The organism is Stenotrophomonas sp. Steno-C15, assembly GCF_056393265.1.
This window is the reverse complement of the sequence record NZ_JBWJPF010000003.1, coordinates 1-56,817: the sequence shown is the minus strand read 5'-3', so window position 1 is coordinate 56,817 and position 56,817 is coordinate 1. Positions and strand designations below refer to the sequence as shown.

Annotated in this window: 51 protein-coding genes and 1 rRNA gene (1 of these 52 only partly in view); 19 read left to right on the top strand and 33 right to left on the bottom strand. The window is 67.0% G+C overall.

Going from position 1 to position 56,817, the window contains the following annotated elements:
- A protein-coding gene (glnE, locus tag AC06FB_RS03775) for a bifunctional [glutamate--ammonia ligase]-adenylyl-L-tyrosine phosphorylase/[glutamate--ammonia-ligase] adenylyltransferase (RefSeq protein WP_460256216.1) crosses the window boundary here: on the bottom strand, positions 1–1,696 show its 5' portion. It extends 1,100 nt beyond the left edge of the window; only the first 1,696 of its 2,796 coding nucleotides appear in the window; the start codon lies at positions 1,694–1,696; its stop codon lies off the left edge, out of view.
- A gap of 318 nt (positions 1,697–2,014) precedes the next feature.
- On the opposite strand from glnE, the gene AC06FB_RS03770 reads away from it, so the two are divergent.
- Entirely contained in the window at positions 2,015–3,529 is a 1,515-nt protein-coding gene (locus AC06FB_RS03770) for an acetyl-CoA hydrolase/transferase family protein (protein WP_053519658.1), read from the top strand.
- Between the two features lie 302 nt (positions 3,530–3,831).
- Here the strand turns inward: AC06FB_RS03770 and hglS are convergent, their stop codons facing one another.
- From hglS to AC06FB_RS03725, 9 genes are all read right to left on the bottom strand, one after another.
- The gene (gene hglS, locus AC06FB_RS03765; RefSeq protein WP_476342681.1) at positions 3,832–5,193 is read right to left on the bottom strand and encodes a 2-oxoadipate dioxygenase/decarboxylase HglS; all 1,362 of its coding nucleotides are present in this window, start codon (positions 5,191–5,193) and stop codon (positions 3,832–3,834) included.
- A 100-nt stretch (positions 5,194–5,293) separates the two neighbouring features.
- Positions 5,294–5,782 carry a hypothetical protein gene (locus AC06FB_RS03760; protein ID WP_053519656.1) on the bottom strand — a complete coding sequence of 163 codons (489 nt, stop codon included), beginning with the start codon at positions 5,780–5,782 and terminating at the stop codon, positions 5,294–5,296.
- A gap of 31 nt (positions 5,783–5,813) precedes the next feature.
- Positions 5,814–6,566: an HAD family hydrolase gene (locus tag AC06FB_RS03755; protein ID WP_197572346.1), complete on the bottom strand. Its 753-nt coding sequence runs from the start codon at positions 6,564–6,566 to the stop codon at positions 5,814–5,816.
- A 95-nt stretch (positions 6,567–6,661) separates the two neighbouring features.
- The gene (locus tag AC06FB_RS03750; RefSeq protein ID WP_065175425.1) at positions 6,662–7,069 is read right to left on the bottom strand and encodes an EF-hand domain-containing protein; all 408 of its coding nucleotides are present in this window, start codon (positions 7,067–7,069) and stop codon (positions 6,662–6,664) included.
- Between the two features lie 227 nt (positions 7,070–7,296).
- Positions 7,297–7,668, bottom strand: coding sequence for a hypothetical protein (locus AC06FB_RS03745; protein WP_478053393.1), 372 nt, complete (start codon positions 7,666–7,668; stop codon positions 7,297–7,299).
- 71 nt (positions 7,669–7,739) lie between these two features.
- Positions 7,740–8,453, bottom strand: coding sequence for a M15 family metallopeptidase (locus AC06FB_RS03740; protein WP_478053392.1), 714 nt, complete (start codon positions 8,451–8,453; stop codon positions 7,740–7,742).
- Complete coding sequence (locus AC06FB_RS03735; RefSeq protein WP_478053391.1) at positions 8,386–9,936, bottom strand: serine hydrolase domain-containing protein; 1,551 nt, start codon at positions 9,934–9,936, stop codon at positions 8,386–8,388. Before AC06FB_RS03735 ends, AC06FB_RS03740 begins: the two co-directional genes overlap by 68 nt.
- Before the next feature lie 58 nt (positions 9,937–9,994).
- Complete coding sequence (locus AC06FB_RS03730; protein WP_263177136.1) at positions 9,995–12,994, bottom strand: TonB-dependent receptor; 3,000 nt, start codon at positions 12,992–12,994, stop codon at positions 9,995–9,997.
- A 51-nt stretch (positions 12,995–13,045) separates the two neighbouring features.
- Positions 13,046–14,506 (bottom strand): transglutaminase-like domain-containing protein, encoded by a 1,461-nt coding sequence (locus AC06FB_RS03725; protein WP_279942931.1) that lies wholly within the window; start codon positions 14,504–14,506, stop codon positions 13,046–13,048.
- A gap of 132 nt (positions 14,507–14,638) precedes the next feature.
- On the opposite strand from AC06FB_RS03725, the gene AC06FB_RS03720 reads away from it, so the two are divergent.
- The 6 genes from AC06FB_RS03720 to AC06FB_RS03695 all read left to right on the top strand — a co-directional run bounded on the left by AC06FB_RS03720 (position 14,639) and on the right by AC06FB_RS03695 (position 20,652).
- A complete protein-coding gene (locus AC06FB_RS03720; RefSeq protein ID WP_277381322.1) occupies positions 14,639–16,075 on the top strand; it encodes an SH3 domain-containing protein in 1,437 nt (478 codons plus the stop codon).
- Positions 16,072–17,178 (top strand): dipeptide epimerase, encoded by a 1,107-nt coding sequence (locus tag AC06FB_RS03715; protein WP_065182564.1) that lies wholly within the window; start codon positions 16,072–16,074, stop codon positions 17,176–17,178. The genes AC06FB_RS03720 and AC06FB_RS03715 overlap by 4 nt, the downstream gene beginning before the upstream one ends.
- A 73-nt stretch (positions 17,179–17,251) precedes the next feature.
- Positions 17,252–18,097: a MurR/RpiR family transcriptional regulator gene (locus AC06FB_RS03710; RefSeq protein ID WP_065175430.1), complete on the top strand. Its 846-nt coding sequence runs from the start codon at positions 17,252–17,254 to the stop codon at positions 18,095–18,097.
- A gap of 27 nt (positions 18,098–18,124) precedes the next feature.
- On the top strand, positions 18,125–18,901 hold the full coding sequence (locus AC06FB_RS03705) for a L,D-transpeptidase family protein (RefSeq protein WP_128988080.1): 777 nt from the start codon (positions 18,125–18,127) through the stop codon (positions 18,899–18,901).
- Complete coding sequence (locus tag AC06FB_RS03700) at positions 18,898–20,196, top strand: APC family permease (protein WP_065175432.1); 1,299 nt, start codon at positions 18,898–18,900, stop codon at positions 20,194–20,196. Before AC06FB_RS03705 ends, AC06FB_RS03700 begins: the two co-directional genes overlap by 4 nt.
- 111 nt (positions 20,197–20,307) lie before the next feature.
- Positions 20,308–20,652, top strand: a complete 345-nt coding sequence (locus AC06FB_RS03695; protein WP_053519473.1) for a hypothetical protein — start codon at positions 20,308–20,310, stop codon at positions 20,650–20,652.
- A gap of 90 nt (positions 20,653–20,742) precedes the next feature.
- Here AC06FB_RS03695 and yiaA read toward each other — a convergent pair whose 3' ends face one another.
- Positions 20,743–21,192 (bottom strand): inner membrane protein YiaA, encoded by a 450-nt coding sequence (yiaA, locus tag AC06FB_RS03690; RefSeq protein WP_053519474.1) that lies wholly within the window; start codon positions 21,190–21,192, stop codon positions 20,743–20,745.
- Positions 21,193–21,361: 169 nt separating this feature from the next.
- Here yiaA and AC06FB_RS03685 point away from each other — a divergent pair, with 169 nt between their 5' ends.
- On the top strand, positions 21,362–22,546 hold the full coding sequence (locus tag AC06FB_RS03685) for a PQQ-dependent sugar dehydrogenase (protein WP_262100717.1): 1,185 nt from the start codon (positions 21,362–21,364) through the stop codon (positions 22,544–22,546).
- Between the two features lie 45 nt (positions 22,547–22,591).
- On the opposite strand, the gene AC06FB_RS03680 is transcribed toward AC06FB_RS03685, so the two are convergent.
- From AC06FB_RS03680 to tsaD, 5 genes are all read right to left on the bottom strand, one after another.
- Complete coding sequence (locus tag AC06FB_RS03680; protein WP_478053390.1) at positions 22,592–23,107, bottom strand: hypothetical protein; 516 nt, start codon at positions 23,105–23,107, stop codon at positions 22,592–22,594.
- A 161-nt stretch (positions 23,108–23,268) separates the two neighbouring features.
- Positions 23,269–25,443 carry a glycoside hydrolase family 3 N-terminal domain-containing protein gene (locus AC06FB_RS03675; protein ID WP_065175435.1) on the bottom strand — a complete coding sequence of 725 codons (2,175 nt, stop codon included), beginning with the start codon at positions 25,441–25,443 and terminating at the stop codon, positions 23,269–23,271.
- 128 nt (positions 25,444–25,571) lie between these two features.
- Positions 25,572–26,843, bottom strand: a complete 1,272-nt coding sequence (locus AC06FB_RS03670; RefSeq protein WP_065175436.1) for a mechanosensitive ion channel family protein — start codon at positions 26,841–26,843, stop codon at positions 25,572–25,574.
- Positions 26,844–26,908: 65 nt separating this feature from the next.
- Entirely contained in the window at positions 26,909–27,262 is a 354-nt protein-coding gene (folB, locus tag AC06FB_RS03665) for a dihydroneopterin aldolase (RefSeq protein WP_459040763.1), read from the bottom strand.
- Positions 27,263–27,386: 124 nt separating this feature from the next.
- Positions 27,387–28,412, bottom strand: a complete 1,026-nt coding sequence (gene tsaD, locus AC06FB_RS03660) for a tRNA (adenosine(37)-N6)-threonylcarbamoyltransferase complex transferase subunit TsaD (protein WP_459040764.1) — start codon at positions 28,410–28,412, stop codon at positions 27,387–27,389.
- 167 nt (positions 28,413–28,579) lie between these two features.
- On the opposite strand from tsaD, the gene rpsU reads away from it, so the two are divergent.
- Entirely contained in the window at positions 28,580–28,795 is a 216-nt protein-coding gene (gene rpsU / locus AC06FB_RS03655; protein ID WP_002808376.1) for a 30S ribosomal protein S21, read from the top strand.
- A 133-nt stretch (positions 28,796–28,928) separates the two neighbouring features.
- Complete coding sequence (locus tag AC06FB_RS03650) at positions 28,929–29,375, top strand: GatB/YqeY domain-containing protein (RefSeq protein WP_065175438.1); 447 nt, start codon at positions 28,929–28,931, stop codon at positions 29,373–29,375.
- Positions 29,376–29,453: 78 nt separating this feature from the next.
- On the opposite strand, the gene AC06FB_RS03645 is transcribed toward AC06FB_RS03650, so the two are convergent.
- A complete protein-coding gene (locus AC06FB_RS03645) occupies positions 29,454–30,392 on the bottom strand; it encodes a hypothetical protein (RefSeq protein WP_229765859.1) in 939 nt (312 codons plus the stop codon).
- Positions 30,393–30,604: 212 nt separating this feature from the next.
- Between AC06FB_RS03645 and AC06FB_RS03640 the strand changes: the two genes are divergently transcribed.
- The 4 genes from AC06FB_RS03640 to AC06FB_RS03625 are packed head-to-tail and all read left to right on the top strand — an operon-like array spanning position 30,605 to position 34,859.
- Positions 30,605–31,531, top strand: coding sequence for a YihY/virulence factor BrkB family protein (locus AC06FB_RS03640; protein WP_053519482.1), 927 nt, complete (start codon positions 30,605–30,607; stop codon positions 31,529–31,531).
- Positions 31,532–31,591: 60 nt separating this feature from the next.
- Entirely contained in the window at positions 31,592–33,331 is a 1,740-nt protein-coding gene (gene dnaG, locus AC06FB_RS03635; RefSeq protein WP_053519483.1) for a DNA primase, read from the top strand.
- Positions 33,332–33,358: 27 nt separating this feature from the next.
- The gene (locus tag AC06FB_RS03630; RefSeq protein ID WP_459040765.1) at positions 33,359–33,859 is read left to right on the top strand and encodes a protein tyrosine phosphatase family protein; all 501 of its coding nucleotides are present in this window, start codon (positions 33,359–33,361) and stop codon (positions 33,857–33,859) included.
- A gap of 28 nt (positions 33,860–33,887) precedes the next feature.
- Positions 33,888–34,859 carry a bile acid:sodium symporter family protein gene (locus tag AC06FB_RS03625; RefSeq protein ID WP_053519485.1) on the top strand — a complete coding sequence of 324 codons (972 nt, stop codon included), beginning with the start codon at positions 33,888–33,890 and terminating at the stop codon, positions 34,857–34,859.
- A 48-nt stretch (positions 34,860–34,907) separates the two neighbouring features.
- Here AC06FB_RS03625 and AC06FB_RS03620 read toward each other — a convergent pair whose 3' ends face one another.
- The 5 genes from AC06FB_RS03620 to AC06FB_RS03600 form a co-directional block, all read right to left on the bottom strand.
- Positions 34,908–35,714: a TraB/GumN family protein gene (locus AC06FB_RS03620; protein WP_053519486.1), complete on the bottom strand. Its 807-nt coding sequence runs from the start codon at positions 35,712–35,714 to the stop codon at positions 34,908–34,910.
- Between the two features lie 140 nt (positions 35,715–35,854).
- On the bottom strand, positions 35,855–36,748 hold the full coding sequence (gene cyoE, locus AC06FB_RS03615) for a heme o synthase (protein WP_053519487.1): 894 nt from the start codon (positions 36,746–36,748) through the stop codon (positions 35,855–35,857).
- A gap of 4 nt (positions 36,749–36,752) precedes the next feature.
- A complete protein-coding gene (locus tag AC06FB_RS03610; protein WP_053519488.1) occupies positions 36,753–37,916 on the bottom strand; it encodes a COX15/CtaA family protein in 1,164 nt (387 codons plus the stop codon).
- 10 nt (positions 37,917–37,926) lie between these two features.
- Complete coding sequence (locus tag AC06FB_RS03605; protein WP_053519489.1) at positions 37,927–38,496, bottom strand: hypothetical protein; 570 nt, start codon at positions 38,494–38,496, stop codon at positions 37,927–37,929.
- Positions 38,497–38,553: 57 nt separating this feature from the next.
- On the bottom strand, positions 38,554–39,267 hold the full coding sequence (locus AC06FB_RS03600; RefSeq protein WP_478053389.1) for an SURF1 family protein: 714 nt from the start codon (positions 39,265–39,267) through the stop codon (positions 38,554–38,556).
- A gap of 57 nt (positions 39,268–39,324) precedes the next feature.
- Here AC06FB_RS03600 and AC06FB_RS03595 point away from each other — a divergent pair, with 57 nt between their 5' ends.
- Positions 39,325–39,543 (top strand): twin transmembrane helix small protein, encoded by a 219-nt coding sequence (locus AC06FB_RS03595; protein ID WP_008264755.1) that lies wholly within the window; start codon positions 39,325–39,327, stop codon positions 39,541–39,543.
- Positions 39,544–39,564: 21 nt separating this feature from the next.
- Here the strand turns inward: AC06FB_RS03595 and AC06FB_RS03590 are convergent, their stop codons facing one another.
- Genes AC06FB_RS03590 through AC06FB_RS03565 form a run of 6 tightly spaced genes read right to left on the bottom strand, consistent with a single transcriptional unit; the run spans position 39,565 to position 44,358 of the window.
- A complete protein-coding gene (locus tag AC06FB_RS03590) occupies positions 39,565–40,440 on the bottom strand; it encodes a cytochrome c oxidase subunit 3 (protein WP_053519491.1) in 876 nt (291 codons plus the stop codon).
- A gap of 13 nt (positions 40,441–40,453) precedes the next feature.
- Positions 40,454–41,044 (bottom strand): cytochrome c oxidase assembly protein, encoded by a 591-nt coding sequence (locus AC06FB_RS03585; protein WP_053519492.1) that lies wholly within the window; start codon positions 41,042–41,044, stop codon positions 40,454–40,456.
- Positions 41,041–41,247 (bottom strand): hypothetical protein, encoded by a 207-nt coding sequence (locus tag AC06FB_RS03580; protein WP_053519493.1) that lies wholly within the window; start codon positions 41,245–41,247, stop codon positions 41,041–41,043. The genes AC06FB_RS03585 and AC06FB_RS03580 overlap by 4 nt, the downstream gene beginning before the upstream one ends.
- Before the next feature lie 8 nt (positions 41,248–41,255).
- A complete protein-coding gene (gene ctaD / locus AC06FB_RS03575; RefSeq protein ID WP_053519494.1) occupies positions 41,256–42,863 on the bottom strand; it encodes a cytochrome c oxidase subunit I in 1,608 nt (535 codons plus the stop codon).
- 59 nt (positions 42,864–42,922) lie between these two features.
- Positions 42,923–43,870 carry a cytochrome c oxidase subunit II gene (gene coxB / locus AC06FB_RS03570; RefSeq protein ID WP_053519495.1) on the bottom strand — a complete coding sequence of 316 codons (948 nt, stop codon included), beginning with the start codon at positions 43,868–43,870 and terminating at the stop codon, positions 42,923–42,925.
- 11 nt (positions 43,871–43,881) lie between these two features.
- Entirely contained in the window at positions 43,882–44,358 is a 477-nt protein-coding gene (locus AC06FB_RS03565) for a DUF2244 domain-containing protein (RefSeq protein ID WP_065182572.1), read from the bottom strand.
- Positions 44,359–44,631: 273 nt separating this feature from the next.
- Between AC06FB_RS03565 and putA the strand changes: the two genes are divergently transcribed.
- Positions 44,632–47,850, top strand: coding sequence for a bifunctional proline dehydrogenase/L-glutamate gamma-semialdehyde dehydrogenase PutA (gene putA / locus AC06FB_RS03560; RefSeq protein WP_478053388.1), 3,219 nt, complete (start codon positions 44,632–44,634; stop codon positions 47,848–47,850).
- A 118-nt stretch (positions 47,851–47,968) separates the two neighbouring features.
- On the opposite strand, the gene pnuC is transcribed toward putA, so the two are convergent.
- Entirely contained in the window at positions 47,969–48,568 is a 600-nt protein-coding gene (pnuC, locus tag AC06FB_RS03555) for a nicotinamide riboside transporter PnuC (RefSeq protein ID WP_065175455.1), read from the bottom strand.
- A gap of 105 nt (positions 48,569–48,673) precedes the next feature.
- Entirely contained in the window at positions 48,674–50,095 is a 1,422-nt protein-coding gene (locus AC06FB_RS03550) for an outer membrane protein transport protein (protein WP_065175449.1), read from the bottom strand.
- A gap of 226 nt (positions 50,096–50,321) precedes the next feature.
- Here AC06FB_RS03550 and AC06FB_RS03545 point away from each other — a divergent pair, with 226 nt between their 5' ends.
- A complete protein-coding gene (locus tag AC06FB_RS03545; RefSeq protein WP_053520204.1) occupies positions 50,322–51,014 on the top strand; it encodes a rhomboid family intramembrane serine protease in 693 nt (230 codons plus the stop codon).
- A 39-nt stretch (positions 51,015–51,053) separates the two neighbouring features.
- On the opposite strand, the gene AC06FB_RS03540 is transcribed toward AC06FB_RS03545, so the two are convergent.
- Positions 51,054–52,478, bottom strand: a complete 1,425-nt coding sequence (locus AC06FB_RS03540; protein WP_478053387.1) for a S41 family peptidase — start codon at positions 52,476–52,478, stop codon at positions 51,054–51,056.
- A gap of 108 nt (positions 52,479–52,586) precedes the next feature.
- Entirely contained in the window at positions 52,587–53,930 is a 1,344-nt protein-coding gene (locus tag AC06FB_RS03535) for a murein hydrolase activator EnvC family protein (RefSeq protein WP_478053429.1), read from the bottom strand.
- A 50-nt stretch (positions 53,931–53,980) separates the two neighbouring features.
- On the opposite strand from AC06FB_RS03535, the gene AC06FB_RS03530 reads away from it, so the two are divergent.
- A complete protein-coding gene (locus AC06FB_RS03530) occupies positions 53,981–54,643 on the top strand; it encodes a DUF4097 family beta strand repeat-containing protein (RefSeq protein ID WP_053520207.1) in 663 nt (220 codons plus the stop codon).
- 76 nt (positions 54,644–54,719) lie between these two features.
- A complete protein-coding gene (locus AC06FB_RS03525) occupies positions 54,720–56,435 on the top strand; it encodes a M28 family metallopeptidase (protein WP_065175456.1) in 1,716 nt (571 codons plus the stop codon).
- Positions 56,436–56,582: 147 nt separating this feature from the next.
- Here the strand turns inward: AC06FB_RS03525 and rrf are convergent.
- A 5S ribosomal RNA gene (gene rrf / locus AC06FB_RS03520) occupies positions 56,583–56,697 on the bottom strand.
- Positions 56,698–56,817 lie beyond the last annotated feature (120 nt).

Genomic DNA, 56,817 nt, shown 5'->3' with positions numbered 1-56,817 from the left:
GCAACGGATAGGCCGCCAGGCGCTCGGCCAGCAGCGCGCTGCGCGCCAGCACATCCACCAGCCGCGCCAGCGCACTGGGCTGTTCGTCCAGCAGGGCCAGATAACTGGTCCGGCGCAGCACCGCCTGCAGCAGGCCGAGTACGCGCTTCAGTGCGGCATCCGGTTGCGGCGAGCGCGTGGCGGCGTGCAGCAGCGCCGGCAGCACGCGGTCCAGCCGCGCGCGCGCGGCGTCGGACAGCGACTTCACGCCGGTGCTCTGCGCGAAATCGCGCAGCGACTGATCGGCGCCGTTCGCATCGAGGAAACCGGCTTCGGCCAGCAACGGCGCGTCACTGCCACCCGGCAGGCTGCGCCAGTAGTTGGCCAGCGCATCCGGCGCCGCCTGGCCCTTGCGCGGTGCCAGCAACGCAGCGAACTCGGTGCTGACCCGCTGCTGCTGCACGGCCAGTGCAGCGCGCAGCGCCTCCCAGTCGGGGTAACCCAGGCCCAGGGCGATGCGCTCGCGGTCGATCGCATCGCTGGGCAGCACATGCGTCTGCGCATCGCGCAGCATCTGCAGCCGGTTCTCCAGGCGGCGCAGGAACAGGTAGGCCTGCTCCAGCGATGCGCCATCTTCGGGTGCGATCTGGCCCGCCGCCACCAGCGCCTGCAGCGCCACCAGCAGGCGACGTTCACGCAGGGCCGGTTCGCGGCCGCCACGGATCAGCTGCAGTGCCTGGCACAGGAATTCGATTTCGCGGATGCCACCGGCACCGCGTTTGATGTCTTCATGCAGTTCGCGGCGGGCGACTTCAGCCGTGATCGCAGCCTTCATCTCGCGCAGTCCGTCCAGCGCGGTGAAGTCCAGATAGCGTCGATAGACGAACGGGCGCAGCGTCTGCAGCCACGCCTCACCGGCGGCGATATCACCGGCCACGGCACGTGCCTTCAACCAGGCGTAGCGCTCCCAGTCGCGGCCCTCCCGCTGGAAGTACTGGTCCATCGCAGCGAACGACAGCGCAACGCGGCCGGCACTGCCGAACGGGCGCAGGCGCAGGTCGACGCGGTGGCTGAAGCCATCGACGGTGGTTTCATCCAGCAGCTTGGCCAGGCGCTGGCCGAGCCGCGCGAAGTATTCTTCGGCGGCCAGCGGACGCGGTCCGTCCGATTCACCGCCCTGCGGGTAGGCGTAGACCAGGTCGATGTCGGAGCTGAAGTTGAGTTCGCCACCGCCGAGCTTGCCCAGGCCAAATACGACAAGTTGCTCGACGCGGCCCTCGTCATCACGGATCACGCCGTGGCGCTGTGCGAATTCCTGCTGCAGGGCGTCCAGCGCCAGCCGCAGGCAGTCTTCGGCCAGGGCGGTGGCGCCGGCCAGGGTCTGTGCCACGTCATCCAACCCGGCCAGATCGCGCCAGACCAGGCGGGTCGACATCGCTGCACGCCAACGCCGCAGCTGCGCCGGCCATTCACCGGGCTGCACCGGGTCGAGCACCGGCGTCGGCAACGGCGGGCACCCCGGCTGGGCCAATTGCGACAACAGGCCGGGCTGCCGCACCAGCGTGTCCAGAGCGAAGTCACTGGCGATGGCCAGGTGGGTCAGCAGGGGCCGCAGGTCGGCCGGAATCGGTTCCGGAACCACCTGGGCCAGGCGCGACAGGGCACGATCAACCAGGGGCTGCAGCGCGGCGGGCAGTTCGGCGGGGGCGAGGGTCATGCGTTGATTCTCGCGGCGCCGGGCGCCTTTGCCAACGGCGGGAAGTCGCTGCGCCGCGGTCCATCGCGCGCATTCATCCTGGGCAGCGGGCAATAAAAAAGCCCGCTTGCAGCGAACTGCCAGCGGGCTCTGCTCCCTCCCCCACGTCGGGATGCAGGGCCATCCTGCGGGCTGCGAAAGGACTTTGCACGCTGCACTGCAAAACAGAACCGGCGGGTATGGATAGCCCCGCCCGCGAAAAGCCATTCCACGAAGGTAGCCCCCCCGTACGCCGGGGGATGGCCGATAATCGAGGCTCCCCCCAGAAACACTGTCGTCATGTCTGTTGATCGCATCGCCAACGCGCGTCTCCGCGACCGCGTGGTCTCCGCCGAGGCCGCAGCCGCGCTGATCCAGCCGGGTGAAACCGTGGCCATGAGCGGGTTTACCGGCTCGGGCTATCCCAAGGCCGTCCCCGTGGAACTGGCGCGCCGCATCGAAGCGGTGCATGCCCAGGGCCAGCCCTTCCAGATCAAGCTGATGACTGGCGCCTCCACCGCGCCGGAGCTGGACGGTGCGCTGGCCAAGGCCGACGGCATCGCCATGCGCATGCCCTTCCAGAGCGACCCGGATGCGCGCAACCGCATCAATGAAGGCAAGCTGGATTACATCGACATCCACCTCAGCCACGTTGCGCAGCACGTCTGGTTCGGCTTCTACGGCGAGATCGACACCGCCGTGGTGGAAGTCTCGGCCATCCGCGAGGACGGCTCGCTGGTGCCGTCCACCTCGGTCGGCAACAACAAGACCTGGCTGGACCTGGCGAAGAAGGTGATCGTCGAGGTCAACGAGTGGCAGCCGGCCGGCGTCGATGGCATGCATGACATCTACTACGGCACCGCGCTGCCGCCGCATCGCAAGCCGATTCCGCTGGTCAACGCCAACGACCGCATCGGCGATACCGCGCTGCGCTGCGACCCGGACAAGATCGTGGCGGTGGTCCGCACCAACGGCCCGGACCGCAACAGCCCGTTCAGCCCCATCGATGCGACCAGCGAGCAGATCGCCGCGCACCTGATCGACTTCCTCAAGCACGAGGTGAAGCACGGCCGGCTGCCGCCGAACCTGCTGCCGCTGCAGTCCGGCGTGGGCAATATCCCCAATGCGGTGCTGGCAGGCCTGGCCAGCAGTGGTTTCCGTGATCTGGCCGCGTTCACCGAGGTGATCCAGGACGGCATGCTCGACCTGCTGCGCGACGGCGTGCTGAGCTATGCCTCGTGCACGGGCTTCGCGCTGAGCCCGCAGGCCAACGAGACGTTCAAGGAGAACATCGACTTCTACCGCGAGCGCATCATCATGCGCACACAGGAAATCTCCAACCATCCCGAGCTGGTGCGCCGGCTGGGCTGCATCGGCATGAACGGCATGATCGAGGTGGACCTGTACGGCAACGTCAATTCGACGCACGTGATGGGCACGCGGATCATGAACGGCATCGGCGGCTCTGGTGACTTTGCCCGCAACGGGTTCCTGTCGGCGTTCCTCAGCCCGTCCACGGCGAAGAACGGCACCATCTCGGCGATCGTGCCGATGGCCAGCCACGTCGACCACACCGAACACGATGTCTCGGTGATCGTCACCGAGCAGGGCCTGGCCGATCTGCGCGGCCTGACCCCACGCAAGCGTGCGCAGGTGCTGATCGACCGCTGCGCGCACCCGGATTTCCGCCCGCAGCTGCAGGACTACTTCGACCGCGCCAGCCGTGAGAGCTATGGCAAGCACACCCCGCACCTGCTGCCGGAAGCGTTGTCCTGGCACCAGCGGTGGCTCGATACGGGCACGATGAAGGGTTGAGGCATAGGGTTCGCCGGGCATGGCCCAGCGCTACCGTTGCATCCTTCGCCGTTTCGCCGGGCGCGGCCCGGCGCTACCGCTGCATCCTTCGCCGCTTCGCCGGGCATGGCCCGGCGCTACCGTCGCGTCCTTCGCCGTTTCGCCGGGCATGGCCCGGCGCCACCCATGCATCCTGCGTCGTTTCGCCGGGCGCGGCCCGGCGCTACCGCTGCATCCTTTGCCGCTTCGCCGGGCATGACCCGGCGCTACCGTTGCATTGTCCCTGGTAGCGCCGGGCCATGCCCGGCGACCACCGCAACGCATCAACCGCGCAGGCTCGCCAGTGATTCGGCCTGCAGGCGCTCGTAGATGTCGAACTCATCGTTCACCGGCACGCCCAACGCCTGCTCGAACGCTTCGCGGTTGGCATGTGCGGCATAGGCGCGCTGCTCTTCGCCCCCCAGGTTCGACTGGAAGATGCCTGCGGCGCTGACCGGCAGGAAATCCTCGTAGACGATCGGGTCGGCCACCACCAGCCCCGCCGCGATCAGGGCTTCCGCCGGCAGGTCACCAATCCCGCCAGGCGCAGCGCGGCCGGCCTCGGTCAGCTGATAGCGGAAGTAGCCCAGACCCTCGCGGCGCAGGGTGTCATGGTCGTCCGGGAACGCTGCGAACGCTGCCTGCAGGCGCTGGCCATAGTCGCCACCGGTACTGCCGGCACCTTCGCTGTTGCGCGCCTGCGCCAGCAGCTGGTCGTACAGCGCGCGCCCCTTCGGCGTCAGGGCCAGGCCACGCTGCTCGATCTCGCCGAACCGCGCGGTGTGGGTGCCGGCATCACCGCCCTGCTCATCGGGGAAATGCACGGCTTCTTCCAGCGCTTTGAAACTGGTCTGCCGCAGCAGGATCGGACAGGCGCGGCGCGGCGGACCTTCGATGACCGCCTTGGCGGCCATCCCCTGCTCGATCATCGCTGCCTGCGCGGCATCGATGTCCAGCGTGCGCGGGGTCAGGTGGTTGATGTGCGGGCCACGGAAGCTGACCACGTCGGCCACCAGCCGGTGTGCCTGGTGCAGCGCATGGTAGGTCGGCAGGTCGACGGTGGCGTCACCGTGCCAGCGGAAGGTCTCCAGCGCCTCCGCCACGAAGCGCTCGGCGTCGTGCTGCGACAGCCCGCCATCGCGCTCGGCCTGGTCGATCAGGGCCAGGGCGGCATCGGTGAAGATGCGGCGGCGGGCCAGGATCTGTGCCGACTGCGCACGCAGGACCTCGTCCTCGATCAGTTCCAGGCGCAGCAGCGAGGTGAACACGCGGAACGGATTCTGCGCCAGCGCCGCACCGGTGAGCGGGCGAAACGCGGTGGAATGCACCGGCACACCGGCCACCGACAGATCGTAGTAGCCGACCGGAAACATGCCCATCACCGCGAACAGGCGGCGCAGGGTGGCCAGCTCCTGCACGGTGCCGACGCGGATCGCGCCGTGCCGCTCCTCGTCCAGCCGGCCGCGCTCATCGTTGCGCTGCAGCTGCGCAGCCAATGCAGGGTCCTGCGCCAGCACCTGCGCGTTGATCCGCTCCACCAGTTCCACCAGCGTGCCGTACAGCGGCACTTCGGTGCGGTACATGCGGGACATGGCCTGGGCGAACAGGCGGCGGATCACATCAGGCGAAACGAAAGAGGCGCTCATCAGTCACTCGATTACGGGAACGGGGAACAGCTCGGACCCGTATTGTCGCCGGAGCGCGGGGCCGGCGGCGATATGCAGAGCAGCATGGAGCGGAACGGCGCTACCGGTTGAGCTGGCGCTTCAGGGTGGCATCCAGGGTGATCGGCCGGTCCCAATGCTCATAGCTGGCCACGATGGCGTGGCGCACGGCGCGGTAGTGCAGGTTGTCCGGTGCCTTGGGCATCCGCTTCACCACGGCCTGCCAGCCGCCGGCCGGGTCACGGCTGAAGGCACGCACGCTGTCGCGGCAGGTCTGGCCGCTGGCCTTGGCCCAGAAGCAGGCGAAGTACAGGTCACCCGCCTGCCAGCCGTGGGTGCTGAACAGCGCGCTGACATAGCCACGCGGCACATCGGCATAGCGCGAGACCTCGTCGAGGAAGGCATCGGGGTAGCGCTCGGCGTAGTGGTTGATGTCGCGCAGCTGGGCGTCGATCCAGCGGTCGCCGGTGTCCACCTCATAGGCTGCCGAGCGTTCGGCCGTCTGCTGTGCCAGCACGGTGGCCGGCGCCAGCAGCAGGAGCATCAGCAGCGTGAGCAGGCGAGCATTCATGCCCCGATTCTGCCGCAGCCGTCGCGCCCTGTCAGGCCGCGACGCTGGCCTTGGCTTCGATCGCGGCCAGTGCGGCCGGCCAGTCCCAGGCGGTATCGGCGCTGACCATGCGCGGCTCGTCGTCGGCCACGCCATGCTGGGTCTCATGCGCCCAGGTGACCGCATAGGGCGTATGGATGCCCCAGCCCCCGAGCGTGACCACCGGCTCGATGTCCGAGCGCAGCGAATTGCCGACCATCACGAAGCGCTCGATCGGCAGGTCGAACTCGGCCAGCACGCGGGCATAGGTTGCCGGGTCCTTCTCCGAGACGATCTCGATGCGCGGGAACAGTTCATGCAGCCGGGCGACGTTGATCTTCGCTTCCTGGTGGAACAGGTCGCCCTTGGTGATCAGCACCACCGGATAGTGCTCGGCGATGGCCGCCACCGATTCACGCACACCGTCGATCAGCTCGACCGGATGGCGCAGGGTGTCGTGGCCGATGTCGAGGATGCGCTGGATGTCCCTGGCCTCGATGCGCTGGCCGGTGATGTCGATGGCCGCCTCGATCATCGACAGCGCCATGCCTTTCACGCCGTAACCGAACACGCCCAGGTTGCGCTGCTGCACTTCCAGCAGGTGACGGGCGGTCTGGGTGTCGTGCACGTCGATGTAGCGCGACAGCAGGTCAAGGTAGTCCTGCTCGGCCTTGCGGTAGTAGTCCTCGCTCTTCCACAGCGTGTCGTCACCGTCAAAACCGACCAGGCCGATGGCGCGCGAGGGCGCAGGCGTGGAGGTGTTCATCGGACAAGGATACAGGCGCGGCGAGGGCGAAAAAAACCCGGGCGGCTGGCGCCGCCCGGGTACCCATGCACCGGTTGTCCCGAATCAACGGTGGATCAGCGGCCCTGTGCGGCGCCGCCGGCACCGGCCTGCTGGGCGGCCACATAGGCCTTGTACTCATCGGCGCTCAGCTCGCCGTCCTTGTTGGCATCGGCCTGGTCGAACACCTGGGCAAGGCCGGCGTTGACCTGTGCCTCGGACTTGCTGATGGTGCCGTTGCCGTCGGTATCGATGCTGGCCCAGGTCTGGCCGCCGCCGCTGGCCTGCGCCGACGCGGCCGCCGCTGCGTCAGTGGCCTGGTTCGCGGCCTGGCCTGCCTGCGCGGCGGCCTGCTGGGCCTGCGCTGCATCATTCTGCGCCTGTGCGGCCTGCTGCTGCGCGGTCTGTGCCATGGCCGGAATGGCCAGTACGCTGCCGGCGGCGACAATCAGGGCGATCAGGGGCTTGCGGTTGCGAATGGTCATCAGGGATGTCTCCTTGGGGTGGTGTTGCGCGGCCTGTTGTTTCCGCACGGCACCTACCCTGCCACCCCGTTTCTGAATCGATTTTGCGCCGCGACCGGCATCCACACGCGCGGTTAACCACTGCCCGGCGTGCATGCATTAGCGCGGTGGTTAGGGTGGAGTGATCGGCCCATAAGGCGAACATTCAACGCCCTTGGATTTAACCCGCAGGCAACGAAAAACCTGCGTCAGTCGACGTTCTGGGACGATGACCGCGAACTGAACAACACCCATCCCAGCGCCACACCGGCGAGCGCTCCGGCAATCTCCAGCACCACGCGGCTGCCGAGTTCGTTCGGATCGTGGATGGTGGCCAGGAACAACCGCGCATACAGCGGCGACTCCAGCCGCACGATTCCCATGTAGAAGAGCTTCCATGCATCGATGCCGGCCGAGATCACCACGGCGATGACGCACGACCAGCCGATGGCATGGCCTACCGTCCAGTGCAGCAGGTGGCACAGCCGATGCCAGAGCAGGTACACCAGCAGGCCAACCAGCAATGCGATGGCGCCAGCTTCCAGGGTACCGAGCAGGCCGAAATGCAGGGGAAGATTCATCGGGTGCGCAGGAGGGGAAAGGCGGCCAGTGTACGACGGAGGGTCTCGGCGGCGCGGACCCGCCGGTGCTGCTATCGAACGGGCACGTCGTAGGCGGTCATCGGGTCCGGCTCTGGCTGCAGCGTGTAGTGCCACCACTCCTGCGCATAGTTGCTGAAGCCATGCCGGGCCATCGCCTGCAGCAGACGGGCACGGTGGGCCCGCTGTGCGTCATTGAGTCCCTCGGCCGCGGTGTGCGCCCGCGGACCGAAGAAATCGAAATCGGTGCCCATGTCCAGCGGCGTGCACGTGTCGCGCCGGCACGCCAGCAGGCCGACGTCCACGGTGGCGCCGCGACTGTGGCCCGAGCGCTCGGCGATGTAGCCTTCGCTCAACAGCTGCGGCTTTTCCAGATCCGGATACTGCAGTGACTTGCGTGACTGCTCCGCGGGGTCATGTGCCCAGGCCACGAACGCCTGCACCGCGCGCACCGGGCGATAGCAGTCGTAGATGCGCAGAGCGAAGCCCTGCGCGCGCAGATCCGCTTCGACCCGTGCCAGTGCGGTCGCGACCGGCGCCAGCAGATAACAGGCCGGCGCTTCATAGCCAGGCACGCGTGCGCCCGTGAAGTTGCCGGCGCCGGCATAGCGGATGTCCAGGTCGATTCCCGGCGACACCGTGCGGATCTCCACCAGCCCGGCCTGCGACGCATCGGTGGCCGACGATATGCGCGGCGCCTCACTGGCGTGCGCGGGGCTCGCCAGTGCAGTCGCCAGTGCGAGTGAAATGCAGATCCTGGAAGTCATAGCTGAAGTCGATGTCCGGGTCGATCGCGCGCAGTTGCAGGGACGGCACCGGGCCATCGCCGGGCTGCAGCCACGCCTGCGCGTCCTCACCCAGCGTATCCCAACGCAGCAGCCAACGCTGCTGCAGCTGCATCACCCGGGCCTGCAGGCGAGGCGATTTCTCCACGCGGAACCGCAGGCCGTCGGGGCCTGGGCACAGCCAGGCGGTTCCCAGCCATGGATCCGCATAGCGGCCCTGCCACTGCGGCAAGGCCGTGCCGGATACGGCGCGCGCACCTTCCGTCGAAGGCGCCACATGCCCCTGCGCACGCTTGGACGCCTGCGCGCGCTCCAGTTCATCGAGGTAGTCGGCGGCACGCCTGCGGTCCTGCGGCGCGGTGTACGCCTTCAGCATCGACTGCATCAGCGCCGTACGTGCCTGCTCGCCCTCGCCATTGATCAGGATCACCACGCCGATGCCACGGTCGGGCAGCAGGGCCAGCGACGAATACATGCCGGACAGGGTGCCGGTATGCGCCACCTTCCAGTGGCCATCGATGTCCGACAGGCGCCAGCCGTAGCCATAGCCGTGGACGTGTGCGTTGTCCCAGCGCCGCTGCATGTCACCCAGCGGCATCGGCATGTGCAGCGTCCACAGCGCGCGCCGCTGTGGCGTGTCCAGCCAGTCCGGCACCAGGTCGGGATCCAGCAGCACCTGCATCCAGCGCGTCATGTCGCGCAGCGAGCAGCGGATGCCACCGGCCGCCATCGATGGCAGATCGGCGCTGATCTCACCGTCGGCGTTGACCACCGTCGTGCGGCCGTCGCGCCGCGCATGCGGCTGGGCGACGTTGCCGACGTCGCGCACCGACCAGCGGCCGACCTGGCAACGGGCCATGCCCAGCGGCTCAAACACCTGCTCGCGCATCAGCTGGTCATAGCGCTTGCCCCCTGCGGCAGCAGCCACTTCACCGGCGACCACGTACATCAGGTTGTCGTAGGCATAGCCGCTGCGGAAGCTGGTGACGGGTTTCAGATGCGCAAGCCCGGCGATGATGTCGGCGCGGGTGAAGGCATTGGGCTCGGGCCACAGCATCAGGTCACCGGCGCCCAGCCCCAGGCCACTGTTGTGGATCAGCAGATCACGCACCTGCATCTGTTGCCCCACCCAGGCGTCGTGCATACGGAAGCCGGGCAGATGCCGCTGCACGGGGTCATCCCAGCGCAGCCGGCCCTGCTGCACCAGCCGTGCCAGCAGCGCGGCGGTCATCGCCTTGCTGTTGGAGGCGATCTTGAACAGCGTGTCCTCATCAATGCGACCGCCATCACCCCGCATGCCCTTGGCATGGCGGTACACCACCTGTCCCTGGTCCACCACCGCCACCGCCATCCCAGGCAGGTGCTCGCGTGCGACAACGGTGGCGATATCGGCATCAAAGCGCGCGGGCTCCGCCGGCGCAGCAGGCGAGGTGGCAAGTGCCGCAAGGACGATCAGCTGAAGCACAGGCCCGCTCCCTTGTGTCATTGCCCGCGCCGCCCCTTCGAGCGGCGCGGGCACAGCGTCAGTAGCTCCAGGTCACCGTCAGCTGCGCATAGCGCGGCGACTGGAAGCCGGTGCCATAACGATACAGCGGGTTCGGCGTACCGATGCTGTCCTGCGGCTCGTAATCCTGGTCCACCGTCACCACACGCTGCTGGTTGAGTACGTTGTACACCGCCAGCTTCAGGCGCAGGTCGGTGGGGATCGGCACCTTGTACGACACGCTGACGTCGAGGTCGTAGGTCCACGGCGTGCGGCCATCGCCACCGCGCGGGGAATGCACGAACACGCGCTCGGACGGCACGCTCGCCTGGCAGTTGGACACGCACACGTAATAGCTGTGGAAGTCGGTGTCGTCGAACGGATTGCCGGCGCCGAAGCGGGTGATCGGGCTGCCGGACTGCACGCCCAGCGTCGCCGCCACGCTCAGGTTCTCGGTCAACGCATAGCTGCCACGGAACTTGAACTGATGCCGCCGATCATTGGCCAGGTAGCCATAGCCGCGGTAGTTCACCCAGGGGTTGTCGAAATTCTCGGTGCGTCCGGCATCGGCAAAGTCGGTATCGGAGTTGACCGGGCCTTCGGCGTTGCCACGGCCGTAGGCCAGCGTATAGGACGCATTGAAGCCCCACTTGCCATCCCAGGCGCGATCGACCTGCAGCTCCAGCGCCTTGTAGTCGCGCTTGGGCTTCACCCAGCCGCGCTGGCCAACATAGTTGCCGTCATCGTCATACAGCGCCCAGCCTTCCTTCGACGTATCGATGCTGATCCAGCCGTCGTTGCTGCCGTCGCAGTTGGTATCGCCCCAGACGGTATTGCTGCGCCCGGGATTGCCCATGATCCAGACGCTGTCGATGGCACCGCACTGGCCGGTGGCGGTGATGTTCATGTCATCGATGGCGTTGTGCAGGCGCCGATAGGTCACGCTGGCACCGACCGACCAGGCTTCGTTGATCATCTGCTGGAAGCCGAGGATCGCCTCGTCCTGGTAGACCGGGTCCATGTCCCGGTTCACTTCGGCACGCAGGTCCGGCACGCTGCCATCACCCTGCGAATTGTCGACCGGCCCGATCTGCGCCCCCAGGTTCGGCACGTTGTTGGCGGCACCGCTATAGCCGAGGAATTCGTACCAGGTGCGTTCGTCCAGGAAGCCACCGGCCTGCTTGATGTTGATGACGTTGGCCACCGGCAGGAAGTAGCGGCCAAGGTTGCCGAACACCTTGGTGGTGCCATCACCGCGCACGTCCCACGCGAAGCCCAGGCGCGGGGCCAGCATGTCGTCGATCTTGATGTAGCTGCTGCCGTCGCCGCCCTTGTTGTCGAAGGCTTCCAGGCGCAGGCCCATGTTCAGCAGCAGGTTCGGGGTGACCTGCCAGTTGTCTTCCAGGTAATACGCCGAGTTGATGGTTTCAAACGAGCCATCCACTTCATACCGGCGGGTGCGCGCGACCAGGCCACTGGCCGGCACGATGCCCCCATTGAGCGAGCTGCCCGGCGTGCGGTAGTAGATGTCGTAGCGGAAACCACCCGGACCGGGATAGGCGCGGCTGTAGTCGGAGGTGTTCTCTTCGCGGTCCAGGCCGAAGCGCAGCAGATGGTCGCCCAGGGTCCACTCGAAGTCGGCGCGTGCGGCCTTGCGCGTATCCAGTGCCGATTCCAGCAGCGAGCTGCTGGTGCAGCTGCGGTCGCCCTGCAGCTGCGAGGGCACGCCCTGGCTGGCGGTACGGTTGTCGAACACGCGGTTGCAGTTTTCGTCCATCAACGAGCTCTGCGCACGGTTGCGCTTGTTCTCGCCATACATCAGCTTCATGGTCAGGTCGTTGTTGACCTGCCAGCTGTAGGTGCCCGACCAGTTCGTGCCGCCCACGGTGTTGTAGATCTGGTTGCTGCGCTCGCCTACCGTCTGGCCACTGGCATAGTCGTAGTTGTAGACATCGGTAAGCGTCTTGCTCTTGTCCGAGAAGCCGAACAGCGACAGCATCTGGTTGTCGGTGATCTGCCAGTCGATCTTGCCGCCCCAGAAGGGGTCATCGGCCTTGCCCTGGCTCAGGCGCGTACCGGCATCGTTGGTCGAGGTTGGCCGGTAGTCACGGGCCTCGTACATGCCGAAGAAGAACAGCCGGTCCTGGACCAGGGCACCGGAGGCGAACACGTTGAGCGCACTGCGGCTGTAGTCGTCGCGGCTGGCGGTGATGTAACGGCTGCCTTGGCCGTCATAGCGGTCGCGGGCCTGCGACTGCCACGCGCGGGGTTCGAACACCAGCTCGGCACCGGCCTTGAAGTCGTTGCTGCCCGAGCGGGTGACGGCGTTGATGACGCCACCGGTGCTGCGCCCGAACTCCACCGAATAGCCTCCGGTCTTGACCTGGAACTCCTGGTAGAAGGAGAACGGTACTGACGAGAAGCCCACCCGGTTGTAGAAGTCGGTGACGTTCAGTCCATTGATGTACACGGTGTTCTCGGCCACTGACGAGCCGCCGAACGAAATGCCCTGCCCGCCCAGCGAGCCCTTGCCCTTCACTGCGCCCGGCGCCAGCAGCGCGACGGCGGTGATGTCACGGTCCACCGGCAGGCGCGACAGCTCCTCGCGGGTGATGTTGGTGGCCGATTCGGTGGACTTCACATCCACCATCGATACCACCTGCGGCGCGCGCACCTCCACCGTTCCCAGGGTACTGACCGCACCCAGCGGCACATTGACGGTGGTTGCGCTGCCCAGTCCGACGGTGACCTGGCCGACGCGGCTGGCACCGCCGCCGGGCAGGCTCACCTCCATCTCATAGGTGCCCACCGGCAGCAGCGGAATGCGATAGCTGCCGTTGGCATCGGCCTGTACCGAGCGGACGAAGCCGGTGGCCGGATTGCGCACCGTGACCGTGGCGCCGGCGGGAACCTGGCCGGCATCGCTGACCAGCCGGCCGGCGACGGAGCCATCCTGCGCGAAGGCGCCGGGCGCGATCACGCCCAGACAGGTACCCAGGGCGACGCACAGCGCCGCCCGCTTGATGTTGTATGCCTTCATCCCCTGCTCTCTCCTGCAAGAATTGAATGGTGCCGATGGTGGTGTGTCGCGCTAGCGTTGCCCGGCGGGCAGTACCTGCCACTGGAAGTCGTAGCTCCATTGGTCGAAGTACAGGTTGCCGCCTGCCCACTCGGCCTCGCCGCGCTGCGAGTCGACCGTTTCCGAGCGGAAATGCTGTTTGGCCGGCACGAACGGCTGGCCGAAATCGTCGTTGAAGGCGATGCGGTAGCCGTCGAGGCCACCCAGGTAGAAATCGCGCAGCGCAGGTACATCGCTGGCCAGTGCACCGGTGGTCACATCCATCGGCAGCCAGCCATACGGCGCCAGATAGACCTGTCCCCAGTCATGCAGGTTGTTGTAGCCGCTGCCATCGTCGGAGAACACCATGCCCGACTGCCAGCGCGCGGGAATGCCGTTCATGCGCAGCAGCGCGATCAGCAGCAGCGTCTGCTGGCCGCAGTCGGCATGGCCGGCACGCAGCGCGTAGTCGCTGATGTTGCTGAGGGTGGAATACTCGCGTGCGCCGGCCCATGGGATGCGATCGACCGCCGCGAACAGCCTGCGCACGATCTCGTAGGGGCGTGTTTCGCCCTGCAGCACCTGGTCGGAAAACAGTTTCAATGCCGGCGTGAAACGCACATGCGGCAAGTGTTCGCTCAGGTAAGGCTGCAGCGCGGCGTCGGCCGGTGTCGGCTGCACCCGGGCCGGATCGATTGCCGTGTGGCGGGCGAACAGGGTGACGGCATAACGGATCTCGAAGCGCGTGGGCTGCCCGGCGACGGCCTTCGCTTCCAGATAGGCGGTGCGCTGCAGGGTACCGGCGGGTGCCACGCGTGCTTTGTCCGGTGTACTGCCAAGCCATTGCACGCGCTCCTGCTGGCCTGGAATCTCGCGCGGATAGGGAATCCAGGCGCGAACGGTTTCGCCCGCCGGGACCGCATCGGCCTTGACCGTGAGCGACTGCGTGAACGCGATGCGCTGCGGCAGCACCGAGCCCTGGCCGCTTTGACCGGCAGCAGCAACGACACGTGCGTGGTGCGCGTTGAGCACTTCATTCGGGCCCGGAGACGGCATCGGTGCATCGGCGCGGCGGCGTGCACGCGCTTCATCGCTGAGCAGGAACAGGTTTGAGGGCGCGCGCTTGAAGTACGCGCGCCTGCCATCGATATCGAGGTGCTCGATCAGCCCCAGCTGGTCCCAGCGCGCGAACTCCTCGTCGGTCAGATCCGGAATCCAGCGACGCACCGCCGCTTTGGCCGCCGCTTCGTCGAGGGAAAAATCCAGGCGGATGCGGCGCATGCGCTCGCGCTGGAATGCGTCTTCGGCAGCATCGCGCCCGGTCGCCAGCAGCGCCTGGGCGTCGCTGAAGCGCCCGCTGTCGATCAGGTCGATCACCTGCAGCTGCCGGCTGTCGCGCGCGTCTGCCGCGTGCGTGGCCGACGCCCACAGCAGCAGCGCGGCACACAGGCCGGCGGCGGCAGGCAGACGCGGTTTGCGAACGGCAGGATCCACAGCGACACTTCCCAAGCGCGGGTGGTAACGGCTGTGTAACACGGGCCGGAGGACCGGTCAATAATTTATTCTTGCTTTCGCAGGCGAAAGGAATAAATATTCCTTAAGGCATTCGAGGAGGGTGTGCTGCGCATGATCCTGGCTTCCCGCGAACCGCGCCGGCAGTGGCCGCGCCGGTTGACCCTGGCCCTGTGCCTGTTCGCCGCACCGGCCTTCGTGCAGGCTGCCGCGCCCGATCCGGGCGCGCCGCTGCCGTATGTGATCGGTCTGCACGAGGCTTACCTGACCCCGGACTACTGGGCCGCCCGGCTGGACGATGCCGATGCGCCGATCCTCGACCGCGCACAGATCCAGGCGCAGAACGCACGGATGCGCGCAGAGGATGTCCATATCCAGGACATCGCCGCCCTGCCCGCCCAGCTGGATGCGGCACAGGTACGCAGCAGCATCACGGCGCTGTCGAGCTGGCCCACGCGTACGCTCTACAACGCCAAGGGGCAGGCGATCGCACCGGCAGTGCGCAAGGCCATCGACGCCAACCTCGGCCTGGATGCGATTCCCGCACAGGTGGCGCCCGACTACGGGCTGGTGGTGAAGCGTGCCGCACTGCGCACCTTCCCGACCCGCGAGCGGGTCTTCAGCACGGTGGGCGATACCGATATCGATCGCTTCCAGGAATCGGCGCTATTCCCCGGTGACAAGGTCGCCGTGGTCCATCGCAGCACCGATGGCCGCTGGTTGTTCGTGCACAGCGAGCGTTACAGCGCATGGATCGAAACGGACGCCGTGGCCACCGGCGACAAGACCAGCGTGCTCGGCTATGGCAGCGCCGGCCCGTACCGCATCGTCACCGGCGCCACAGCGCACACCGTCTACACGCCGGAAGAGCCGCGCGTCTCGCGCCTGCAGCTGGACATGGGCGTGCGCCTGCCGGTGCTGGCCGACTGGCCTGCGGCCACGCCGGTCAACGGCCAGCAGGCCCACGCCTCATGGGTGGTGCAGCTGCCCGTGCGCGAGGCCGATGGACGACTGAAGCTGGTTCCGGCACTGCTGCCGCGCTCGCAGGACACGGCCGCCGATTACCTGCCGCTGACCCCTCGCCGGCTGTTGCAGCAGGCGTTCAAGTTCCTGGGTGAGCGCTATGGCTGGGGCCATGACTACGATACCCGCGACTGCAGCGGCTTCGTTTCGGAAATCTACCGCAGCTTCGGCGTGCTGCTGCCGCGCAATACCAGCGCCCAGGCGATCAGCCCGGCACTGGATCGCCTGCCGTTCACCAGCAGGGATGGCAAGGCCGCGCGCGAACGTGCCGTCACCGGCCTGCAGGTCGGTGATCTGGTCTACATCCCCGGCCATGTGATGATGGCCATCGGCCACGTCGACGGCCGCACCTGGGTCATCCACGATACGGCCGGCGGCAGCTGGTTCGGCGCCGACGGCACGCGTGTGCAGGCCCATCTCAATGGTGTTTCGGTCACGCCGCTGGAGCCGATGATGGCCAGCGACACGGTCCGTTACATCGACCGCATCACCAACATCCAGCGCCTGCGGGCCAAGACCCCTGAATGAAGATCACCGCCATTGAACTGGGCATGCTGCGCGTGCCGCTGAAGACCCCCTTCAAGACCGCCCTGCGTACCGTGGAAACCGTGGAGGACGTGGTGGTGCTGGTCCGCACCGACAGCGGCCACACCGGGTACGGTGAGGCGCCGGCCACCGCGGTGATCACCGGTGATACGCATGGCTCGATCATCGAAGCGATCCGCCACTTCATCGCTCCACGCCTGATCGGGCAGGACGTTGCCAACCTCAACCGCCTGTGCGGGCTGGTGCAGACGTCGATGGAGCGCAATACCAGCGCCAAGGCCGCAGTGGAGATCGCCCTGTACGACCTGTGGGCGCAGCTGCATGGTGCGCCGCTGTACCAGATGCTCGGCGGCGGCGACCCGGTCATCACCACCGACATCACCATCAGCGTGGACTACATCGACAAGATGGTGGCCGATTCGCTGTCGGCGATCGAGCGTGGCTTCGAGTCGCTGAAGATCAAGGTCGGCAAGGACATCGGCCTGGACATCGAGCGGGTCAAGGCCATCCACGCGGCGGTTGAAGGCCGCGCCCTGCTCCGCCTGGACGCCAACCAGGGCTGGACCGCCAAGCAGGCGGTGCACGCGATGCGCACGCTGGAGGATGCCGGCGTGGTGCTGGAGCTGCTGGAGCAGCCGGTGAAGGCCGCCGACATCAGTGGCCTGAAGTACGTGACCGACCGGGTCAACACGCCGGTCATGGCCGATGAGAGCGTGTTCAGTCCCAGCCAGGTGATGGACCTGATCCAGCAGCGCGCGGCGGACATCATCAACATCAAGCTGATGAAGACCGGTGGCCTGTCCAATGCCATCCGCATCGCCGACATCGCCGGCATCTACGGCGTGCCATGCATGATCGGCTGCATGATCGAATCGAGCATCAGCGTGGCCGCGGCCGTGCACCTGGCCGTGGCCAGGAGTGATGTGATCACCAAGGTCGACCTGGACGGCCCTTCGCTGGGCCAGTTCGACCCGGTCAGCGGCGGGGTCAACTTCAACGAGTCGGAGATCACCATCAGCGATGCGCCGGGGCTGGGAATCACCGAGGTGCGCGGGCTGGAGATGATCACGCCGCCGCGCTGGTAGGCCGCTGCACGGGCGCTACCGCCGACCGTTGATCCCGCTTACCCTTCCTGCAACCGGACCCACGCTGAGCCCCATGCCACCCCTGGTGAAAATCCGCTCCGAGCGCGGGCAGATGTCGGCCATCGAACGCCGCATCGCCGACTTCATCCTCGACAACGCGCACCTGCTGCGCGACTACTCGTCGCAGCAGCTGGCCAGCGCGCTGGGCATCAGCCAGTCCAGCGTGGTGAAGTTCAGCCAGAAGCTGGGCTTCAAGGGTTACCCGGACCTGAAGTACTCGATCGGCCAGGACGTGGCGCGCGCCGGCCACGATCCGCAGGCACGCCCGCCGTCGCCGAGCGCCGATGACTACGCCGACATCGCCGGGCGCCTGCGCCTGAGCCGGGCAGCCGCCGAGGAAGAGACCAGCCTGGCCAATGCGCAGGCTGATGTGGAGGCCATCGTGCGACTGCTCGACAGGGCGCCCAAAGTGTTCGTGTACGGCCTTGGCGATGACGGCCTGTACGCGCGCGAGTTCGCCATGCGCCTGTCGCTGCTGGGCATGCTGACCGTGCACCATGCCGATCCGATCCTGATGATGGCCAACCTGTCAGCGGCGCGGGCCGGTGATGCCATGCTGGTGTTCTCCGAGTTCGGCAAGCTGCCGCAGCTGTTCCAGCTGTCGCGGCAGTTCCAGGACGTGGGCGGGAAGGTGGTGTCGATCACCCGCCACACCGCCAACCCGCTGCGCGCACATGCCGACCAGTCACTGGTGGTCTGCGCCCATGACCCCGCACCGCACGTGGCGCAGCTGCTGTACCGTGCTTCACTGCAGTCCCTGCTCGACTTCGTCTTCGTGCTTTTGTGCCATGCCAACCCGGACCGCCACCGCCAGCTCGGGGTGAACCTGGAACGGATCGAACACCTGATCGACGCCTGATCGACCCCTGGTTCACTGGAGTCCACGATGCTGCCGCTGCTGCGTACCGCCCTCGCTGTCACCGCTCTGGCCACCGCGCTGCCCGCTGGCGCGCTCACCCCGCTGCCGCCGATGGCGCGCAGTCTGCAGGCCATCGTGGTGGTCACCGACAGCTGGGATGCCACCCAGGGCCGGCTGCAGGCCTATGAGCGCAGGAGCAGCGACGACACGTGGCGCCCGCACGGCCCGGCCTTCACCGTGGCCGTGGGGCGTGAGGGCAGCGCGTGGGGCGTGGGCCGTGCGTCGCTGCACAACCAGGGGCCGCAGAAAACGGAAGGCGACGGGCGCAGTCCGGCCGGCGTCTTCGATATCGGCCCCGCGTTCGGCTACGCGCCGACGATCGCCAGCGCGATGCCGTATCTGCCGATGACGGCCAGCCACTACTGCATGGATGTACCCGCCTCGCGCTACTACAACCGCATCGTCGATGCGGCGGACGTAGGTACCGCCGCAGTGGAAGGCTCCACCGAACCGATGCGGCTGGACCTGCACAACAAGGGCGATGTTCGCTACCGCGAGGGCTTCGTGATCGAGCACAACAGCAGCCGCAGGCCGGGCAAGGGCAGTTGCATCTTCGCCCACCTCTGGCGCAAACCGGGCGAGGCCACGGCCGGCTGTACGGCGATGGAGCCGCGCCACATGACGGCCCTGCTGGCCTGGCTGAAGCCGGACACGCGCGCGGTCTTCGTCCTGCTGCCCAAGACGGAGTACGACAACCTGCAGGGGCCGTGGCAGCTGCCGGCCCTGACCGGAGCGTTGCGTTGAGCGCCCCGGACGAACCGCAGCTGCAGCGCGCGGTCAGCCGCTGGCAGATCGTCGGCCTGTCGATCAACGACGTGATCGGCAGCGGCATCTATCTGCTGCCGGCGGCCACCGTCGCCCTGCTGGGCCCCTTCAGCCTGTGGGGCGTGGTCGCCGCCGGCATCGTGGTGGCCCTGCTGGTGCTGTGCTACGCGCAGGCCGCCAGTTACTTCGATGAACCCGGCGGCAGCTATCTGTATGCCCGCGAAGCCTTTGGCCGCTTCGCCGGCTTCGAGATCGGCTGGATGATCTGGCTGACCCGTATCAGCTCGGCCGCCGCACTCAGCAATGCGCTGGCCGATGCGGTCGCGCGCTTCTGGCCCTGGGCCGGGGCCGGCACGGGTCGCCTTGCCGTGATCGTGCTGTCGCTGGGTTTCCTGACCGGCGTGAACATCATCGGCGTGCGCTCGGCGGCCCGCACCGGCATCGTGCTGGTGATCGGCAAGATGCTGCCGCTGCTGCTGTTCGTGGCCATCGGCGCGTTCTACATCGATCCGCAGCTGGCGTTCTCCGGCCAGCGCCCGGACCCGCACGACCTGCAGCGCATGGGTGAGGCCGCATTGTTGCTGCTGTATGCCTACGCTGGTTTCGAGAACATCCCGGCGGCAGCCGGCGAGTACCGCAATCCCCGTCGCGACATTCCGTTCGCGTTGATCACCATGATCATCACCGTCACCGTCATCTACGGCGCGGTGCAGGTGGTGGCGCAGGGCACCCTGGCCGGGCTTGCGTCGTCGCCGACACCGCTGGCCGATGCCGCAGCCGGATTCGGCGGTGAGGCACTGGCGTTGATCCTGACCGTCGGTGCGACCATCTCCATCCTCGGCACCAACAGCAATACGATGATGATGGGCCCGCGCTTCCTGTTCGCGCTTGCCCGCGATGGCTACGGGCCGAAGATCCTCGCGCAGGTCCATCCGCGCTTCCGCACACCGGCTGCCGCGATCTTCTGCCAGGGGCTGATCGCCCTCGGCCTGGCGCTGTCCGGTTCGTTCGTGCAGTTGGCGCTGCTGTCGATGACCACGCGACTGTTCGCCTATATCGGAACCGCGGCGGCCGTGCTGGTGCTGGCCAAGCGCTACGCCGACCGGCCGGGCGCACTGAAGCTGCCGGGCGGGCCGCTGATTCCTGTCCTGGCCCTGCTGCTCTGCCTGGCCCTGTTCGCCAGTGCCAGCTGGCAGAACATCGCCGCCGCACTGGTCGCCTTCGCCATCGGCGCAGTGATCTACAAACTGCCGCGCAAGGACGTAGGCGCCTGATGATCGGCAGCGACGGCGCGGATGGAGGACACCTTCCCTTCACGCGAGCGGACCGGACTGTTAACCGCCATGGCGGCATGATCGAAGCTCATCCACCACGGAGCCCGATCGATGAGCCCCGAGTACCAGATCCCCGGCCGCGTGCCGGATGACAGCGCACCGCGCCAGGCCGTTTCCGACTTCTGGCGCGAGCGTTACACCGCGGAACCCTATTACGACAACCAGCTGTTCTTCGAGGACTACGAGCCGGCCTATCGCATCGGCCACGCTGCCCGTGCGCAGGACATGATCCGCGCGTACGAAGAGGTGGAGGCCGAACTCGAGTCCCGCTGGGCGAGCGAGCGCGGCAAGAGCCGGCTGGAATGGGCGCAGGCCCGCAACGCCGTCCGCCGCGGCTGGGAAGAAGCGGTCAACCTCGACCAGCGCCTGGACCGGGGCGTACCGCGCGGCACCTGAGGGCACGCCCCGCTGCGGCCGGGCCATGCCCGGCTGTCCTTCGGCACTGCGGCAGAGCCGGGCTGGTCCCGGCTCTGCGCAATCCGGGCGTCAGTCGTGTTCCGGCAGCGGCGGCACGGCCTGACCGCGTGCATTGCCGCCGTTGGCGGCGATCAGGTCGCGGGTGTTCTTCTGCACCGCGACCGCGCCGAACAGCGCAAGTGCGAAGGCCATGGCGTAGAAGCCCTTCTCGCTCAACAGCAACGTGGCATTCCACAGGCCCACCAGCAACAGCAGCAGCGCCGACAGCAGGGCGAACCAGCACAGCGCGTAGTACAGGCCGCTGACCGGGATGCCCTCCACGCGGTCGCGCACGCTCTTCTGCAGCGATACCGCCGCAAACAGGCCGTACAGCAGCAGCGCCAGGTAGTACCCCTTCTCGTTCAGGGCCATTTCGGCGTTGAACAGGCCGATCAGATAAGCCACCGCGCCAAGCAGCAGCGCCACCCAGGAAGCGGCGACGAAGGCGGGAGACGGCTTGTGGGTCGGAACAGTGTGCATTGCAGATCCTTGGCAGACAGACGGGCATGCATTGCCCGGGCGTGCCCACCCTAGACGATCCGCCCCACGTCGCACAGGGGGTAGCAGGACCTTCGGGCCACGACGGTCACACCCGCAGTGGTATACAAGGGAACGCTTGGCCATCCGCATCCCCGCCCTGGAGATTCCCATGACCCGCACGCCCCTGCTGCTTGCCCTCGGCCTGGCGCCGATTCTCGCCACCACGGCCTGCAACGCCGCCGATCCTGCATCCGCTGCTGCCGGTACTGCCGCCACCGCTGCGGCACCCGCTGCGGCTGCGGCCGCAACCGACCAGCGACCGTTCACCGCCACGGAAGTCAGCCGTTTCGATCAACCGTGGGCAATGACCTTCCTGCCCGATGGCAGTCTGCTGGTCACCGAAAAGCGCGGCAAACTGCAGCACCTGGACGTGGCCAGCGGCCAGAAGCATGAGATCACCGGCGTACCGAAGGTCGCCTATGGTGGCCAGGGCGGCTTCGGCGACGTCATCCTGCACCCCGACTTCGCCCGCAACCAGGTCATTTACGTCAGTTATGCGGAGGAGGGCACGCTGGATACCCGCGGCGCCGCCGTGGCCCGCGCCACGCTTGCCCTGGACGCCGATGGCGGCGGCCAGCTCAAGGATTTGAAGGTGATCTGGCGACAGACACCGAAGGTCAGCGGGCAGGGCCACTACGGCCATCGCCTGGTGTTCGGTCCGGACGGCAAGCTCTGGATCAGCTCCAGCGAACGGCAGAAGTTCGACCCCGCGCAGGACATGGGCGGCAACCTCGGCAAGATCATCCGCCTCAACGACGATGGCAGCCTGCCGGCGGACAATCCGTTCGCGTCACAGGGCGGCGTGGCAGCACAGGTGTGGTCGCTGGGCCATCGCAACATCCTGGGCATGGCCTTCGATGCCAACGGCAAGCTGTGGGCGCATGAGATGGGGCCGGCGGGCGGAGACGAACTGAACCTGATCGTGCGGGGCGCCAACTACGGCTACCCGGTGGTCTCCAACGGCGACCACTACGACGGCCGGCCGATTCCCGACCACGACACGCGCCCGGAGTTCGCCGCGCCGAAGGTGACCTGGACGCCGGTCATCTCGCCTGCGGGCTTCGTCATCTACAGCGGCACCCTGTTCCCGCAGTGGAAGGGCAGCGGCTTCATCGGCGGCCTGTCCTCCACATCACTGGTGCGCGTGGCCTTCGAGGGCGACAACGCGCGCGAGGCGGAACGTTTCAACATGGGTGAGCGCATCCGTGAAGTGGAACAGGGGCCCGATGGCGCGCTGTGGCTGCTTGAAGATGGCAGCAAGGCGCGCCTGCTCAAGCTCACGCCGAAGACCTGATCAGGTAACGCAGGGTGGCGGGCCAGAGCCCGTCACCCCGCACGCTCACTGGATGGTGATGACCTTCACTTCGGTCCGGGCGCAGGCCGCATCAAGGCACTGGCCGCTCAACCAGACCTGGCCATCGCCGATCATCACGCCCTGCTGGTTGACGAACACCTTGCCGAAATCCTGTGCGGACACCGCCTTGACCACGGCCGGCGTGATGATCTTCTCGTAGCTGCGCTGGAATTCGCCCGGTCCGGCGATCGTCTTTCCACCGCTGATGTTCAACGGGAAACGTATTTCCTCGACGACCGCCGCGCGATCACCGCCGACCACCGCCGTTCTGAAGGCATTGAAGACCTTCTCGTACTGCGCCGCATCACCGAGAAGTGTCTCGATGCGCGCGCGCGCATCTTCGGTCTGTTCGCTCGCGGGTGCCGCAGGTGCTGCCGGTGCTGCCTGCACGGGCTCGGCTGCCGGTGCGGCAGCGGGCGTTGCCTCCGGGGCCGCGGGCGGCGCCGGCTGTGCACAGGCTGCCAGCAGCAGCGCGGGGGCAAGGAAAGCACTCTTGCGCATGGTCGGGCTCCATCGGATCACGAACCCCGATGGTAGCGCCGGGTCAGGCCCGGCGTGTTTGCCATGGGTGACGACGCGCACACCCACCGCGATGGTAGCGCCGGGCCATGCCCGGCGTGTGGGTGACGACGCCGGGCGTGGCCCGGCGCTACCGTTCCCGCTCAGCCCTTCAGCAGTTCGAACTGCACCGGCTCGCCAGCCGCTGACGAGGCGCACACCCACAGCTCGAACAGGCCCGGCTCGGCACGCAGCACGCCATCGCGGCCGGTGAACGCCAACTGCTCGCGATGCAGGGTGAACACCACATCGGTGGATTCGCCCGGCTGCAGTGCGACCTTGCGGAAGTCCTTCAGCTCGCGCACCGGCCGCACGCGGCTGGCCACGCGGTCATGGATGTACAGCTGCACCACTTCCTCGCCAGCCACGGTACCGGTGTTGGTCAGCGTGGTGGTGATGGTCAGGGTGTCGTCCCAGCCCAGCTGTGCCGTGCTGAGCTGCGGCACCCCATAGGCGAAGGTGGTGTAGCCGATGCCATGGCCGAACGGATACAGCGGCTCGTTGGGAATCTCGCGCCAGCGTGCCTTGAACTCCGACATCGTCGGCAGTTCGGGGCGGCCGGTGCGCGGATGGTTGTAGAAGTACGGTTGCTGGCCGGACACCTGCGGGAAGCTGACCGGCAGGCGGCCGGACGGGCTGTAGTCGCCGAACAGCACATCGGCCACCGCATGACCGGTCTGCGTGCCCAGGTACCAGGTGACCGCCACGGCCTGTGCATTGCGCACCGCACCTTGCAGGGCCAGCGCGCGGCCATTGCGCAGCAGCACCACCAGCGGCTTGCCGGTCATCGCCACCGCCTCGGCCAGTGCCTGCTGCGCCGGCGGCAGGGTGATCTCCACGCGCGACTGCGCTTCGCCGCTGTAGCGCTGCGGCTCGCCCAGCGCCAACACCACCACGTCGGCACGCAGCGCAGCCGCCACGGCGGCTTCGGTGCCCCCCGGGATCGCGGTTTCCAGATCGCAACCGGGCACGATCTCCAGCAGCGACGCGTCACCGATGGCGGCACGCACACCGGTTTCCAGGTCCACATAACGCTGCTTGTCGCCGAACAGGGTCCAGCAGCCTTCGATGTTTTCGCGGTCCTGCACGAACGGGCCGATCAGCGCGATCTTCTGCCCGGTCTTCTGCAGCGGCAGCACGTTGTCACGGTTGTTCAGCAGCACGATCGAACGGCGCGCGGCATCGCGCGAGAGCTCATCATGTGCGGCGATGTGCGAGTCGTCCGCTTCGCGGGCCGGGTCCAGCGACCGGTACGGGTCGTCGAACAGACCGATGGTTTCCTTCAGCCACAGGATGCGGCGCACGCCCTCATCCAGCACCGCCATCGGCACCTCGCCGCTTTCCACCAGGCCTGGCAGGTGCTCGGCATAGAAGCCGCTCTGCATGCTCAGGTCCAGGCCTGCGGTGAAGGCCTTGGCGGTGGCGTCGCGGTCATCGGCGGCGTAGCCGTGCGCCACCAGTTCCATGTCGGCGGTGTAATCGGAGATCACCACACCCGGGAACTTCCACTCGCCACGCAGGATGTCGGTGAGCAGTTCTGCATTGGCGCTGGCCGGCACGCCGTTGATGTCGTTGAACGAGGACATCACCGTGATCGCACCGGCATCGAAGGCCGCCTTGAACGGCGGCAGGTGCACGTCGCGCAGGGTCTGCGGCGAGATGTCCACCATGTTGTATTCCATGCCGGCCATCACCGCGCCATAGGCGGCGAAATGCTTGGGCGTGGCCAGCAGCGAATCGGCGGCACGCAGGTCGCTGCCCTGGAAGCCGCGCACACGGGCGGCGGCGAAGGCACAGCCCAGCACCACGTCCTCGCCTGCGCCTTCGGCGCCACGGCCCCAGCGCTGGTCGCGGGCGATGTCCACGGCAGGCGCATAGGTCCAGTGCAGGCCGGCGGCGGTGGCCTCGACCGCAGTGGCGCGGGCGGTGCGCTCGGCCAGGTCCGGCTCGAAGCTGGCGGCCTCGCCCAGCGGGATCGGGAACACGGTGCGCATGCCGTGGATGACGTCGGCCGCGAGGATGACCGGGATGCCCAGCCGGCTCTCCTCGGTCGCGACCTGCTGGATGCGGCGGCCCAGTTCGGCGCCCACCCCGTTGAACAGCGAGCCGACCTTGCCCTCGCGCACCTGCTGCAGCACCTGGTCGGCATTGCGCACGTTGGCTTCCGGGTTCACGTCCGGGGCGAACGGGCGGACCATGTCCGCGAAAACACCCAGCTGGCCGACCTTTTCCTCGACGGTCATCTGGGCAATGAGGGATTCGATGCGTTCGGAGGCCACCGGCAGTCCTTGATGAAAACGTTTACAAGCCCGGCATTCTAGCGATCCCGGGCCATTTGGCGAGAGGTTTCGGCATTCAGTTTCATCCACCAGCGGGGTCCGTACGGTCCCGCGGGCGGCACGGCAGCTTACTCCGAGCGGGCCGACTGGCGCTGCCCGGCCATCAACATGGCGTCGCTGGACGCCTGGAACACCCTCAGGCCGAAGGCCGGCAGGATCGCCAGCAGATGGTCGAAAATGTCCGACTGCACGGCCTCGTACTCCGCCCAGGCGGTAGTGCGGGTGAAGCAGTACAGCTCCAGCGGCAGGCCCTCGGTGGTCGGTTGCAGCTGTCGCACCAGCAGGGTCATGTCGGTGTGGATACCCGGGTGGCTGCGCAGGTAGCGCTCCACATAGGCCCGGAACGTGCCCAGATTGGTCACCCGGCGGCTGTTCACGTCCGCCACGCCCTGTTCGCGCAGGCGCCCGTTCCACTGCCCCAGCTCCTGCTCCTTGTCGCGCAGGTAGTCGCGCAGCAGGGCGAACTCACCGAGGAAGGCCAGGTCGCCCTCGTCCAGGAAGCCGACGCTGTGCTGGTCCAGATACAGCGCGCGCTTGATGCGGCGGCCACCGGCCTCCTGCATGCCGCGCCAGTTCTTGAACGACTCGGTCACCAGCTTCTTGGTCGGGATGGTGGTGATGGTCTTGTCGAAGTTCTGCACGGTGATGGTGTGCAGGGCGATGTCGATGACGTCACCATCGGCGTTCTGGCTCGGCATCTCGATCCAGTCGCCGATGCGCACGCGGCCATCGCCACTGATCTGCACGCTGGCCACCAGCGAGAGGATGGTGTCCTGGAAGATCAGCATCAGCACGGCCGTGGCCGCACCCAGGCCGGTCACCAGCGGGCCCAGTGCCACGCCCAGCAGGGTGGAGATGATCGCCAGGCCGGCCGCCACGAAGATCACGATCTTGACCACCTGCAGGTAGCCCTTGATCGGCTTGTTGCGCGCATCCGGCTTGCGCTCGTACAGGCTGTTGGCCGCATCCAGCGCATGCGAGAAGGCCAGCGAGACGGTCAGCACCGCCCACACGATGCACAGCTTGACGATGACGCTGACCAGCCCGGGCGGCAGATCCGGAATGAGGGTGATGCCAGAGGCGATCACCTGGCTGGGCACCACGTTGGACAACCGCGAGATGACCCGCATCAGATGGCTGCCACGCCCGGATTCGGCACCGGGCAGGCGCTGCAGCAGACGGCGCAGGCCGCGCACCAGGATGCGCTTGGTCACCCAGTTGGCCAGGCCCGCCGCGAGCAGCAGGGCCGAAATCATCAACGCCAGGTAGGCGCCGGGATAGGGTTCCAGTGTGTTCTGCAGCCGCTCCATCCACTGTACCGCCACCACCGCATCCACCATCAGTCGTCTCCTGTTTCAGTCATTTCGCATGAAGAAGTTGCCGGCCGCCGGCCGACGCTGCTGTTTCAGCCGCGTTCGCGCTCGATGATCACGCCGACCGCGCGCGCGCCGCGCACCGCTCCCGGCTTGCTCAGCTTCAGCCGCAGCCAACGCACATCGAACTCGTCGAGCACGATCTGCGCGCAACGCTCGGCCAGGGTCTCGACCAGGCCGAACTCCGATTCGCGCACAAACTGCTCCAGCCGCTTGCTGACCGCCTTGTAGTTGAGGGTATGGGCGATATCGTCGGTCACTGCCGGGCGCCGGTTGTCGAAACCCATCTCCAGGTCGAACACCAGGTCCTGCCGGATCCGCCGTTCCCAATCGTAGATGCCGATCAGGGCGTCGATCGTCAGCCCCTCGATGAAAACCTTGTCCATTGCGGTTACCAGCCGGAAAACAGACGGTCATGGTAACGGGACGGAACCACCGCTGCCTGAAACGACCGGATCCCGGCACGTCCGCCGCTACGGTCGCAGCCTGTGTGGATGGGTGCGCCGCGGGTCACACCGCAGGCAGCGTCGCCATGTCCCAGCGCGGGGTCACGTCAACGTTCGGCGGGTTGTGCTGCCCGGCCTGCAGGCGCAGGGCGCCGGCGAAAGCGATCATCGCGCCGTTGTCGGTGCACAGCGCCGGCCGCGGGAAGCAGGCACGCCCCCCGAGGCGTTCGGCCATCTGCTGCAGGCGGGCACGCAGCCGCGTATTGGCACCGACACCGCCGGCCACCACGATCACATTGGTGCCGGCTGCTTCCAGCGCGCGTTCGCACTTGATCGACAGGGTCTCCACCACCGCATCCTCGAAACCGCGCGCGATGTCGGCGCGGGTCTGGTCGCTCTGGTCGCTGTCACGCCAGGCCATCAGCACCTGGGTCTTCAGGCCGGAGAAGCTGAAATCCAGACCCGGGCGATCGGTCATCGGCCGCGCGAAACGGTAGGCCCCCGGGGTGCCCTGTTCGGCCAGCCTGGCCAGCTGCGGGCCGCCGGGATAGGGCAGCCCCATCAGTTTGGCCGTCTTGTCGAAGGCTTCGCCGGCCGCATCGTCCAGGGTCTCGCCCAGCAGGCGGTAGCGGCCGATGGCATCGACCGCCACCAGCTGGGTGTGGCCACCGGACACCAGCAGGGCCACGAACGGGGCCTGCGGCGGATCGTCCTCCATCAAGGGCGCCAGCAGGTGCCCTTCCATGTGGTGCACGCCCACGGCCGGCACCTCCAGTGCCCAGGCCAGGGCACGGGCCACCCCGGCACCGACCAGCAGCGCACCGACCAGCCCGGGGCCAGCGGTATAAGCCACGCCATCGATGTCGTCCACGCCCAGGCCCGCCTCGGCCAGGGTCTGCCGGACCAGCGGCAGCAGCTTGCGCACGTGGTCACGGCTGGCCAGCTCGGGCACCACACCGCCGTACTCGGCGTGCAGGGCGATCTGGCTGTAGACCGCATGGGCGCGCAGGGCCGCGCTGCCGGTCAGGTCGGTGTCGTACACCGCCACGCCGGTCTCATCACAGGAAGATTCGATGCCAAGGACTCGCATGCCTGCTATTATGACGCCCCTGCCGCCCCCTCGGGGTGACGTGCAGATCCCACTGCATCCGTATTGCTGGCCCGCATTCAGGCTTGCGCGCTTGCAGTTTGTTGATTCGCCGCTATAATGTGCGGCTCGCCGGGCGTGACCCGGTTCTACTGTGTCCCGGAGATTCCATGCCCAGCGTCAAAGTCCGCGAGAACGAGCCCTTCGAGTTTGCTCTTCGCCGCTTCAAGCGCACTTGCGAAAAGGCCGGTGTGCTGGCCGAAACCCGCAAGCGCGAGTTCTACGAAAAGCCGACCCAGGAGCGCAAGCGCAAGGCCGCCGCTGCTGTGAAGCGTCAGCTGCGCCGCTCGTCGCGCGACGTCACCAAGCGTCAGCGCCTGTACTGATCGGACGCATCTTCATTGCGGCGGGTTCGTCCTTCCGCGGTGAAGCCGAAGCCGGCACGCGCGAGCGTCGCCGGCTTTTTGCGTTTCCGGGCCCGGGCAACCGCCCTGCCCCACTACCACCACGAGGTCTCCCATGAGCATGAAGCAGCAGCTCACCGATGACATGAAGGCCGCCATGAAGGCGGGCGAGAAGGACAAGCTGGGCGTGATCCGCCTGATCAACGCCGCGATCAAGCAGAAGGAAGTGGACGAGCGTATCGAGCTCGACGACACCGCCGTGATCGCCGTGCTGGACAAGATGGTCAAGCAGCGCAAGGACTCGGTCAGCCAGTACGAAGCGGCCAACCGTGAAGACCTGGCCGCGATCGAGCGTGCCGAGATCGTGGTCATCGAGGCCTACCTGCCCGCCAAGATGGGTGAGGCCGAGATCGCCGCCGCCATCCAGGCCGCCATTGCCGAAACCGGTGCCACCGGCCCGGCCGACATGGGCAAGCTGATGGGGGCGCTGAAGCCCAGGCTCGCCGGTCAGGCCGACATGGGCGTGGTGTCCAAGCTGGTCAAGCAGGCCCTGGCTGGCTGATCCGCCACCGCCCCTGCCGGACACGACAAGGCCCGCTTCACGCGGGCCTTGTCATTGCTGCAGCGGCCAGGCCAGCGCTTACACCTGGCGGCAGTTGCGCAGGGTCATGGAACTGCCCTCCACCGCGCTGACCTCGCCTTCCAGCTTGGCCCAGTCGCGCTCGCGCAGCATGGCGAAGTTGGCCGCCTGGTCCGGAGCGAATTCGCAACGGATGGTGTAGTTGTTGTTGTTGAAGGTGTCATTCTGGCGGATCCGCAACAGGCCACGGGTCGGCGTCACCAGGTAGTTGATCGATCCGACCTCCCCCGGACGGCTGGAGTAGCTGTTCGAGTTGACCGTGTAGATCTGGCCGTCGATCCGGTAGCGGCGACCGATGTACTTGGCATACACCGGCAGGAAGGTGGCCGAACGGTCGCCCAGGTCTTCCTTGTTGGTGGTGGTGCCCAGCAGCAGGTCCTTGAAGCTGCCCGCAGCGTTGTAGGCCGCCATCGTATCGCGCACCTCCTTGCCCATCTTCTTGGACAGGTCCGGCGCGGTCACGTCCTCCGCCACGGAAGTCGGATACTGCGCGCGCGCAGCGGCGGCCAGCGCGTCCCCCTGGCTGCCCCCCTTGAGCTTGTCGAGCATGTCGCACATCGACTTGCGGGCATCCTCCTGGGCGATGGTCTGGCCGCGGGCCAGCTTGGTGGCCAGGGTGACCCGGCCGCTGCGGTCGGCGGTGCCGATCAGCACCAGCGGCGTGCGCAGGCCCTTGGTCTGGATCAGGTACTGGTTGCCGGTATCGCCTTCCACCAGCTGGCCGCCCACCTCGAACTGGTCATCGGCACCGATCTTGCGAAGCTGGTCCAGTGCACTCTGCACCTTCAGACCGGGCACCGTCAGGTCGGCCATGTACATCGCGCCATTGCGCGGATCCCCTACCGTCTTGAAGGCCTTTTCGCAGGCCGTGGACGCCGCAGCGGCCGAACCGCTCGTCGCCAGCAGCAACACCATCGTGGTGCAGACCATCCCTTTCATAACGCGTCCTTTTGCAGAGAAGTTGGATTGTCGTGGCCCCGCACACAGGCAGTGGGCCCGGATACCGCGGCGGCAGCCCCAGCGCGCCCTCGGTCCGGGCAGAAGGATAACGCGGACTTCGCTGCATTCTGCGACCGCGCTTCCACTTCACCTGCCGCAACGCCGGCATCTGCTAGAAAAGGAAGCCTGTACCGCTCCAGCCGACGCCGTAGATGCCGCATCCCCGCACCTTCCTGCCCATCGTCCGATCGCGCCTGGAGAAGCTGCAGGACAGCTTCCCGATGGCCGTGGCCAAGCGCTTCGTCGAAATCGACGTCCTGACCCAGGCCGCATCGGTTTCGTTCTATTCCCTGCTGTCGATGGCGCCGTTGCTGGTGCTGCTGCTGTGGTTGACCGCCTCGCTGTACCCGCCCGCGCAGCAGGCGCTGATCAGCCAGATCGGCTCGGTGGCCGGCAGCAGCGTGGCCAGCGTGGCCGATACCGTGCTGCACAACGCCAACAGCCAGCCGAGCATGGGCTCGCTGGCCGGGTTGTGGAGCACCCTGCTGCTGTTCGTCGGCGCCACCGCCGTGTTCGCACAGCTGCAGAACGCACTCAACCGCATCTTCCATACCAGCGGCCAGCGCCTGGAAGGCGTCCAGGCCTGGCTGCGCAAGCGCGTGTTCTCCTTCGGCGTGGTGCTGGCGCTGGGCTTCCTGCTGATCCTGTCGATGACCGCCACCACCGCCCTGCAGGTGGTATTCGCGCAGCTGCCATCGGTGTTGCCGGCCATCGGTTACGTGACCACGCTGCTGCTGTACACGCTGGCCTTCGCCTTCCTCTACCACTATCTGCCCGACCGTCGCGTGGCCTGGCGCCAGGCCTTCATCGGCGGGGCCATCACCTCGCTCCTGTTCGCCCTGGGGCGCTACGGCATCGGCGTCTACATCGCCACCGTGGCACCCGGCAGCGCCTACGGTTCGATGGGCGCCCTGGTGATCGCGCTGGTCTGGATCTACTACGCTACCGCGGTGTTCTTCGTCGGCGCCCTGATGACCGCGGTGATCGACGAGCGCCTGAGTGCCCGGGCACAGCGGGCTGCCGCCAGCGCCGGCGGCAGCAGCGAACAACAGGCCGGCCCGACCATCGCCAGCGAGTAAACTAGGGGGACCTGCCGCCCCTGCTGCGCGCCCCGGCGGCCGCGCCCTGCCCTGCTGCCCATGGCCCGTATCCCCGACGCTTTCATCGACGACCTGCTGGCCCGCACCGACATCGTCGAGGTGGTGGGCAGCCGTGTGCCGTTGAAGCGACAGGGCAAGGAGTACGCGGCACGCTGCCCGTTCCATGACGAGCGCTCGGCCTCGTTCACCGTCTCGCCGACCAAGCAGTTCTATCACTGCTTCGGCTGCGGTGCGCACGGCACCGCAATCAGCTTCCTGATGAACTACGACCGCCTCGAGTTCCTCGACGCGGTGGATGAGCTGGCCAAGCGCGCCGGCATGGACGTGCCGCGCAGCGAGAACCCGCGCAGCGCCCAGCAGCAGGACGACAGCCGCGAACTCTATTCGGCACTGGATGCAGCGGCGCGCTTCTTCCAGAAGAACCTGGAGGGCAGCGACAAGGCCCGCGCCTACCTTGACGGCCGTGGCGTGGACGAGCAGAACCGCGCCCGCTTCCAGATCGGCTATGCGCCCGACGGCTACAGCGGCCTGCGCGATGCGCTGGGCAAGGACGAGCGGCGGATGAAGCTGCTCGACCGTGCCGGCCTGTTCTCCAAGAACGACCGGGGGCACGTCTACGACAAGTTCCGCGACCGGGTGATGTTCCCGATCTTCGACCGCCGTGGGCGGGTGATCGCCTTCGGTGGCCGGGTGTTCGAGAAGGACGACGGTCCCAAGTACCTCAATTCGCCCGAAACCGCGCTGTTCCACAAGGGCCGCGAACTGTACGGCCTGTGGCAGGTGCGCCAGGCGAACCAGAAGATCGAGCGGCTGATCGTGGTCGAGGGTTACATGGACGTGGTCTCGCTGTTCCAGTTCGGCGTCACCCAGGCGGTGGCGACGCTGGGCACCGCGACCACGCCCGACCATGCCGAGCTGCTGTTCCGAAACGCACCGGACGTGTTCTTCTGCTTCGATGGCGATGCCGCCGGCCGCCGCGCCGGCTGGAAGGCACTGGAGTCGGTGCTGCCGCGCATGAAGGACGGCCGCCAGGCCTTCTTCCTGTTCCTGCCCGACGGCGAGGACCCGGACACCATCGTGCGCAAGGAAGGCGCTGAGGCCTTCAACGAACGCCTGAAGCAGGCCACGCCGCTATCGCAGTTCTTCTTCGACGAGCTGACCCGCGAGATCAACATGGGCACGCTGGACGGCCGGGCACGCCTGGCCGAGCGGGCCAGACCGATGCTGGCGCAGATTCCCGATGGCGCGTTCGGTGACCTGATGAAGCAGCAGCTGGCGCAGCTGACCGGGCTCGGTGCGGCCACGCAGAATACCCGCACGGCGATGCCGCAGCGCCCTCCGGCACGGTCGATCCAGCCGGTGGCCAAGCGCAGCCTGGTGCGGGGTGCGATCGCCGTGCTGCTGCAGCAGCCGTCGCTGGCGCTGACCCTGGGCGGCAAGCATCACTTCCAGGGCCTGCGCCTGCCGGGTGTGGAGCTGCTGCTGGAGCTGCTGGCGCTGGTCGAACAGCGTCCCGATATCAGCACCGGCGCGCTGCTGGAACATTTCGACGGGCGTGAGGAGCAGGCCTCGCTGCACACGCTGGCCGCCCAGACCCTGCCCGGCAGCGAAGCGATCTGGACCCAGGAACTGCACGACGCCGTGGCCCAGCTGGAGAAACAGCTGTTGCAGCAACGTCTGGAAGAGCTGTTGGCAAAGCAGCGGCAGCAGGGACTGGACGATACTGACAAGTACGAACTGCGCGAGCTGCTCAAGGCCCGCGCCAGCCTGGGCCGGTAGCGGCTGAACGTTTTAACGGAGAGGACCATGCTGCTGCGCCTGACCTGCCTGCTGTTGCTGTCCCTCTGCCTGCCGCTGGCGGCCTTGGCCGCAGATGCCCCGCTCAATGAAGTCCGCCCCGGCCTGTATGCCGGCGGCCAGCCCAGTGCCGCACACCTGCGCGAACTGGCTGCGCAAGGCGTACGCACCGTGATCGACCTGCGCCAGCCCGGCGAGGACCGTGGTTTCGATGAAACCCGCGCGGCCGAATCGCTGGGCCTGCGCTATGTGCGCATCCCGGTGGCCGGCGCCGAGGGCCTGGATGCGGCCAACGTGCGCGCCGTGCACCAGGCCCTGCAGCAGAGCCAGGGGCCGGTGCTGCTGCACTGCGCGTCCGGCAACCGCGCCGGTGCCGTGCTCGGCCTGGTCAATGCACGCTACGAACATGCCAGCCCGGAACAGGCCCTTCAGCTGGGCCAGCGCGCCGGCCTGAAGTCGCTGGAAGCGGCCACCCGCCAGCGTCTGGCCACACCGGTCACCTCGCCCTGAACCCTCCACACCAAGGAGTCTGCCCCCCATGACCCGCTGGTGGTCGCGCCTGCGACCGGACAACTTCACCCTGGCCCTGCTGTGCACGGTCGGCCTGGCGTCGCTGCTGCCGATGAAGGGCGCCGCCGCCATCGTCCTGGACGATGTCACCACGGTCGCCATCGCCGCGCTGTTCTTCCTGCACGGGGCGCGCCTGCCGCGCGAATCGATCATCGGCGGCATGCTGCACTGGCGCCTGCATCTGACCATTCTCGCCTGCACCTTCCTGCTGTTTCCGATGCTGGGCCTGATGTTCAAGCCGCTGTCGGGCTGGCTGTTGACCCCGGAGCTGTACCTGGGCGTGCTGTTCCTGTGCACCCTGCCCTCCACCGTGCAGTCGTCCATCGCCTTCACCTCGATGGCGCGCGGCAATGTGCCGGCGGCCGTCTGCAGCGCATCGCTGTCGAGCATCCTCGGTGTGTTCCTCACACCGCTGCTGTTGACCGCGCTGGCCGGCACCTCCGGCGGCGTGCACGACCCGCTGCATGCGATCGGCGGCATCATGCTGCAGCTGCTGGTGCCGTTCGTGGCCGGCCACCTGCTGCGCCCGTGGATCGCCGGCTGGGTCGAGAAGCAGCGCGCGCTGCTGCGCTACACCGACCAGGCCACCATCCTGCTGGTCGTGTATTCGGCGTTCGGCGAAGCCGTCACCGAAGGGCTCTGGAGCAAGACCCCTGTGCTGTCGCTGCTGGCAGTGGCCGTGGTAGCTGCCGTCCTGCTCGGTATCGCCATGCCGCTGATCACCTTCATCGCCCGTCGCCTGCACTTCAACCGCGAGGACGAGATCGCCATCGTGTTCTGCGGCTCCAAGAAGAGCCTGGCCACTGGCGTGCCGATCGCCAAGGTGCTGTTCGCCGGGGGCAGCCTCGGTGCCATCGTGCTGCCGGTGATGATCTACCACCAGATCCAGCTGATCGTCTGCGGTGTGATCGCGCAGCGGTATGCGCGGCGCAAGTCCTGATTGGGCGCGCGGGATGTTGTGGGAAAACCATCCACGCATGGCGTGGATCTACTGATCCACCAGCGTGCCAACGCTCAGCTGCGGCATCCACACCCACAGGTCGTATTCGCGGCTGGCATGGGTATTGACCTCCGGCTCACGGGCTGGCCGTTCGAGCAGGGCCAACGCCTTGCAGCGGTCCAGGCATCCCCAGAAGTGGCCGCGCAACGCTTCCAGCCGCACGCTGTAGACATCCAGGTCGCGCAGTGCCGATGCCATCGGCTGGGTCTGCATTTCCGGCGGAGCGTCGGCCGGGCGCTGCAGCATGGCGTGGACATTGCCGGTCAGCACGACCATGCGTGCGCCATCGGGCAGGCGCCGGTACAGGCGCCGCAGTTCGGCGGCCATGCGGTCATCGCGGGCCTGGCTGCTGCCGTCACTATGGTTGACGTCGTAGCCGACCACCTCGATCGCGCGGCCCTGCGCCTTCAGCACACGCAGGCCTTCGATCATCGCCAGCATGTCGCGGCTGCGGCGACCATCATGCTGGTCGTCGCGCACGGTCCAGAACGCGCGGCCGTGCAGGTGCTGGCGCACCGCGGCCCCGCCATCGGAAGCCAGGTAATCGCGTAGCGTGGGGTTCTCGGCGCGCGGCAGTTCCAGCGCCAGCAGGACCGGGCCGTTGCGGCTGTAGTCGTCCACCAGTTGGCGCACCAGCACCGGCGTCTCACGCGTGCCATGGAATTCGCCCAGTACCAGCAGGCGGTGATCACCGGCGTACTGGCGGATCTGCGCGACGGTGTCGTCGGCATGCGCACTGAGGGCCATGCCCAGCGCCAGCAGCAGCGCTGTGGTCCAGCGGAAAATCGAATGCATCCCTGCTCGCTCCTTTCCTTGAGGTCAGGAACAGCAATGGCGACGCCGCTGGAAGAGATCAAGTGTAGAGCCGAGCCCACGCTCGACTGCTCTTCCACCCCACCTCAGCCGAGCATGGGCTCGGCTCTACAGGTGGCGCCTTACAACCAGGGCAGGATCCAGTGGTCGATCAGCAGGAAGGCGAACAGCGCCATCAGATAGACGATGGAGTACTGGAACATCTTCATCGAGAACAGCTCATCCGGCGGATCCAGCATGCGCCACGCATACCAGAGGAACACCGCGTTGAGCACGATCGCACCGCCCAGGTAGAACGGTCCGCTCATGCCCACCAGATAGGGCAGCAGGCAGACCAGGGCCAGCACCACCGAATACACCATGATCTGCCTGCGGGTATGCACCACGCCGTGGGTCACCGGCAGCATCGGGATCTTCGCCTTGGCGTAGTCCTCGCGGCGGAAGATCGCCAGCGCCCAGAAATGCGGCGGCGTCCAGATGAAGATGATCAGCACCAGCAGCGACGAGTACGCCCAGTCCGAAGAGCCCTGCATTCCGGTGACGGCGGCCCAGCCCAGCATCGGTGGCATCGCGCCGGCCAGACCACCGATGACGATGTTCTGCGAGGTCGCACGCTTGAGGTAGACCGTATAGATCACCGCATAACCGATCAGCGAAGCGAAGGTCAGCACGGCGGTGATCACGTTCACCCACAGCACCAGGATCGTCATCGACAGCACGATCAGCGCGCCGGCGAACACCAGCACCTGCCACGGCTTGACCTTGCCAACCACCAGCGGCCGCCACGAGGTGCGCGCCATCTGCGCATCGATGTGCGCATCCAGCAGCTGGTTGATCGCAGCCGCAGCCGAGGCCGCCAGCCAGATGCCGAGGAAGCCGAGCAGGCCCGCGCGTACCTGTTCCCAGCTGGGCACGCCTGGAATGGCCAGGACCATGCCCACCAGGGCGGTGAACACGATCAGGGCGACGACCTTGGGCTTGGTCAGGTCCCAGTACTGGCGGTAATTGGAAAACATCGGATCAGTCCGGGGCACGCAGGCGGGCCAGCAGGCTGACCAGCACGAACAACAGGGCAACGGCCACGCCGTTGTGCGCCACCGCCACTTCCAGCGGCAGCGCCAGCTTCACGTTGAGGATGCCGAGGGTGACCTGCAGCACCAGCAGCACGATCAGCGCAGTCGCCCAGCCCCGCATGCTCGGCAGGCGGAACAGACGCACGCCCAGCCACAGCAGGTAGGCAGCCACCACGATGGCGAACAGGCGATGCGCCAGCTGGATGGCGATCCGCGAGGCGCCATCGAGCACGCCCCCTTCGTAGTCCACGCCGATGCCACGCCATAGGGTGAAGCCTTCGACGAAGTTGTGCTGCGGCCACCACTGGTTGGCACAGCGTGGGAAGTTGTCCAGCGACGCGCTGCCGCCGCCGCAGGCCAGCGCCGCATAGTTGGCACTGACCCAGCCGCCCAGTGCGATCTGGGTGACCAGCACGACCACGGCGGCACGCAGCAGCCACTTCAGCCTGGGCGCCTCGGCCAGCGTGATCGGCAGATGCGTGGCCCGCCACGCCAGCCACACCAGCAGGCCGAACATCAGCATGCCGCCCAGCAGGTGGCCCATCACCACGATCGGCTTCAGCAGCAGCGTCACCGTCCACATGCCCAGCAGGGCCTGGAAGATCACCACCGCCAGGGTCAGTACCGCCGCGCGCGCCAGATCGATGTTGTTCCAGCGCAAGGCGGCAATCAGCAGTATCGCCTCACCACTCAGGGCCAGGGCACTGGCCGTTGCATGCCAGCCCATCATGTACAACGGTATGCCGGCAGCCACCAGCACGCAGGCGGTGACGACCGCCGTGGTTCCGAACCGGCGCCTGCGCGTGGCCAGCAGGGCCAGGGTCAGGATCTCGATGCCCAGCGCGCCGGCCAGGAAGCGGTGAACCTGCTCGCGCCAGGCCTTGTGCGTTTCCAGCGGACGGATGTCGGCGGCCGGGTGGCCAACCGTCTCCTCGATGTGCTGCGGCCAGGTCGCGCGGCCATAGCAGGTCGGCCAGTCCGGGCAGCTCAGCCCCGCATCGGACAGACGGACGAAGGCACCGAACATGATCGTGCTCGCGGTCATGATCATGGCGAACCACGCCAGGCGGTGGAAATTGCGGTGCAGCGCCGGACGCGCGGAAAGGCTCATCAAACAGGACTCACTTCAGTTTCAGCAACGTGGCCATGTCCTTGCGCAGGCCCCCGAGGTCGCTGCCCGGGGCATGGCGCATGATCACGAAGCCGTTCGGATCGATCACGTAGACCGGCAGGCCAGCCGGATCGTCGACGCCGGGCAGGGCCGCGCGCAGCGCTGGCGACGGTGCCAGCGGCCGCAGCGCGGGCAGCGAGGCGATCGACGCCGGTGGCGGACCCAGCCACAGGATCTCGACATTATCGGCGTTATGGCCGAACAGCTGCCACACCTTGCCCAGTCCCTGCGACAAAGTGACGCACTGCGCGTCGCAGGCACCGGCCGGTGCCACCAGCAGGCGCCAGGTGCGCGCCTCCGGATTCCAGGGATAGGCCGTGCCGTCGGCCAGGGTCGGTGGCTGCTGGCGCAGGTCCACCGGGGGTTTGAGCAGCTGTCCACTGTTGCGGTGGCCGGTAGGCTGCCATCCGGAGAAGCGCAGCACGGCCGCCAGCGCCATTGCCCCGAAGAACACGGCGAACAACAGCACCAGGGTCCGGCGACCGGAACCGCGCGCCTGCGGGGATGTAGCAGTGTTCATGCGGGCATTTTCTCATGGTTGGACAGGGGATGCCGGGCGTCCGATGCCGGGCCGGCACTAGCGTGGAACGCGCCTGCTGCGCCCTTCCAGCACCAGCGCAACCACCAGCACGGTCAGCGCCAGGCCGAACCATTGCACGGCGTAACCCAGGTGGCGCTGCGGGGGCAGCGTGTTCGGCAGCAGATCGAGGTCGCGTTCATCACCGAAGGGCAGCGCCGGATCAAGCCGCAGCACGCGCTCCGGCAGTGCAGGCAGCCCCAGCGCCGTCGCCAGGCCCTCGGCAGGCAGCCGGCTGGCCAGCCAGCGCTGCGCCTCACCGGTTGCAGAGAACGCCGGGCCCAGCGCCAACCCTGCCGACGGCGGCGGCGCCAGCAGCCCGCGCACGGCCACCGGCGAAGGCGGCGGCGGCAGGTCGGGGAGCGTGCGGTCGGCGGGCAGCGCGCGCCAGCCGAGGTCGACCAGCAGCACGCTGCCGCCGTCGCTGCGGAAGGGGCGATAGATCTTCACCCCGGCCCGGCCGTGCCGGGTCTGGTTGTCCAGCAGCACCACGCCCGGCAGGAAGCGGCCATGGTCGGCCACGCCATGCAGCGCGCCCGGCGCCGCCAGTGCCTGCGCCAGCGGAAGTGCCTGCGCCGCAGCGGGGCCCTGCGCATCCAGCATGGCCTGCTTTGCATGCATGCGCTGCAACTGCCACAGCCCCAGCGGGGTGAATCCCGTGATCGCCACCAGCGCCAGCAGCCAGCCGATCACCCGCGTGTGCTGGCGCATCATGACAAGTCCGCGCAAACGCGGTCAGATAGGCACATCCACCCTGCCCTCGAGCCGCGCATGAGTGATTCGCTGAAGACCCTGCTGGTGATCGCGTTTCTGATCGTCATCGTCTGGAACCTGGGCGCCGGGCTGTACTACCTGCTGGTCGACCGGGGCCAGACCAAGCGCACGGTCAACGCACTGACGCGCCGCATCGCGGTGTCGGTGGCGTTGATCGTACTGGTGATCGTGAGCATCTACATGGGCTGGATCAAGCCGCACGGCATCGGTGGCTGAGCACGCCACCGGCACCGGCACTTACAGCACGTAGACGAACAGGAACAGCATCAGCCACACCACGTCGACGAAGTGCCAGTACCACGCAGCGGCCTCAAACGCGAAATGGTTGTCGCGGGTGAAATGCCCCTTCGCCGAGCGCAGCCACATCACGATCAGCATGATCGTGCCCAGCAGCACGTGCGCACCGTGAAAACCGGTCAGCATGAAGAACGTCGACCCGTAGATGCCCGAGCCGAGCGTCAGGTTCAGCTCCTTGTAGGCGTGGATGTACTCCTCCGCCTGCAGGGCAAGGAAGCCCAGGCCCAGCGCCACGGTCAGGCCCAGCCAGACCAGCAGCTGGCGGCGGTGCCCGGCCTTCAGCGCATGGTGGGCGATGGTGAGCGTCACGCCGGAGGTCAGCAGGATCAGCGTATTGATCAACGGCAGGCCCCAGGCCGGAATGGTCTGGAAGGCCCCGCCGATCGCCGCCGGGCCGTTGGTGGGCCACCCCGCGGAGTAGCCCTGCCATAGCAGCTCGTTGGTCATCACCCCGCGGCCCTCGCCGCTGAGCCAGGACAGGCCCAGGTGACGGGTGTAGAACAGTGCACCGAAGAACGCGCCGAAGAACATCACCTCGGAGAAGATGAACCAGACCATCCCCATCCGGAACGAACCATCGACCTGGCGGTTGTAGTTGCCGGCCTGCGATTCGCGCACCACGTCGCTGAACCACCAGAACAGGGTCAGCACCAGCATCGCGATGCCGATGTAGAACGTCCAGCGCCCCCAGCTGGCATCGTTGAGCCAGCTGGCCACGCCCACCATGGTCACCATCATCGCGATGGAGCCCACGAATGGCCATTTGCTCTGGGCCGGGACGAAGTACACGTTGGCGTCGGTCGGTGTCTGGGCCATGTCGTTATCCGGGTCAGGGAGCGGCGTGCGCGCCTTCCGAAGTGGCGGCCGGAGCCAGCCGATCGGACAGCGCGTCGTTGCGGTAGAAGGTGTAGGACAGGGTGATCGTCTTGATTTCCGGCGGCAGATCCGGATCGACGATGAAGCGCACCGGCATGTCGCGCTTCTCGCCGGCCTGCAGCGTCTGCGCGGTGAAGCAGAAGCACTCGGTCTTGCTGAAGAATCCGGAGGCACGTGCTGGCGCGACCGAGGGCACCGCACTACCGACGATCGCCTGTGGGCCGTCATTGCGGGCGTAGTACAGCGCCTCGTTCAGCTCACCGGGCACCACGTCCATGGTCAGCTGCTCGGGATGGAATGCCCATGGCAGCCGCGAATTGACCCCGCCATCGAACTCCACCCGCACGGTGCGCTTTGCGGTGGCAGCCCCCACGCTGGCCTCGCTGCCCGGGCCGCGCTCCAGGCGCACGCCGAACACCTTCTCGCACGCGATGCGATACAGCGGCACCAGCGAGAAGGTCAGCAGGAACACGGCCACGGCAACGCCGATCAGGCGCGGCAGGCCGGCGCTGGGCGACGGTGTGCTGGCCGGTGTCGGGCTCATCGTCCGATCACCCCGCTGAGAATGAAGGTGGCATAGACCAGTACGGCGATGGCGCCCACCACGACCGCCGTGCGCCGGGCACGCCGGCGCTGCTGTTCGATGCCCTGAGTCTCGCCGCCGTACAGCCGGGCCCTGCCCGGCTGCTCTTCGACAGCCGAGCCGGGCTCGGCTCTACAGGTCTGGAGCGGGCTCTCGTTATGCATGCCCCACCTCAATGCGTGATGTCGTCATGCGCCAGATCGCCCGGGCGCAGGATCGGCGGGGTGGTGAAGGTATGGGCCGGTGCCGGCGACGGCAGCGTCCACTCCAGGCCACGCGCACCTTCCCAGGACCGATCGGCCGCCTTCTCGCCATTGCGCAGCGAGGACAGCAGGATCGCCGCCATCATGAAGGGCGTGACGAACATGCCGAATGCGCCGATCGAGCTGATCAGGTTCCAGTCGGCGAACGCCACGCTGTAATCGGGAATACGGCGCGGCATCCCGGCCAGGCCGAGGAAGTGCTGCGGGAAGAACAGCAGGTTGACGAACACGATCGACCACCAGAAGTGCACCTTGGCCCACTTCTCGCTGTACATGCGACCGGTCCACTTCGGCCACCAGTAGTACACCGCGGCAATCAGCGCGAACACCGCACCGGTCACCAGCACGTAGTGGAAGTGGGCAACGACGAAGTAGGTGTCGTGGTACTGGAAGTCGGCGGCGACGATGGCCAGCATCAGACCGGAGAAGCCGCCAATGGTGAACAGGATGACGAAGGCCACCGACCACAGCATCGGCGCCTCGAACGTCAGCGAGCCACGCCACATCGTGCTGACCCAGTTGAAGACCTTCACGCCGGTCGGGATCGAGATCAGCATGGTGGCGAACATGAAGTAGATCTCGCCGCCCAGCGGCATGCCCACGGTGAACATGTGGTGGGCCCAGACGATGAACGACAGGAAGGCGATCGCAGCCGTGGCGTACACCATCGCCTGGTAGCCGAACAGGGGCTTGCGGCTGAAGGTGGGAATGATCTCGCTGACCACGCCGAAGGCGGGCAGGATCATGATGTACACCTCGGGGTGGCCGAAGAACCAGAAGATGTGCTGGAACATCACCGGGTCACCGCCACCGGCGGCGTTGAAGAAGCTGGTGCCGAAGAACTTGTCGGTCAACAGCATGGTCACCGCACCGGCCAGCACCGGCATCACCGCGATCAGCAGGAAGGCGGTGATCAGCCAGGCCCAGCAGAAGATCGGCATCTTCAGCAGGTCGATGCCCGGCGCGCGCATGTTGAGCACGGTGGCGATGATGTTGATCGCGCCCATGATCGAACTGATGCCGGCCACGTGGATGGCGAACACAGTGAAGGCCACGTTGTAGCCGCCCTGCAGCGACAGCGGCGGATACAACGTCCAGCCACCGGCCGGCGCACCTCCGGGCAGCAGGAAGGTGAGCAGCAGCAGGCTGAAGGCCACCGGCAGCAGCCAGAACGACCAGTTGTTCATGCGTGGCAGGGCCATGTCCGGCGCACCGATCTGCAGCGGCACCATCCAGTTGGCCAGGCCGACGAAGGCCGGCATCACTCCGCCGAAGATCATCACCAGTGCGTGCACGGTGGTGAGCTGGTTGAAGGTTTCCGGCCTGACGAACTGCAGGCCCGGCTGCATCAGCTCGGCGCGGATGATCACGCTCATCGCCGCGCCGATGATGAACATGATGAAGCTGAAAAGCAGATACAGGGTGCCGATGTCCTTGTGGTTGGTCGAGAAGAACCAACGCTCGAAGAAACCCGGGTGGTGGTGGTGATCGTCGTGCCCAACTGCCGAGTGCGCCATTGCAAAACACCTCTCAGAATCGGTTGTCGCCACGGCCGCAGGCGGCCGCGGGATTTACATCACGCGCCGCTGGCCGCGGTGGCAGGGGCGGCACCCGCTTCGGCGGCGGCAGGTTCGGCCGGCGCGGCAGGCGTCTCCGCCGCAGGCGCAGCCGGTTCGGCCGGGGCTGCGGCCGGCGGTGCCGGCTTGCGCTGCGCCAGCCACTGCCTGAACTCCTCCTTGGACACGGCCTCGACCACGATCGGCATGAATCCGTGGTCCTTGCCGCACAGTTCAGCGCACTGCCCGCGATAGACGCCCGGCTGCTCGATGCTGGTCCAGGCCTCGTTGATGAAGCCGGGAATGGCATCCTGCTTCCAGCCCAGCGCCGGCACCCACCAGGCGTGGATCACGTCGTCGGAGGTGATGACGAAACGGACCTTGGTATCGACCGGCAGCACCAGCCGGTTGTCGACATCCAGCAGGTAGTGGGGATGGCTCTCGCGCGTCGGCACCTTGCCACTCTGCCGCATGCGGTCCGACTCGCGGTCCAGGCGGCTGGTGAAGGTGACGTTCTCGCCCAGGTACTCGTACTTCCACATCCACTGGTAGCCGGTGACCTTCACCGTCATCTCGGCATCGCGGGTGTCGTACATCTTGATCAGGTTGGCCGTGGCCGGCCATGCCATCACCACCAGGATGATCACCGGGATCACCGTCCAGATGATCTCGGCCTTGGTGTTGTGGCTGAAGGTGGCTGCGACCGCCCCCTTGGATTTGCGGAACTTGAAGATGGCGTAGGCCATCGCCCCGAACACGATCACGCCGATCACCGTGCAGACGATCAGCGAGAGATTGTTCGACTCCCAGGCCAGGCGCGAGGTCTGGGTTACCCCCTTGCCCATGTTCAGCTGCCACGGCTTGGGATCGGCCGCCTGGGCCCATGCCATCGCCGGAACCCATCCCCCGGCCACCACTGCGGCGGCCATTGCAACGCACTTCGTGCCCCACCTGCTGCTTTGCTTCATTGCCTAGACCCTTAGCGTCGTCGGTTGCCGCCATCGCTGGCGGCGAGCAAGCCTTCAAGTGTCTCTGCGAGCGTCTGACGTTCGGCCGGCGCGAGGAAACTCCCCACCTCCACCTGCCGGCCGCTGGACGCAAGCCGGACCCTCTCATCGTCGGCGAGCAGGCGCACCCAATGCGGGTGAGCCCGGAACACCGGCAATCCACCGGGTACGGGGATGACCTCCACATACGCCGGCACTACCCGGATTTCCTCCTGCCGTTCGCCGCTGCGCCACAGGGCACGTAACGCGGCTGCCAGCAACAGGCTGTACAGCAGCGCGAACAGGGGGGCGAATGCATTGCCGGCCAACCACCCCAGGGCGGAGACCAGCCACATCGCTCCCGACAACACGGTGAACAACAGGACGAACTGCCGGGCATCGAGCGCCCGTGGGGGACGCAGCCGCAGCTGCGTACCTGACCCATCTGGAGCTGGAAGCACCTCGATCATGTCGCAACCGCGTTCCTGCCGCGGGAAACGTCTCGATGGTAGCCCCGCCGTCTCACCGGTAGCAAGGGTGCATTCACACTTTTTGCCATGCTGCAATACAGCATTCGCCCGGCGCCGCAAATGACGAATTCAGCACAAATAGTGTCGCGCTTGCTGAACACGCTGAATCCACCACCGTTAGGGGCTATCAGCATTCACGAAGGCGGCCGCTGGGCACTTCCGAAGGGCGCAAAAATGATTAAAATCGCCAAGTTTTCCATTGGCCGGACCGGCATGAACGCACCCTCCTCCTCCCTTGCCGCCCACGACGCCCCGCGTCATGGCGCGCTGCTGTCGCCGGAACTGCCGGCGTCCCCCAACCCGTTCCGCCAGGCCATTACCGACGCATGGCTGAAGGACGAGGCCAGCCACGTCCGTGAGCTGCTGGCGCAGGCCCGCCTGCCCGCCGAGGAACAGGCCCGGGTGCAGGCGCTGGCCGCCGATCTGGTCGGCCGCGTGCGCGTGCGCGCCAAGGACCAGGGCGCGATCGAAGCCTTCATGCGCCAGTACGATCTGGGCAGCGAGGAAGGCGTGCTGCTGATGTGCGTGGCCGAAGCGCTGCTGCGCATTCCGGACCAGGACACCGCCGACAAACTGATCCGCGACAAGCTGGCCGACGCCGACTGGGAAAAGCACCTGGGCGGCAGTGACTCGGTACTGGTCAATGCCTCCACCTGGGGCCTGATGCTGACCGGCAAGCTGGTGCAGATGAACGATGCCACCCGTGCCGACGCACCCAGCGCGTTCAAGCGCCTGGTCGGACGCGTGGGTGAGCCGGTGATCCGCCTGGCCGTGCGCCAGGCGATGAAGATCATGGGCCATCAGTTCGTCATGGGCCGCACCATCAGCGAGGCGCTCGCGCGTTCGCACAAGGGCGACAACGCCAGCTATCGCTATTCCTTCGACATGCTGGGCGAAGGTGCCCTGACCATGAAGGATGCGCTGCGCTATCTGGAAGACTACCGTCGTGCGATCCACGCCATCGGCGGTGACCACAAGGCACGCGGCGGCCGTCCCGACGGCGACATCAACAACGCACCGGGCATCTCGATCAAGCTGTCGGCGCTGTACCCGCGCTACGAACATGCCAAGCGCGAGCGCGTGCTGAAGGACCTGGTGCCGGGCGTGCTGGAACTGGCGCAGCTGGCCAAGAGCTACGGCATCGGCTGCACCGTCGACGCCGAGGAGTCCGACCGCCTCGAGCTGTCGCTGGACATCATCGAGCAGGTGTTCTGCGACGCCTCGCTGGCCGGCTGGGACGGCTTCGGCGTCGTGGTGCAGGCCTACCAGAAGCGCACCCCGTACACGATCGACCACCTGGCCGACATGGCGCGCCGTGCCGGTCGCCGCCTGCAGGTACGCCTGGTCAAGGGTGCCTACTGGGATGCCGAGATCAAGCGCGCGCAGATCGAAGGCTACCCGGGCTACCCGGTGTTCACCCGCAAGCAGAACACCGACGTGTCCTACCTGGCCTGTGCCAAGCGTCTGTTCACGCATGCCGATGTGATCTACCCGATGTTCGCCACCCACAACGCGCACACCATCGCGGCCGTGTGCAGCATTGCCAACGGCGGCGTGTACGAGCACCAGAAGCTGCACGGCATGGGCGACGATCTCTACGCCGAAGTGGTGCCGGCCGATCGTCTCGGCCTTCCCTGCCGCGTCTATGCACCGGTCGGATCGCATGAGGATCTGCTGCCGTACCTGGTGCGGCGCCTGCTGGAAAACGGCGCCAACTCCAGCTTCGTCAACCGCATCACCGACGAACGCGTGCCGATCTCCGATCTGATCCGCGATCCGGTCGAGATGGTGTCCTCGTTCGAATCGATTCCGCACCCCAAGATCCCGCTGCCGGTTGACCTGCTGCGCAGCCAGAACCACGACAGGAAGAACTCCATGGGCGCCAATCTCGCCAACGACAACGAACTGCGCGCCCTGGCCGGGCAGCTCAACGCGGCAGTGAAGCCGTGGCAGGCCGCGCCGCTGGTGCCGGGTGCGACCCCCGCAGGCGCGCCGCAACCGGTGACCAACCCCGCCGATACCCGCGAAGTGGTCGGCCAGTGGCTGCCCGCCGATACCGCCACCGTGCAGAAGGCGCTGGCCAATGCCGTGGCCGCGCAGCCGGCCTGGAACCGCACCCCGGCAGCAAGCCGCGCCGCCATCCTCGAGCACGCCGCCGACCAGCTCGAAGCACGCATGCCCGAGTTCATGGCGCTGTGCGTGAAGGAAGCCGGCAAGAGCCTGCCCGACAGCATTGCCGAAGTGCGTGAAGCGGTCGACTTCCTGCGCTACTACGCCAAGCAGGCACGCGAGCAGTTCGGACATGCCGAGAAGCTGCCGAGCCCCACCGGCGAATCCAACGAGCTGCAGCTGCACGGCCGTGGCGTGTTTGTCTGCATCAGCCCGTGGAACTTCCCGCTGGCGATCTTCCTGGGCCAGGTGGCCGCCGCACTGGCTGCCGGCAACAGCGTCATCGCCAAGCCGGCAGAGCAGACCAACCTGATCGGCTACTACGCCGTGAAGCTGCTGCATGACGCCGGCGTGCCGGCCGAGGTGGTGCAGTTCCTGCCGGGCGATGGTGCCACCGTCGGCGCGGCGCTGACCGCCGATCCGCGCGTGGCGGGCGTGGCCTTCACCGGCTCCACCGACACCGCACGTGCGATCAACCGCGCGATGGCCGCGCGTGATGCCGCCATCGGCGTGCTGATCGCCGAGACGGGTGGTCAGAACGCCTTCATCGCCGACTCCTCGGCGCTGCCGGAACAGCTGGTCAAGGACGCGATCGGTTCGGCCTTCACTTCCGCCGGCCAGCGCTGCTCTGCCGCACGCGTGCTGTTCGTGCAGGACGACATCGCCGACAAGGTGATGACCATGCTGGCCGGCGCCATGAAGGAACTGAAGGTCGGCGACCCCGGCCTGCTGTCCACCGACGTCGGCCCGGTGATCGACGCCGATGCGCTGAAGATCCTGCAGGACCATGCCGAACGCATGGACCGCGAAGCGCGCCTGATCGCTGCGGCTGAACTGTCCGCCGAGGCTGCCCACGGCACTTTCTTCGCACCGCGCGCGTACGAACTGAAGAACCTGGGCCAGCTGCAGAAGGAGATCTTCGGGCCGGTCCTGCACGTCATCCGCTGGAAGGGTGAGCAGCTGGACGCGGTGATCGAGCAGATCAATGCCACCGGCTACGGCCTGACCCTGGGCGTGCACTCGCGCATTGACGAGACCGTCGATCGCATCACCAACGGCATCCAGGTCGGCAATGTGTATGTCAACCGCAACCAGATCGGTGCAGTGGTCGGTGTGCAGCCATTCGGCGGCCAGGGCCTGTCCGGCACCGGACCGAAGGCCGGTGGCCCACATTATCTGCTGCGCTTTGCCACCGAGAAGACCGTCACGGTGAACACCACGGCCGCTGGTGGTAACGCCTCGCTGCTGACGCTGGGCGACTGATCACCGGGTTGATGTGGTCAACGAAAAACCCCGCGGAAGCGGGGTTTTTTGTGCTTCGCTTGCTGTAGAACCGAGCCCGCGCTTGGCTTTTCCGGCGCAGCCGAGCGTGGGCTCGGCGCTACAGGGAGCCAGGTGCCGCCGTGGCCTCGGCACGCATCAGATTGCGCCAGTGGCGCAACGCCACCAGTGCATTGATCCAGAAACCGACGTACAGGATCGACGTCAGGTGCAGGCCACGGCTGTAGTACAGGGGCACGGCGATCGTGTTGACCAGCAGCCACACCCACCACGATTCCAGCTTGCGGCGCATCATCAGGATCTGCGCGATCACGCTCAGCACCAGTACCGCCGAATCGACGTAGGGCGCATAGGCGTGGGTCAGGCGGGTCAGCATCCAGCCGTAGCCGAACGTGGCCAGGGCCGCCGTCGGCAGCAGCCACATTCCCGTGCGCGGGCGCAGCGAGGTGATCGGCAGCGGTGCGCCGTGGTTGCCACGCAGCCATTGCCACCATCCCAGCACGCTGATGGCGATGAAGAAGAACTGCAGCACCATGTCGGCGAACAGGTGTGAGCGCTCGAAGACAACGGCGAACAACGCGCAGCCGACAATGCCCAGCCACCAGGTGTGGACGTTGTTGCGTCCCGCCAGCAGGATCGAGCCTGCGACCGCTACGTTGGCGGCCAGCTCCAGCTGGAAGTTCGGATCGGACAGGTTCATGCGGCCATTGTCGTAGATCCACAGCCCGCGTGGATGCGCGCTGCACAAACAAAAGGCCCCGCTTGCGCGGGGCCCTTCGTGTACTGGATGAGGCCGAAGCCTGGATCAGAACTTGTACTGCAGCGATGCGGCCAGCACGTCGCCACTGACCTTGTACTTGCCGATGACGGTGTTGGCCGTCGCCGAGGTCGAGTAGATGTCCGGATCCTTGGTGAACAGGTGGGTGTAGCCCACGCTGTACTCCAGCTTGTCCGACGCTGCGTAGGTCATACCCAGCGACAGCCACTTGCGGGTGGTGTCCGGCACGCGGACGTCACGGTGCTCGTAGGTGGTCGGGGTCTGATCGTAGGCCAGGCCGCCGCGCAGGGTCAGCTTGTCGTTGACCTTGTAATCGGTACCGATCGCCGCGAAGGTGGTATCGCGGTAGTGGAACGGCAGCACGCTGTCCGGCTGGTTGGAGTCATAGTCGACGGTGACCTGGTCGAACTTGCTCCACGCAGTACGGGTGACTTCAGCCATGACCTGCCACTGGTCGTTCACCCGATGGGTGATGCCGACGGTCGCGCTGGCCGGCAGGGTGATGGTGGCGCGGCCGTTGCTGTCGATGAAGGTGCCGGTATTGGCCAGGAAGGCCGCGGCATTCTGCGGAATGGTGAAGTCGGCGGTGCCGTCGGTGATCTTGTGTTCGACCTCCGAGCGGTAGCTGAAGGCGATGTTGGTGCCTTCCACCGGGCTGACGGTCATGCCCAGGGTATAGCCGACCGACACTTCGTCACCCTTGATGCGCAGGTAGCCATCAGCGGTGCCCGGAGCGAAGCCCAGCTGGGCCGCCTGGCGGGCAGCAGCCTGCGACGCAGCAGCGGCCTGGGCCGGAGTACCACCGGCCTGCAGCACGCGGGCGGCAGCCTGACGCTGGGCCGTGGCATTGATCGCGGTGCCGGTGTCGACGGCGCTGGTCAGGTCGACGTTCAGGCGCTCGGCGAACACCGAAGCACCAAACGACAGGTACGGGTTGACGTCGTACGAGAACGCGACGCCCAGGTCGATCGCCTGCAGTTCGGTCTTGACGCCGTTGTAGCGGCCAACCCAGTCACGGTCGTATTCGGTCTTGAAGCCGAACGGAACGGTCAGCGAGGCACCGAAGTGCATGTTCTCGTTCTCGCCGAACGGCAGGTGGAAGTAGGCCGCCGGGACCGGGGCGATCATGCCGGCGTCGCCGCCGTTGCCACCCGAGATCGGCGCGCCGTTGCCGTATTCGCCACGGCCGCGGAACTTGGCACCGAAGCTGATGGCGCTGACGTCGCCCTGCAGCAGGGTACCGTCGAGCAGGCGCATGGAGGCCGGGTTGGTGGCGATGACCGAGGCGTCACCTTCGGTCGAGGTGGAGCCGGCGAAGGCGCGGCCCAGGCCCTTGGCGCTGTTTTCCTTCAGCTGGAAGGCAGCAGCGTTGGCGTCGGCGGCGGCCAGCGCACCGGCAACGCCGACGGCCAGCAGGGTCAGACGGGCAATGGTGGAAGCGGTTTGCATCGTAGTTCTCTCTCCGGTAAGCGGTGATGTTGCTCTGAGTGCGCCTGCGCCCGGCAGGCCCTGGGGCCCATCGGAGCGCGCCGGATTCCCCTCCCGACATACGACGCCGTATGCGAGTATTACCCAGAGCCGTTAATGAAACAATAACAGCGGCGGCGCTTTTTTCGTCGCAAAACCTGAACAGGAGCGCCCCCGCCACGGAGCCCGGCGCGCTAGGCTTGTCGCCATGTTCGTTTCCCTTCCGTCGCGCAAGAAGGCCGCCCTGCGCTGGGCCACACCCGTGCTGTTTGCGGCACTGTGGCTGGCTTTCCTGTGGTCGATCTCACGGCCGGATGATGCCAGGGGCAGCCTGTGGCTCGACTGGGGCGCGCTCTCCACCGGCCTGACCCATCCGCTGGACTGGTGGGCCACCCTGCAGGACGGCAGCGTGCTGCGCCTGTTCACAGCCCTGTTCCTGCATGCGGACTGGTCGCACCTGCTGGGCAATCTGGTCTTCCTGCTGATCTTCGGCCTGCCGGCAGAGCGGGTACTGGGGCCATGGCGCCTGTTGCTGCTGTTCCTGGTCGGCGGCGCGGTCTCCAACCTGGTGGCGATCTACACCATGGGCAGCCCGGACCAGATCATCATCGGTGCCAGCGGCGCGGTGTCGGCCCTGATCGGCGCCTACCTGGCCCTGTTCCCGGGCGCGCGACTGGGCGTGGTGATTCCGCTCGGCCTGTTCCTGGAGTTCGTACGCGCCCCGGCCTACCTGCTGATCGGCGTGTGGGCAGCACTGCAGGTGGTGTTCGCCTATATCGGCCCGACCTTCGGCATGGTGGCCTGGTGGGCCCACATCGGCGGCTTCGTGTTCGGCGTGGTGTATGGCGTGTACGTGCGCGCAGCGATCGCGCGCCGCCTGCGCAAGCGGCACGGGTTCTAGGCAACCGGCCCGCGTCGCCGGGCGTGGCCCGGCGCTACCTCAGGGCTTTGCCGGGGCCGGGCTCGGCTTTGCTTCCGGCTTGGCTTCCGGCTTTGCGGTCGCCGCGTCGGCGGCCTTTTCCGCTTCCGCCTTCGCGGCTTCGGCCTTCAGTCGCGCGGCCACCGAGCCGGGATGCTTCAGTTCGGCGAGCGCATCGTTGATCGGGCCATCGCCCGGCAAAACCGCGCCTGCCCGATAACCTTCGGTTCCTTCATCGTCGCCGCGCAGATGACCCGGCAGGGTGGCTTCGCTGTAGTCGCTCAGACTGGCCGGCAGTGCATCCTCGGCCGGCGTGGCGGCGGGTTTCAGCTCGACGTCCGGCACGATGCCAGTGGCCTGGATCGATTTGCCGCTGGGCGTGTAATAGCGTGCGGTGGTCAGCTTCACCGAATCGCCATTGTCCAGCGGCAACACGGTCTGCACCGAGCCCTTGCCGAACGTGCGGCTGCCGACCACGCGTGCGCGGCCATTGTCGCGCAAGGCACCGGCCAGCACTTCCGAGGCGCTGGCCGAACCCGCATCGGCCAGCACCACCACCGGTGCGCCCTTCAACAGGTCGCCCGGCGTAGCGTCGAAACGCGCATCGCTGATGCTGATGCGGCCCCGCGTACTGACGATGTTGCCCTTGTCCAGCAGATCATCGGCCACCTGCACGGCGGCGGTCAGCAGGCCGCCCGGATTGCTGCGCAGGTCCAGCACCAGCCCCTTCAGCGTTCCACCGGACTGCTTCTGCAGCTGCTGCACATGCTTCTGGAAATCCGAACCGGTGTCGGCCTGGAAGGTACTCAGCCGGATGTAGCCATAGCCCGGCTCCAGCAGACGGCTGCGCACGCTGGTGACGCGAATCGTCTGCCGGGTCAGGCTGACATCGAACGGTTTCGGCCGGCCGTCGCGCACGATGGTCAGCACCACCTTGCTGCCGGCCGGGCCCCGCAACGGCTCACTGGCATCGATCGCACTGATCGGCTTGCCATCGATGGCGATGATCAGATCGCCCGCGAGGATGCCAGCCTTGGCCGCCGGCGTGTCATCGATCGGCGCGATCACCTTCATGCTGGCGTTGTCCGGCTGCTGCTGCAGCTCGACGCCGATGCCCTCGTAGGCACCGGAGGCCTGCTCGTCGAAGGCCTGCGCATCTTCCTTGTTGAAGTACGTGCTGTGCGGGTCGAGGTCGAGCAGCAGGCCACGGACCGCCGACTGCATCAGCTTGTTGTCGTCGACCGGGTCGACATAGGCCGCGCGCACCGCGTTGTACACCGCCACGAAACGGCGGATGTCTTCCAGCGGCACCTTCGAGGTCACCGCCTCCTCGCTGCTCGCCGCCTGCCCGCTGTTCGCAGCGGTCGGGGCCGGCGCGGTCTGCTGCGCCCAGGACAGCGCTGGCAACAGGGCCAGCAAGAGGGTGGCGGTACGGGCTGCGCGCATGGAGCACTCCTGTCGACGGTGGCATCGTGCCCAAGGCACAGGCACCGATTATGCGCGAAGCACAGCTAAATTCCCGTTGAACCCACGCAGTCCGTGCAGGCCCCGGGTTCAGCGGCGCTGCAGCCAGCTGTCTGGATTGACCGGCTGCCCACCACGACGCAGCTCGAAATACAGTGCGGTCACGCCCTGGCCGCCGGAGTTGCCGACCTTGGCGACCGCATCGCCACGGCTGACCCGCGCACCTGCATCCTTCAGCAGCGTGTCGTTATGCGCATAGAGGCTCATGTAGCCGTTGCCGTGATCGACGATCAGGATCATGCCGTAACCGGTCATCCAATCGGAGAAGACGACCGTGCCATCGGCTACCGCGGTCACCGTGCTGCCGGCCGGGGCACCGATCAGCACGCCGCTGCTGGTGCGGCCATCCGGCAGCTTGCCGCCATAGCGTGCCAGCAGGTTGCCCGACAGCGGCCACCCCAGTCCCCCCACCTTCGGTGCCGGCGCCGATGCCACGGCCGGCGGCACCTTGGTCGCCGGCGGCGGTCGGCCTTCGGCGGCGGCCTGGCGTGCAGCGCGTTCGGCGGCGGCCTTCTCCGCGGCAGCCCGGCGCGCTGCCGCGCGACGCTCGGCTTCGGCCCGCGCTGCGGCCGCGCGCAGATTGGCCAGCAGGGTTTCCAGTGCCTTGGCATCCTGCCCCAATGCCTGTTCCTTCTCGCGCCGGTCCTTGAAGCGTTCGTCCAGCGAGGCCACGGTCTGCGCACGTTCGCGACGATCGGCCGCCAGCGCGGCCGCCTGCTGCTTCTGCTCGCGCTGGGTCCCCTGCAGCTGCTGCTGGCGTTCGGCAATCTGTGCCTGCAGCGCCTCCAGTTCCTTGAGATCGGCAGTCAATGCGGTGATGCGCTGCGCGCGCTCGCTCTGCAGGTACCGGTGGTAGGCCAGTGCACGGTTGGCATCGGCCACCGTGTCCTGTGACAGCAGCAGCTTGAGCGGGGCGTGGTTGCCCAGCTGATAGGCCGCGCGCAGCAACCCGGCCAGTTCGCGATGCTGCTGCGCCAGGTTGGACTGCAGGGTCGTGCGACGTCGCTCGGCCTCGGCCAGTGCCTGGTTCTGCTCGCGCAGCGCCGCCTCGGTCTGGGCCAGCACACGGCCGCTGCGGGCCACCTTCTCATCGGCCGCGCGCAGCTGCTGAGATGCCTGGCCACGCTGGCCCTCAAGCTGGCGGCGCTCCTGCGCGACGCCCTTCAGCTCGCTGCGCAGCTTCTGCAGCTTGCGCTCCGTTTCGCGCGTGTTCTGTGCACCTGACGGAAGCGGCAGCGCCAATGCCAAGGCCAGCCCCAGCAGCAGGCAGCGCCCGCCGCGGGCAGCGGCGATGTGATGTCGGCGTGAGGGGAAGGCGTTGTTGCGCAAGGGCTTTCCAGTGACTTCAGGCAGTTGCAGGGGCGATTGGGGAATGGTGACATCAACGCACGCGGCCTGCCAGCCGCACATCCACCGAGGGACCCATGAACATTCGATCCATTCCGCTGCTGTTGGGCGTGCTGCTGGCCAGCAGTCCCGCCTGGGCACAGGACAACATCAGCAAGGTCAACGGCAGCATCACCGCCGAAGCCGGGCAGCGCTACGGCAAGCTGGATACCGTCAACGGCGGCATCCGCGTCGGCGAAGGCAGCGAAACCGGCAGCATCGATACCGTCAACGGTGGGGTGAAGGTCGCCGACCGCGCCCGTACCGGCAGCATCGAAACGGTCAACGGCGGGGTGCGCCTGGGCCGTGAGGTGATCGCCCGCGGCAACGTCAGCACGGTCAATGGCAGCATCTTCAGTGATCGCGGCAGCCAGATCGAAGGCGGCGTGGAGACCGTCAACGGTGGCATCGGCCTGGTCGAGAGCCGCGTCAGCAAGGACGTGGAAACCGTCAATGGCGATATCACCGTGGGCATCGGCTCCCAGGTCGACGGCGGCGTGCGCGTGCGCAAGCCCAGCTTCAGCGTCTCGCTGACGGCCGTCCGCAAGCCGCGGGTCATCATCGGCCCGAACGCCGTGGTCAGTGGCGCCCTGCACTTCGAGCGGGACGTGGTGCTGTACGTGCACCGCACCGCGCGTATCGGCCCGGTCAGCGGCGCCGATCCCATTCCGTTCGACAGCGAAACCGCGCCGGCGGACTGAGCCCAACGATTCGGGGATACTCCCCGTTCCCGGCCGCACCACCGTGCGGCCCTCCCTTGTTTCCCAGGAACCGATGATGCCCCGCAAACTCCTCCTGTGCCTGGCCGCCGCGGCCGCGCTCAGTGCCTGCAAAGGCAATGACTCCCCGGCGCCGAGCGCCGGCACCGACAGTACCGCCCCGTCTACCGCAACCGCGGGCCATGCGTTCTCGCCGGAGATCAATGCCGCCGACTTCGCCGAGATGGTCAAGACCCTGGCCTCCGACGAGTTCGAAGGGCGAGCACCGGGCAGCAAGGGCGAAGAGCTGACGGTCAACTACATCCGCGACCAGATGCAACGCATCGGCCTGAAGCCAGGCAATGGCGACAGCTGGTTCCAGGACGTGCCGATGACCGAAACCACGGCCGATGAGTCCACCGTGCTGAAGATCAACCAGGGCGGCAAGACCACGGAACTGAAGTTCGGCACTGACATGGTGGTCGGCACGCGTACCGGCCAGGCCGAGATCAGCATCGATGCCAGCGACCTGGTGTTCGTCGGCTACGGTGTCGATGCACCGGAACAGAAGTGGAACGACTATGCCGGCCAGGACTGGAAGGGCAAGACGGTCGTCATGTTCGTCAACGACCCGGGGTTCCACGTCGATGACGAAACCCTGTTCGACGGCAAGCGCATGACCTATTACGGCCGCTGGACCTACAAGTTCGAGGAGGCCGCACGCAAGGGCGCCGCCGCGGCCCTGATCGTGCACGACACGGCCGGCGCCTCCTACGGCTGGGATGTGGTGAAGAACTCCTGGGCCGGCCCGCAGTACGACCTGCCGGCCAAGGACGATCCGGAAGCACGCATCCCGGTGCAGGGCTGGCTGAGCGCCGACGCCGCACGCTCGCTGTTCGCCGCTGCGGGCCTGGACCTTGACCAGGCCTACAAGGACGCCAGCAAGCGCGGCTTCAAGCCGGTGCCGCTGAAAGCCACCGCATCCGTCGACCTCAAGAGCCGTATCGCACAGAAGCAGTCGCGCAACGTGGTCGGCGTCCTGCCGGGCACCAAGCGTGCCGACGAGGCCGTGCTGTACATGGCCCATTGGGATCACCTGGGCAAGCACGAGGGCGAGGAAGGCGACAACATCTACAACGGTGCGATCGACAATGCGACCGGCGTGGCAGGCATCCTGGAAGTCGCCGAAGCGATGGCCCACCAGGATCCGAAGCCGGAGCGTTCGGTGGTGTTCCTTGCCGTGACCCTGGAAGAATCCGGCCTGCTCGGCTCCAAGTACTACGTTGCGCATCCGACTTTCCCGCTGGACAGGATCGCCGGCGTCATCAACATCGACGCCATGTCCGTGGCCGGCCGCGCCAAGGACGTGACGGTGACCGGCTTCGGCAGCTCCGAGCTGGAAGACATCCTCAAGCCGCTGGCGGCGGCCCAGGGACGCACCCTGCACGGCGAAAGCTCGGTACAGAGTGGCTTCTACTTCCGTTCCGACCACTTCAATTTCGCCAAGGCAGGCGTCCCGGCGCTGTACGCCGACGGCGGCGAAGATCTGCGCGAAGGTGGGGTGGAAGCCGGCCGCAAGGCAGCAGCCGACTACGGCGCCAACCGCTACCATGGCCCGAAGGATGAGTTCGATGCGGCCAGCTGGAAGCTGGACGGCACTGTCGAAGACCTGCAGCTGATGTACGGCGTCGGCAAGGAGCTTGCCGGTGGCGACCGCTGGCCGAACTGGTATGAAGGCAATCCCTTCAAAGCCGCCCGCGACACGATGATGAAGGCCAAGACCCCGGCCCGCTAACGTCGCGCCATGCTCGACTGAACGCTATCGAGGTCAGAGCGGCGCCCTACGGGGCGCCGCTTTTTTTTGTGCGATCGCAGCTCAGTGGCCGCTTTCCGCGCATAAAGAAAAACCCCACTGCGCGAGCAGCGGGGTTTTGGGTGTAAACCCTGGCGATGACCTACTCTCGCATGGCTTGAGCCACACTACCATCGGCGCGGCTGCGTTTCACTTCCGAGTTCGGGATGGGATCGGGTGGTTCCACAGCGCTAATTTCACCAGGGAGACGGTTGCAGCAGCGCCTGCGGCGCCAGCTTCGCGATCTTGCCCTTGGGCGGAAGCCACCCGGAAAATGCAGTGCCTTCATTAAAAGGAAAAACCCCGCTGCGTGAGCAGCGGGGTT

Coding starts and splice junctions, on each gene's coding strand:
- AC06FB_RS03770 (WP_053519658.1), top strand. CDS start 2,015: ATGTCTGTTGATCGCATCGCCAACGCGCGTCTCCGCGACCGCGTGGTC.
- hglS (WP_476342681.1), bottom strand. CDS start 5,193: ATGAGCGCCTCTTTCGTTTCGCCTGATGTGATCCGCCGCCTGTTCGCC.
- AC06FB_RS03760 (WP_053519656.1), bottom strand. CDS start 5,782: ATGAATGCTCGCCTGCTCACGCTGCTGATGCTCCTGCTGCTGGCGCCG.
- AC06FB_RS03755 (WP_197572346.1), bottom strand. CDS start 6,566: ATGAACACCTCCACGCCTGCGCCCTCGCGCGCCATCGGCCTGGTCGGT.
- AC06FB_RS03750 (WP_065175425.1), bottom strand. CDS start 7,069: ATGACCATTCGCAACCGCAAGCCCCTGATCGCCCTGATTGTCGCCGCC.
- AC06FB_RS03745 (WP_478053393.1), bottom strand. CDS start 7,668: ATGAATCTTCCCCTGCATTTCGGCCTGCTCGGTACCCTGGAAGCTGGC.
- AC06FB_RS03740 (WP_478053392.1), bottom strand. CDS start 8,453: ATGACTTCCAGGATCTGCATTTCACTCGCACTGGCGACTGCACTGGCG.
- AC06FB_RS03730 (WP_263177136.1), bottom strand. CDS start 12,994: ATGAAGGCATACAACATCAAGCGGGCGGCGCTGTGCGTCGCCCTGGGT.
- AC06FB_RS03720 (WP_277381322.1), top strand. CDS start 14,639: ATGATCCTGGCTTCCCGCGAACCGCGCCGGCAGTGGCCGCGCCGGTTG.
- AC06FB_RS03715 (WP_065182564.1), top strand. CDS start 16,072: ATGAAGATCACCGCCATTGAACTGGGCATGCTGCGCGTGCCGCTGAAG.
- AC06FB_RS03710 (WP_065175430.1), top strand. CDS start 17,252: ATGCCACCCCTGGTGAAAATCCGCTCCGAGCGCGGGCAGATGTCGGCC.
- AC06FB_RS03705 (WP_128988080.1), top strand. CDS start 18,125: ATGCTGCCGCTGCTGCGTACCGCCCTCGCTGTCACCGCTCTGGCCACC.
- AC06FB_RS03695 (WP_053519473.1), top strand. CDS start 20,308: ATGAGCCCCGAGTACCAGATCCCCGGCCGCGTGCCGGATGACAGCGCA.
- yiaA (WP_053519474.1), bottom strand. CDS start 21,192: ATGCACACTGTTCCGACCCACAAGCCGTCTCCCGCCTTCGTCGCCGCT.
- AC06FB_RS03685 (WP_262100717.1), top strand. CDS start 21,362: ATGACCCGCACGCCCCTGCTGCTTGCCCTCGGCCTGGCGCCGATTCTC.
- AC06FB_RS03680 (WP_478053390.1), bottom strand. CDS start 23,107: ATGCGCAAGAGTGCTTTCCTTGCCCCCGCGCTGCTGCTGGCAGCCTGT.
- AC06FB_RS03670 (WP_065175436.1), bottom strand. CDS start 26,843: ATGGTGGATGCGGTGGTGGCGGTACAGTGGATGGAGCGGCTGCAGAAC.
- folB (WP_459040763.1), bottom strand. CDS start 27,262: ATGGACAAGGTTTTCATCGAGGGGCTGACGATCGACGCCCTGATCGGC.
- tsaD (WP_459040764.1), bottom strand. CDS start 28,412: ATGCGAGTCCTTGGCATCGAATCTTCCTGTGATGAGACCGGCGTGGCG.
- rpsU (WP_002808376.1), top strand. CDS start 28,580: ATGCCCAGCGTCAAAGTCCGCGAGAACGAGCCCTTCGAGTTTGCTCTT.
- AC06FB_RS03650 (WP_065175438.1), top strand. CDS start 28,929: ATGAGCATGAAGCAGCAGCTCACCGATGACATGAAGGCCGCCATGAAG.
- AC06FB_RS03645 (WP_229765859.1), bottom strand. CDS start 30,392: ATGAAAGGGATGGTCTGCACCACGATGGTGTTGCTGCTGGCGACGAGC.
- AC06FB_RS03640 (WP_053519482.1), top strand. CDS start 30,605: ATGCCGCATCCCCGCACCTTCCTGCCCATCGTCCGATCGCGCCTGGAG.
- dnaG (WP_053519483.1), top strand. CDS start 31,592: ATGGCCCGTATCCCCGACGCTTTCATCGACGACCTGCTGGCCCGCACC.
- AC06FB_RS03630 (WP_459040765.1), top strand. CDS start 33,359: ATGCTGCTGCGCCTGACCTGCCTGCTGTTGCTGTCCCTCTGCCTGCCG.
- AC06FB_RS03625 (WP_053519485.1), top strand. CDS start 33,888: ATGACCCGCTGGTGGTCGCGCCTGCGACCGGACAACTTCACCCTGGCC.
- AC06FB_RS03620 (WP_053519486.1), bottom strand. CDS start 35,714: ATGCATTCGATTTTCCGCTGGACCACAGCGCTGCTGCTGGCGCTGGGC.
- cyoE (WP_053519487.1), bottom strand. CDS start 36,748: ATGTTTTCCAATTACCGCCAGTACTGGGACCTGACCAAGCCCAAGGTC.
- AC06FB_RS03610 (WP_053519488.1), bottom strand. CDS start 37,916: ATGAGCCTTTCCGCGCGTCCGGCGCTGCACCGCAATTTCCACCGCCTG.
- AC06FB_RS03605 (WP_053519489.1), bottom strand. CDS start 38,496: ATGAACACTGCTACATCCCCGCAGGCGCGCGGTTCCGGTCGCCGGACC.
- AC06FB_RS03600 (WP_478053389.1), bottom strand. CDS start 39,267: ATGATGCGCCAGCACACGCGGGTGATCGGCTGGCTGCTGGCGCTGGTG.
- AC06FB_RS03595 (WP_008264755.1), top strand. CDS start 39,325: ATGAGTGATTCGCTGAAGACCCTGCTGGTGATCGCGTTTCTGATCGTC.
- AC06FB_RS03590 (WP_053519491.1), bottom strand. CDS start 40,440: ATGGCCCAGACACCGACCGACGCCAACGTGTACTTCGTCCCGGCCCAG.
- AC06FB_RS03585 (WP_053519492.1), bottom strand. CDS start 41,044: ATGAGCCCGACACCGGCCAGCACACCGTCGCCCAGCGCCGGCCTGCCG.
- AC06FB_RS03580 (WP_053519493.1), bottom strand. CDS start 41,247: ATGCATAACGAGAGCCCGCTCCAGACCTGTAGAGCCGAGCCCGGCTCG.
- ctaD (WP_053519494.1), bottom strand. CDS start 42,863: ATGGCGCACTCGGCAGTTGGGCACGACGATCACCACCACCACCCGGGT.
- coxB (WP_053519495.1), bottom strand. CDS start 43,870: ATGAAGCAAAGCAGCAGGTGGGGCACGAAGTGCGTTGCAATGGCCGCC.
- AC06FB_RS03565 (WP_065182572.1), bottom strand. CDS start 44,358: ATGATCGAGGTGCTTCCAGCTCCAGATGGGTCAGGTACGCAGCTGCGG.
- putA (WP_478053388.1), top strand. CDS start 44,632: ATGAACGCACCCTCCTCCTCCCTTGCCGCCCACGACGCCCCGCGTCAT.
- pnuC (WP_065175455.1), bottom strand. CDS start 48,568: ATGAACCTGTCCGATCCGAACTTCCAGCTGGAGCTGGCCGCCAACGTA.
- AC06FB_RS03550 (WP_065175449.1), bottom strand. CDS start 50,095: ATGCAAACCGCTTCCACCATTGCCCGTCTGACCCTGCTGGCCGTCGGC.
- AC06FB_RS03545 (WP_053520204.1), top strand. CDS start 50,322: ATGTTCGTTTCCCTTCCGTCGCGCAAGAAGGCCGCCCTGCGCTGGGCC.
- AC06FB_RS03540 (WP_478053387.1), bottom strand. CDS start 52,478: ATGCGCGCAGCCCGTACCGCCACCCTCTTGCTGGCCCTGTTGCCAGCG.
- AC06FB_RS03530 (WP_053520207.1), top strand. CDS start 53,981: ATGAACATTCGATCCATTCCGCTGCTGTTGGGCGTGCTGCTGGCCAGC.
- AC06FB_RS03525 (WP_065175456.1), top strand. CDS start 54,720: ATGCCCCGCAAACTCCTCCTGTGCCTGGCCGCCGCGGCCGCGCTCAGT.